The sequence below is a fragment of the Mycobacterium sp. genome, from assembly GCF_025965855.1.
Classification (GTDB): Bacteria; Actinomycetota; Actinomycetes; order Mycobacteriales; family Mycobacteriaceae; genus Mycobacterium.
Genome location: NZ_JAOPWB010000268.1, coordinates 1 through 46,132 on the forward strand (window position 1 = coordinate 1; position 46,132 = coordinate 46,132).

Genomic DNA, 46,132 nt, shown 5'->3' on the forward strand with positions numbered 1-46,132 from the left:
CAGGCGCGCCGCAGCGCGGCCAGCAGCTCGTCCCTTGAAGCTGGATTTGCGCCCGGGCCGCGCGGCCAGCTCGCGGCCAGCACCCCGGCGAACACGTCACCCGCGCCGGTGGTGTCCACCGCTGTGACCGCCGGTGCGGGTACGGCGAACTCGCCGTCTTCGCCGACGTAGCGCGCGCCGCGCGCGCCGAGGGTGATGACCAAGTGGGTTGGCCGCCACGGCCAGTCTTCGGCTTCGGCTTCGTTGGCGATCACCACGTCCGTGGCGGCCGCCAGTTCGGCCAGGCGGCTTTGGTCCTGGCCGGCGGGTGAGGCGTTGACCATGACCACCGCCCCCGTCGAGCGGGCTTCGCGCGCCGCCGCCACCGCCGCCGGCACCGGAATCTCCAACTGCGTCAACAGCACATCGCAGCCGGCGATCGCCCGGCAAGCGGTGGCGGCGGCCGGGGTCAGCCACCCATTGGCGCCTGGCGCCACCACGATGGTGTTCTCGGCGCCGGCATCGACCACGATGACCGCGGTACCGCTCGGTCCCGAAACCGCAACCGTCCCGTCGAGCCCTACGCCGTTGGCCCGCAGGTGAGCCCGCAACCGTGCGGCGGCCGTGTCGTCGCCGAACGCGCCGACGAACTGCACGCGCGCGCCCGCGCGCGCCGCTGCCACGGCCTGGTTGGCGCCCTTGCCGCCGGGGGCGGAGGTCAGCGACGAGGCCAAGACCGTCTCGCCCGGCCGCGGTAGGGCATCGACGTCGAACGTCAGGTCCATGTTCACGCTGCCGACCACGCAGACCCGTGTCATGACGCCGACGTTAGTCGTTCGGATTCGCGGCGGACGATGCCCGCCCGGAACGGCCAAAGATGACGATTCCGGCCGAACCGCAAACCCGGGTCGGGCATTTTGACGCTGATCCTTTTGCGGCAATCGCCAATATCGTGATGTCCGCGCGTTAGTCTGCTGCGTGATCGGTGCTTAATCCCGTCAGAGGGAGGGGGAAAGGCGAATGACGTTGACCGAGCTGAAAAAGGCCGAACCGGCGTCTGAAAACACGCCGGAAACCGCCCCGGAATCCGCCTCAACCGGAAAGACCGGCAAGCGCAAACGCCGGCCGCTGGTGTGGCACCGTTTCCGTTTCGGCATCCAGTCCAAGATCCTGGTGGCCATGCTCCTGTCGGGCATCCTGGGCGTGTCGGTGATCGGGCTCATCGGGGCGATATCCGGCCGCAACGCGTTGCGGCAAGTCGAATCCGAGCGGTTGATCGAGTTGCGCGAGTCGCAGACGAGGCAGATTCGGGCGCTGTTCAGGGAGGTGACGAATTCCCTCATCGTCTACAGCGGCGGCTTCAGCATCAACCAGGCCACTGCGGCGTTCACGACGGGCTTCAACCAATTGGGCAACGCGACGATCAACCCCGGTCAACAAGAGGCGCTCGTCGACTACTACGAGAACCAGATGATCGCACCGATCAAACGGGCGACCGGCGACGTCATCGATCTCAACGCGGTCCTGCCGAGTTCGCCGTCGCAGAAATACCTTCAGGCGTACTACACCGCGCCGCCGCGGCCGACCGCCGACTCGCTGCCCGTTGAGGACGCCGGCGACGGGAGCGCATGGTCGGCGGCCAACGCTCGTTTCGATTTCTACCTGCGCGGTATCGTCACCCGCTTCGATTACCGCGACGCGCTGCTGCTGGACATGCAGGGCAATGTCGTCTACTCGGTCAGGAAGGGGCCGGACCTCGGGACCAATATCCTCAACGGCCCGTATCGCGAATCAAATTTGAAAGACGCATACCAAAAGGCGCTGCGCTCCAACGACGTGGATTTCGTCTGGATCACCGACTTCCAGCCATATCAGCCGGCGCTCGATGCGCCCACGGCGTGGGTGGTCTCGCCGATCGGCATGAACGGCAAGATAGACGGTGTCATGGCCTTCCCGGTGCCGATCGCGAAGATCAACAACATCATGACCGCCAACAAGCACTGGGAAGCCGCGGGCATGGGATCCGCGACCGAGACGTATCTGGCGGGCCCCGACGACCTGATGCGTTCGGATTCACGGCTTTTCCTGGAAGATCCGCAGGAGTACCGGCGAGAGGCCATCGCCGCCGGCACCCCGCCCGACGTCGTGGAAAGGGCGATCCGGTTGGGTGGCACGACGCTGGTGCAGCCGGTTCCGACCGCGGGTCTCAAGGCCGCCCAGCGCGGGGAGACCGGGACCCGGAGCGCCACCGATTACACGGGCAACAAGGAATTGGAAGCCTATGCCCCACTGGACATTCCCAACTCCAACCTGCACTGGTCGATCCTGGCGACCCGGGACGACTCGGATGCTTTTGCGCGGCTGGGCAGGTTCAGCAAGACGCTCGTGATCGCGGTCACCGCGCTGGTCTTCGTCATCTGCGTGGCATCGATGCTCATCGCTCAGGCGGCGATGCGGCCGGTCCGGCGCCTTGAGGAGGGCACGCGCAAGATCAGCTCCGGCGACTACGACATCAACATCCCGGTGCTGGCACGCGACGAAATCGGCGATCTGACAGCGGCTTTCAATGAGATGAGCCGCAATCTCGGGATCAAGGAAGAGCTGCTCAACGAGCAGCGCAACGAAAACAATCGACTCCTGCTGGCGCTGATGCCGGAGTCGATCGTCCAACGGTATCGCGAGGGTGAGGCGACCATCGCGCAGAAGCACCAGGACGTCGCCATCCTCTTTGCCGACATCGCCGGGCTCGACGAGCTTTCCAACGACCTTCCGGGCGACGAACTGGTCGGGATCGTCGACGATCTGTTCCGGCAGTTCGATTCGGCGGCCGAAACCCTTGGCGTCGAACGGATTCGCACTTTCCACAATGGGTATCTCGCCACCTGCGGGGTGATCACGCCGCGGTTGGACAGCATTCACCGAACCGTTGACTTCGCCGTCGAGATGCGTCGCATCATCGAGCGGTTCAACAGCCAGACCGGCCACGAGTTGGGCGTTCGGGTCGGAATCAACACCGGCAACGTCATCAGCGGGCTGGTGGGCCGATCGAGCCTCGTCTACGACATGTGGGGTGCCGCGGTGAGCCTGGCCTACCAAATGCACAGGGGCACACCGCAGCCCGGCATCTATGTCAGCGCTGCGGTGTACGAGGCGATGCGCGACGTGCGGCAGTTCACGCCCGCCGGCACCATTTCGGTGGGCGGCGCCGATCAGGCCGTGTACCGGTTGTCGGAGCGATGATGAACGCGTGGCACTCCTCGTGGTTCTACTGGGCGATCGGCATCGCGGTCGGATTTCCGATCTGCTTGATTTTTCTTACCGAGCTGCACCACACGCTCGTCCGCCGGAATAGCCGCCTGGCCAGGCAGGTAGGCCTGCTGCGCAACTACCTGCTGCCCCTCGTTGCGCTCTTGCTGCTGCTCGTCAAGGCCTCGCAGATCCCCGCCGGGGACGTTCCGGTGCGGCTCCTCACCACGGTGTTCGGCTTCCTGGTGCTGGTGTTGTTGCTGTCTGGGCTCAACGCCACCGTGTTCGAAGGCGCGCCCGAGGAGAGCTGGCGCGCGCGCCTGCCCGCCATCTTTCTCGACGTTGCGCGTTTCGCGCTGATCGGCGTTGGCCTGGTTCTGATGCTGTCGTATATCTGGGGAGTCCGGGTCGGCGGCCTGTTCACCGCGCTGGGCGTCACATCGGTCGTCATCGGCCTGATGCTGCAGAACTCCGTCGGCCAGATCGTGTCGGGCTTGTTCATGCTGTTCGAGCAACCGTTCCGGATCAACGATTGGCTGGACACCGGGACGGCGCGGGGACGCGTTGTCGAGGTGAACTGGCGGGCCGTACATATCGACACCGGCAGCGGGATGCGGATCACGCCGAACTCGGTGCTGGCCACGACGGCGTTCACGAATCTCAGCCGCCCGGCGGGCACGCACAAACTGGCGATGACGACGACGTTTTCGGCCAGCGACCCGCCCGACCGGGTTTGCGCGATGCTGTCGCGCGTCGCTCTGGGGCTGCCGCAGCTCAAGGCCGACAGCGTGCCCCGTTCGGTACCCGTCGGCGCCGGTGAGTACCGCACCTCCCTCGGGCTGAGCTCACCCGCCGACGACGGCGCCGCGCGATCGACCTTCCTGCGCTGGATTTGGTACGCCGCGCGGCGGGAAGGGCTGCACCTCGACGACGCTGACGACGACTACTCGAACGCTGAACGGGTGGAGAAGGCGCTGCGCACGGTGGTGGCGCCGGCGTTGCGGCTGAACGCCGACGAGCAGCGGTCGTTGCATTCCTGCGCGAAACTCGTCCGATACGGTGCCGACGAGATCGTGGAGTACGCCGGTCAGATCCCTGGGGGCATGACCTTCTTGGTCGCCGGGCGCGTGCAGCTGACCGCGATGGCCGATGATGGGTCGGTGGTGCCGGTCTGCACCCTGGTCGAGGGCTCATTCTTGGGCCTGACCGCGCTGACGCGGCAGCCCAACACGGCCAGCGCGTACGCGCTCGAGGAGGTGACCGCGCTGGAGATCGATCGCGAACACGTCGAGCACCTGGTGATGCGTGAACCGTTGCTGCTACAGAACTTCGGCCACATCCTCGAAGAGCGGCAGAGTAAAGTGCGTCAGGCCCGGCGCGGTGAGCGCGTAGCCTGAGGCGCCGCCACCAGGCGTTCCCCCGGGGCAGCCTGACTTGACCGGGTAAGGACCGATACCCTGGGTAAATGAGTCTGCAAGCCCCAACGCGCCCGGACTTGCGCCGGGAGGTCCACAACGCCGCGCGTCGCGCCCGGGTCGCCGCCCGCGCGCTGGCGTTGTTGCCGACCGTCGCCAAGGACGCGGCGCTGCAGTCCGCGGCCGACGCTATAGGCGCCCATACCGAGCGCATCCTGGCGGCCAACGCCGAAGACCTCGACGCGGCCCGGGCCGCCGGCACACCGACCGCGATGCTCGACCGGTTGGCGCTGGACCCCATGGGCGTCGACGGAATCGCCGCCGGCCTGCGCCAGGTCGCCGGGTTGCCGGACCCGGTCGGCGAGGTGCTGCGCGGGTACACCCTGCCCAACGGGCTGCACCTGCGCCAGCAGCGGGTTCCGCTCGGGGTGGTCGGCATGATCTACGAGGGCCGGCCCAACGTCACCGTCGACGCATTCGGGTTGGCGCTCAAGTCCGGCAACGCGGTGCTACTGCGCGGCAGTTCGTCGGCGGCGAAGTCCAATCAGGCCCTCGTCGACGTGTTGCGCGGGTCGCTGATCAGCGAGGACCTGCCCGCCGACGCGGTTCAGCTCCTCTCGGCCGCCGATCGGTCCACGGTCACCCACCTGATCCAGGCGCGCGGACTGGTCGACGTGGTCATCCCGCGCGGGGGAGCGAGCCTGATCGACGCGGTGGTGCGCGACGCCCAGGTGCCCACCATCGAGACCGGGGTCGGCAACTGCCACGTGTACGTGCACGAGGCCGCCGACCTGGACGTGGCGGAACGGATCCTGCTGAACTCCAAGACCCGTCGGCCCAGTGTCTGTAACGCCGCCGAGACCCTGCTGGTCGATTCCGCGATCTCCGGGGAGGCCATGCCCAGGCTGCTCGGCGCCCTGCAGGATGCCGGGGTGACGGTTCACGGTGGTCTTCTTGAAGACCCCGACGAGTCCGACCTGCGCCGCGAATACCTGTCGATGGACATCGCGGTGGCGGTCGTCGACGGCGTCGACGCCGCGATCGCCCACATCAACGAGTACGGCACCGGACACACCGAGGCCATCGTGACGACGAATATGGCCGCGGCTCAACGGTTTAGCGACGGAGTCGACGCGGCCGCGGTGATGATCAACGCATCGACGGCGTTCACCGACGGCGAGCAGTTCGGTTTTGGCGCCGAGATCGGCATCTCCACGCAGAAGCTGCATGCGCGCGGCCCGATGGGGTTGCCGGAACTGACCTCGACCAAGTGGATCGCGTGGGGAGACGGGCAGATCCGCCCGGCCTGACGCCCCGAGGAGAAAGCTTTAGGAGAACTGAGATTGTGAGTGTGCCCGCCCGGCCGGCGCCGCTGTTCGCCGACATCGACGACGTCTCGCGGCGGTTGGCCGAGACCGGCTACCTGCCCGACACCGCAACCGCGACGGCGGTATTCCTGGCCGACCGGCTCGGCAAGCCGCTGCTGGTGGAGGGCCCGGCCGGCGTCGGCAAGACCGAGCTGGCCCGCGCCGTCGCCCAGGCCACCGGCTCGGGCCTGGTGCGCCTGCAGTGCTACGAGGGCGTCGACGAGGCCCGCGCGCTGTACGAGTGGAACCACGCCAAGCAGATCCTGCGCATCCAGGCCGGCTCGGGAGATTGGGACCAGACCAAGGACGACGTGTTCAGCGAGGAGTTCCTGCTGCAGCGTCCGCTGTTGACCGCCATCCGCCGCACCGAGCCGACGGTGCTGCTGATCGACGAGACCGACAAGGCCGACATCGAGATCGAGGGACTGCTGCTCGAGGTGCTGTCCGACTTCGCGGTGACCGTCCCCGAACTGGGCACAATCACCGCCGAGCGGACGCCGCTCGTGGTGCTGACCTCCAACGCCACCCGCGAGCTGTCCGAGGCGCTCAAGCGGCGCTGCCTGTTCCTGCACATCGACTTCCCCAGCCCCGACCTGGAGCGGCGCATCCTGTTGTCCCGGGTTCCCGAGCTGCCCGCGCACCTGGCCGAGGAACTGGTGCGCATCATCGGTGTGCTGCGCGGGATGCAACTGAAGAAGGTGCCGTCCATCGCCGAGACGATCGACTGGGGCCGCACCCTGCTCGCGCTGGGCCTGGACACCATCGACGACGCGGTGGTCGCCCAGACACTCGGCGTGGTCCTCAAACATCAATCCGACCAGCAACGCGCCAGCGGCGAGCTCCGGCTGAATTGATGGCCGCCCGCCGCATCCGTCCCAGCCGCCCGCTCGCCCCGCACGGGCTGCCGGGCCACCTGGTTGGTTTCGTGGAAGCACTTCGCGCGCAAGGGATTTCGGTGGGGCCCTCGGAGACGGTGGACGCCGGGCGGGTGATGGCGACCCTCGGCCTGGCCGATCGTGAGGTGCTGCGGGAGGGGATCGCCTGCGCGGTGCTGCGCCGCCCCGATCACCGCGAGACCTACGACGCCATGTTCGACCTGTGGTTTCCCGCCGCCCTCGGCGCAAGGGCGGTAGTCGCTGAAGGCGGGGAGCTCGGCGAGGCGCAGGACGACTCCCTGCCGCCCGACGACGTCGAGGCGATGCGCCAGATGCTGCTGGACCTGCTCGCCGAAAACCCCGAGCTGGCCGACATGGACGAGCGCCTCGTCGCGATGATCGCGCGGATCGTGGAGGCCTACGGCAAATACAGTTCCAGCCGCGGCCCGTCGTTCTCGTCGTATCAGGCGCTCAAGGCGATGGCGCTGGACGAATTGGAGGGCAAGCTGTTGGCGGGACTGCTCGCCCCGTATGGTGACGAGCCCACCCCCACGCAGGAGCAGATCGCCAAAGCGCTGGCGGCCCAGCGCATTACTCAGCTGCGCAAGATGGTCGACGCCGAGACCAAGCGGCGCACCGCCGAGCAGCTCGGCCGCGATCACGTCCAGATGTACGGCATCCCACAGCTTTCGGAGAACGTCGAGTTCCTGCGCGCCTCCGGCGAACAGTTGCGTCAGATGCAGCGGGTCGTGGCGCCGCTCGCCCGCACCCTGGCGACCCGGCTGGCGGCGCGCCGGCGGCGCTCCCGAGCGGGGACGATCGACCTGCGCAAGACGCTGCGCAAGTCCATGTCCACCGGCGGGGTGCCGATCGACGTCGTGCTGGCCAAACCCCGTCCCGCGCGGCCGGAACTGGTTGTGCTGTGCGACGTTTCGGGTTCGGTCGCCGGGTTCAGCCACTTCACGCTGCTGCTGGTGCACGCCCTGCGGCAGCAGTTTTCGCGGGTCCGTGTGTTCGCGTTCATCGACACGACCGGTGAGGTGACCCACATGTTCGGTCCGGAGGCCGACCTGGCCGTGGCGATCCAGCGGATCACCCGGGAGGCCGGTGTGTACAGCCGCGACGGGCACTCCGACTACTGCAACGCGTTCGTCTCGTTCCTGCAGGCTCACCCGAACGCGCTGTCGCCGCGCAGTTCGTTGCTGGTGCTCGGCGACGGGCGCACCAACTACCGCGACCCGGCCATCGACGTACTGGTCGACATGGTGACCGCCAGCCGCCACGCGCACTGGCTCAACCCCGAACCCAAGCACCTCTGGGGCAGCGGCGACTCGGCGGTGCCGCGCTACCAAGAGGTCATCAGGATGCACGAATGCCGGTCCGCCAAGCAGTTGGCGGCGGTGATCGACCAGTTGCTTCCGGTGTGATGTCCGGCCAGCGTGCGTGTCAGTACGGCGACACGCCGCTGTAGCCGTACAAATACGCACCGTCGCGCAGGCGTGGGCGTGGCGCGCGCACGATCGGAGCCGGATCAGGCCAGTAACTCGACGTCGACTTCGAGCTTGCGATAGACCTCCAGGGCGCGCCGGTCGCGCGTCACGAGCGTGAGCCGATGCTCATTCGCGGTCGCGCCGACAAGCGCGTCGTAGACCGAGCCGCCGGCAATCCCGGTCGCTCCGAGCAGCGCTACCAGCGATGCCGCGGCGCGAGCTCCGAGGAATCTGGTCTCGGGGAACGTGTTTGCGAGCAGCTGCGTGATCGTCGCGGGAGTCCTACGGGCCGGCGGCGGTAAGCGGGTCAGTACCGAGAAGGTCTCGAATGTGGCGTGGCCGGCCAGGCCGAGGGTCCGGCCGCGCAGCGCCTGGAAGGTGTCCTCGTGATGATCGTGATCCGCAACCACAAGTGCGACGGCGACGCTGGTGTCGACGAGAACCGCGGCTGTTCTAGCGCTGGCCGGCATCGCGCAATGCCTGCACGACCGCGTCGTTGACCGGGGCTCCGCCAGCAGGTATGACAAAGCGCCCGTCTCGCTCTTCGAGAGAGCCACCGGCGATTGGCTCGACTCGCAGGCCCGCGCCGTCGGCCGTCACCTCGACTTCACCGGGTTGAAGCCCAAGATGGTCACGCAGCACCTTTGGAATAACCAATCGACCTGCCCGATCAATGGTTGCCCGCATGCCTAGACATTACCATTATGCTGCTGACGTCACCCGAGCCGCACGTCGACGCTCAAGTAAGCTGGCACATCGTGCAAAAGCAGCTTCGCAGGTTGGGAGTGATGGGTGGGACGTTCGATCCCATCCATCACGGCCACCTGGTGGCCGCCAGCGAGGTCGCCGACCTGTTCGACCTCGACCAGGTCGTGTTCGTGCCCAGCGGTCAGCCCTGGCAGAAGAGCCGGCACGTCTCCGCCGCCGAGGACCGTTATCTGATGACGGTGATCGCCACCGCGTCCAATCCGCGGTTTTCGGTGAGCCGGGTCGACATCGACCGCGGCGGTCCCACCTACACCAGGGACACGCTCGAGGACCTGCACGCCCTGAACCCCGAATCGCAGCTGTACTTCATTACGGGCGCGGACGCGCTGGAGTCGATTCTGTCGTGGCAAGGCTGGGAGGAGCTGTTTGGGTTGGCGCGCTTCATCGGCGTCAGCCGGCCCGGATATGAGCTGCGCCGCGAACACATCACCGGCGTTCTGGGCGAGCTGACCGAGGATGCGCTGAGCCTCGTCGAGGTCCCGGCGCTGGCGATCTCGTCGACCGACTGCCGCCGGCGCGCCGAGGAGGGCCGTCCCCTGTGGTACCTGATGCCCGACGGTGTCGTGCAGTACGTTTCGAAGCGCCGGCTGTACCGCTCAAACGAAGGAACCGGGCGCCCGAGGACATTGGCGGCGGGAAACAACACATGAACGCCACCCGGGAAGCCATCGACATGGCGACCGTGGCGGCCAGCGCGGCCGCCTCGAAACTGGCCGAGGACGTGGTCGTCATCGACGTCTCGGGCCAGCTGGTCATCACGGACTGCTTCGTCATCGCCTCGGCGTCCAACGAGCGGCAGGTCAACGCGATCGTCGACGAGGTCGAGGAGAAGATGCGCAAGGCCGGCTACCGGCCGGCGCGGCGTGAGGGTGCCCGGGAAGGGCGCTGGACGCTGCTCGATTACCGCGACATCGTCGTGCACATCCAGCATCAGGACGACCGCAACTTCTACGCGCTGGACCGGCTGTGGGGTGACTGCCCGGTGGTGCCGGTGGACCTGGACGAGCCGGCCGGTCGGGACGAGCGGGCCGGGGACCCCGACGACACGGCGAGCGCGCAATGAGGATCCGCCGTCTGGTGATGTTGCGGCACGGGCAGACCGATTTCAATCTCGGCAGCCGGATGCAGGGCCAGCTGGACACCCAGCTCAGCGACCTGGGCCGCGCGCAGGCGGTCGCAGCCGCCGAGGTGCTGGGCAAGCTGCAGCCGCTGCTGATCGTCTCGTCCGATCTGCGGCGCGCGTACGACACGGCGGTCAAGCTGGGGGAGCGCACGGGGCTGAAGGTCTGGGTGGACGACCGGCTGCGCGAGACCCATCTGGGTGACTGGCAGGGGCTGACGCACGCCCAGATCGACGCCGAGGTGCCGGGCGCGCGGCTGGCGTGGCGCGAAGACGCGACGTGGGCGCCGCATGGCGGCGAAAGCCGGGTCGACGTGGCCGCCCGCAGCCTGCCACTGATCGCCGAACTGGTGTCCCGCGAGCCGGAATGGGGCGACCCGAACCAACCCGATCGGCCGGTCGTGCTGGTGGCCCACGGCGGGCTGATCGCGGCGTTGTCGGCTGCGCTGCTGAGGCTTCCGGTCGTCAACTGGCCGGTTCTGGGCGGGATGGGCAATGCCAGCTGGGTGCAGTTGTCGGGCCACTCCGACGGTGACGGCGCCGATTTCGATGCCATCCGCTGGCGCCTCGATGTGTGGAACGCTTCTGCGCAGGTTGCCAACGATGTCCTCTGACCCTTCCCACAAGCATGGGCCCACCCTGCTGGTGTTCGCGGATTCGCTTTCCTATTACGGGCCCACCGGGGGGCTGCCCGCCGACGATCCGCGCATCTGGCCCAATATCGTTGCGTCGCAACTAGGTTGGGATGTGGAGCTGATCGGTCGCATCGGCTGGACCTGCCGCGACGTGTGGTGGGCGGCGACGCAGGACCCGCGGGCCTGGGCGGCGCTGCCCCGGGCGGGCGCGGTGATCTTCGCGACCGCCGGGATGGATTCGCTGCCCTCGGTGCTGCCGACCGCGGTGCGCGAGCTGATCCGCTATGTGCGGCCGCCGTGGCTGCGGCGCTGGGTCCGCGACGGCTACGCGTGGCTGCAACCCAGGCTCTCGCCGGTGGCCCGGTCGGCGTTGCCGCCGCATTTGAGCGCCGAATACCTCGAACAGACGCGCGGCGCAATCGATTTCAACCGCCCCGGCATCCCGATCGTGGCGTCGTTGCCGTCGGTGCATATCGCCGAGACCTACGGCAAGGCTCACCATGGGCGCCCGGGGACGGTGGCCGCGATCACGGAATGGGCGGAGCAACACGATGTTCCCTTGGTGGATCTCAAAGCCGCTGTGGCCGAACAGGTCATGACCGGGCGCGGCAATCCCGACGGCATCCACTGGAATTTCGAAGCCCACCAGGCGGTCGCGGAGCTGATGCTCAAGGCCCTGGCCGAAGCCTTGCAGACAGCTAAAGTGCCCCAAGAGAAACCGCGCGGGTAGCGCCATGACCGTCGTGGTGGTGACCGATGGGTCGTCGCGCCTGCCCGCCGATCTGCTCGACAAGTGGTCGATACGCATCGTTCCGTTGCACATCTTGCTCGACGGCCGCGACCTGCGCGACGGCGTGGACGACATCCCCGACGACATCTACAAGCAGCACGCGACCACCGCGGCGGCCACCCCGGCCGAACTGGCCCACGCCTACCAGCAGGCGCTGGCCGACAGCGGCGGCGATGGTGTGGTGGCGGTGCACCTTTCCTCGGCGTTGTCCGGAACCTACGGCGCCGCCCAGCGGACCGCGGCCGACCTCGACCCGCACGTGCGCGTCGTCGACTCGCGGTCGGCCGCGATGGGAACCGGGTTCGTGGCGTTGGCCGCCGCGCGCGTGGCGGCCAACAGCGGCGACCTGGACGCCGTCGCTGGCGCCGCGAGTTCGGCCGTGTCGCGTGGCCACGCGTTCGTGGTGGTGCACCGGCTGGACAACCTGCGCCGCAGCGGGCGGATCGGCGGGGCCAAGGCGTGGCTGGGAACCGCCCTGGCGCTCAAGCCGCTGTTGCGCATCGATGACGGCAAACTCGTTCTGGCCCAACGGGTGCGCACCGTCACCCACGCGACCGCGGCGATGATCGACCGGGTCTGCGAGGTCGTGGGCGACGGCTCCGCGGCCCTGGCGGTGCACCATGTGGCCAACCCGGAGGGCGCGAACGAGGTGGCGGCGGCGCTGGCGCAGCGGCTACCGGCGTGCGAGCCGGCGATGGTCAGCCCGTTGGGGCCGGTGCTCGGGCTGCATGTCGGCGCGGGGGCCGTCGCGGTGTGTCTGGAACTACCAGAAACCTAGGCCCGCTTAGGCGCGCAGGGCCCGAACGGCATTGTCACCGCGCGGGTGGACGACCTGCGGCCACCAGAACCAGCGCCCGAGCAGGACGGCGATCGACGGCATCAGCAGCGTGCGCACGATCAGCGTGTCGAGCAGCAGGCCGATGCACACGGTTGACCCGAACTGACCGAGCACGCGCAGTTCGCTGCCCAGCATGGAAGCCATGGTGAAGGCGAACACCAGGCCCGCCGCCGTCACGACCCCGCCCGTGCCGGCCATCGACCGGATGATCCCCGTCTTGAGCCCGCCATGGATCTCTTCCCTGAACCGGGACACCAGCAGCAGGTTGTAGTCGGAGCCGACGGCCAACAGGATGATGACGGACAGCGCCATGACGATCCAGTGGATCTTGATGCCGAAGAGGTCCTGCCAGATGAGCACGGACAGCCCGAAGGACGCGGCGATCGAGCTGGCGGCGGTCCCGACGATCACCAGCGCGGCCACCACGCTTCGGGTGAGCAGCAACATGATCATGAAGATCAGCGTGAGCGCCGAGACCACCGCGATCATCAGGTCAAATTTGGCGCCGTCGTGCATGTCCTTGAAGGTCGCGGCGGTACCGCCGAGATAAATCTTGGCGTCCGAGAGGGAGGACATCTTCACCCCCTCCTGGGCGGCGGTGCGCTCGGAATCGACACGCGAGATGCCTTCCGGCGTCATGGGATCGCCCTGGTGGGTGATGAAGAAGCGCGCCGACTTGCCGTCCGGCGACAGGAACATGCGCAGCCCCGTCTGGAAGTCCGGGTTGTCGAAGGCCTCCGGCGGCAGGTAGAAGAAGTCGTCATTCTTGGAGGCGTCGAAGCTCTGCCCCATGACGACTGCGGTGTTGCTCATGGCCTCTATCTGGTTGATCATCGCCGAGAACGTCTGGTACAGCGTCAACGTGATGCCCTTGGTGGCCTTCAGCGTCGCAATCAGCGTGGGGAACAGCGTCATCAGCTCGTGCGTGGCCGAGGCGGTGTGCTGGATGTCCGCCGTGAGTTCGTGGAACTTCTCGGCAAGCTGGTCGAACCCGTCCAATGAGTCGAACAGCGCCCGAGTTGACCAACAGATGGGAACGTCGTAGCAGTGCCTCTCCCAATAGAAGAGACTGCGTATCGGCCGCCAGAAGTCGTCGAAATCCGCGATGTGGTTCCGCAACGTATCGGTGATTTCCGATGTTTCAGCCGTGGTCCGTGCGCTGTCGTCAGCAGCCTTGGAAAGGTCTTGCGTTATCGCGTACTGGCGTTCCGTGACGTCGATGTTGACCTGCAGCTGGTCGGCCAACTTGAGGATGTCGGCCATGCGCTCCTTGAGGAAATCCATGTTCTGCATGGTCGTCTGGCTTTGCATGCTGTTCTGGAACGGAATGGAGCTGTGTTGAATCGGAATGCCCAGCGGCCTGGTGATGTCCTGGATCATCGCGATGCCCAGCGTCCGGATGACGTTCTTCGCCACCTTGTCCAACACCAGCATGTCGGCCGGGTTTCGCATGTCGTGGTCCGCCTCGACCATCAGCATGTCCGGGTTCATCCGAGCCTGAGAGAAATGCCGGTCCGCGGCCGCGTATCCCACATTCGCCGGGGCGCTGGTAGGCAGGTAATAGCGGTCGTTGTAGCTCGTGACATAGCTCGGCAGGGCGACCATGCCGACGAGAACGACGGCGGCACTGACGGCCAGAATCGGTGCGGGCCAACGCACCACCGCGGTGCCGACACGTCGCCACAGCGTGCCCCTGACAGCCCGCTTGCGTTCGAAAAGCCCAATCTTGCTCCCCACGAAGATCACCGCGGGACCCAGGCTGAGGCCGGCCAAGACGACGACCACCATTCCGATCGCGACGGGCGCGCCCATCGTGTTGAACCAGGGCAGACGCGCGAAGCTCAGGCAGTACGTCGCTCCCGCAATGGTGAGACCCGATCCCAGCACAACTGGAGCCACGCTGCGAAAGGTGGTGTAGTACGCCGTTTCCCGGTCTTCGCCCGCCGCGCGTGCCTCTTGGTAGCGGCCCACCAGGAAGATGCCGTAATCCGTCCCGGCGGCGATCGCCAGCATCGTGAGGATATTCGCGGCGAAGGTCGTGAGGCCGAAGACGTTGTTGTACCCGAGAACCGCGATCACTCCGCGCGCGGACGAGAGCGCAATGCCGGTCATGAACAGCTGGACCAGTGTGGTCACGATGGAGCGATAGACCAGCAGCAGCATGATCGCGATCGCGCCCAAGGTGAACAGGGTTATCTTGGCCAGGCTGGCGTTGCCGATGATGTGCATGTCATCGGACAGGGCCGCCGGACCGGTGACGTAGGCCTTGACACCGGGCGGCGGCTGGTTCCGCTCGATCACCTTGCGGACGGCGTCGACGGAATCATTGGCCAGCGTCGTGCCCTGGTTGCCGGCCAGGTTCAACATGACGTACGAGGCCTTGCCGTCCCCGCTTTGGGCTCCCGCCGCGGTCAGCCGGTCCCCCCAAAAGTCCTGGATATGCTGAATGTGCTTGGGATCCTCGCGCAGCAGGCGAATCACGTTGTCGTAGTAATGGTGCGCGTCCTCGCCGAGGGGTTGCTGGCCCTCCAGGACGATCATGACGGTGCTGTTGGAATCGAATTCCTTGAAGTTATGACCCAGCCGCATCATCGCCTTCATCGACGGCGCGTCCAGCGGCGCCATCGGCGCCGAGTGCTGCTCGCCGACGACTTCCAGCGGCGGAACGACGACATTCACCAGAACCGTGACGAACACCCAGCCCAGGATGATCGGCACCGCGAACCAGCGGATCATGTGCGGGATCAGCGGCCAATGCCCGCGCGGGGGGCGCCCGGCCTTCTGGACCCTGATCGGGCCGGTGGCGTCGGTGCCAGCGGTGTCCGGGTGGCTCTTGCTGTTCAGCTCGCTCATGCGGACTTCACCAGGCAGAAGGTCTGGGCGTTGTGGCCATCAGAGTTCTGCTGTTCCCTGACGACTCCGTCCACGGTGATCTTGCAGCTGATTTGGTTGCCGTCGCTTTGCGCCACGATGTTGGCGCTCACCGCGGGCAGTGTGGTCGAGATCGCGAACGACCATGGCAGCGGGGCCCCATTGACCTGGTGGGTATTGGCGTTTTCGTCCCAGTAGTTGATGTTTGCCGTGGTCCCGGCGGCACCGGAAACCTCGTAGACTACGACCTTCGGGTTGAACTGGACGATCTCGATGCCGGCGCCGGCATTCGCGTTGAGATCCTGCGAGCCGAAGATTTTGTGCAGCCGCGACACGACCAGCGCGGATACCGCCAGAACGACCACCAACAGCAGAGGTATCCATGCCCGCTTGACGGCGCGGATTATGACACCGGTATTTGGTCTCGCCACCTGACCGCCTTCCGCTCACCGCCGTCGCCGACAACGCCAGTTGTCGATAGAACCTTTGCTCAGCTAAGAATCGTAAACCTTAGTGCACGGAAACGTTCCTCCGGGTGTGGGCCAATACAGGGCTAGCGCGCCACCCTGCCGGTGACCGGCGGCAGATCGGCGAGCGTGACAATCCCCGGCCTGGCGGCGACGACGGCCGGGACTGCGTTGGTAACCGGCATCGCGGTGTAGATCATTCCCAGTCCCATGAAGCCGGGCTCCGTCCAATCCTTCGGCGGCAGGCAATGCAGGACGGTGCGCATGTTGGGCAATCCGAAAACCTGAATGACGTGGCCGTGCTCGAGCGGTTTGGGGGGAACCACATGGCTGCCCATGGTCCAGTTGAATCCGACGCTGACGACGTTGCGATCGCCTTCCCAGCCGCGGTGGTAGCCGTAGACGCTGCCGACCGTTCCCGCGGGAATCTTCATGAAGCCCAGATCGGAGTCGGCGGTGGCCGCGGTAAACGTGACGTCAAACGTCATCTTGTCCAGCTTGGCCCCGATCGCGTCGGCCATCATCGCGGCCGATTCCGCGAAGACCTCGCTTTCCCTGCCCACGCTCTCGGCCAGTCCGGGAGTGTCGGGATCTTGCGAGAACCCCATCGCCGTTTGGGTTTCCGCCGACTCGTATGTCGAGCAGTCCACCGACTCGGTGATGCGGATCTCGTCGACGCGCTCGCAGGAGGCGCTGAGCACCATCCCGACCATGTTCGTCATTCCGGGATGCGCTCCGCTGCCGAAGATGGTCGAACCGCCCCGCTGGCAGGCGTCCTGGATGCGCTCGCGGTCCTCCGGTGTCTGTTTGCCGCCGGTGATCCAGGCGGCGCTGGTGCACACATTGACGCCCGCCTCCAGCAGTCGCACGAGCTCGTCGATGTTGGGCCACAACGGGTTATAGCAACACGCGTCGGGTTGAAGTGCCAGCAGCGCATCGATGTCATTGGTGGCCTTGACCCCGGTCGGCTCCGCCCACCCGGACAGCTCCGCGGCGTCCACGCCGACTTTGTCCTGTCCGTGGGCGTAGACGCCGACCAGTTCCATGTCCGGTCTGCCGATGATGGCGTGCAGCGATCGCCGCCCGATGTTTCCGGTCGTCCACTGGATCACACGAAACGGACGGTCTGCGCTGGTCGTGCTCATCGGGGCTCCTTTGTTTTGCGCGCGAACGTCGACTTGTTGGGCCGAAACCCGACGGGCCAGCCCAACAACTCGACGTTCACCCGGCTGGAGTCAGGCGTCCAGCCGGGTGAATTGGTCCTGACGGTACTGCTCGACACAGGCGGCGCGCCGGATCTTGCCGCTCGTCGTGGTGGGAATCGACCCGGGCGATACCAGAACGAGGTCCCCGACATTCAAGCCGTGCGCATTGGATATCGCGGAGGTGACGTCGCTCTTGACCCCGCTGAGCCAGTGCGTCGCCTCCTCGTTCGAATCGCCCCGCTTCTTCAGCTCGATGATGGTGACCAGCTTCTCAGTGCTGTTCAGCGGGACCGATATCGCCGCGACCCGGCCGCGTGTGATCTCTTGGACCGTCGCCTCGATGTCCTCGGGATAGTGATTGCGCCCGTGGATGATCAGCAGATCCTTGATGCGGCCGACGATGAACAGCTCACCCTCGGAGATGAAACCCTGGTCGCCGGTTCTCAGCCAGGGTCCGTCGGGCGTGCCCGGCGAAGGGTCGACGAGCGTTGCGCCGAAGCAGCGCTGCTCCTCCGGCGGTTTGCGCCAATAGCCGTCGGCGATATTGGCGCCATGCACCCAGATCTCGCCGACCAAGCCGTCAGGGCACTCGCGGTTCGTGTCGGAGTCGACGATGCGCAGCGTGGGTGTTTGCGGAATTTTGTACTTGATCAGCTCTGTGCCGGTCCCGGCCGAACACCGCCGAGCGCGGCCCGCGGCCAGCTCCCCGAGATCGAAGTGAACCGCCGCCGATGATTCACTCCAGCTGCCGGTCGCCACGAAGACGGTTGCCTCCGCCAAGCCATACGAAGGGCGCAGCATATGGTCCCGAAAATTGAAGTGAGCAAACCGATCAGCGAAGCGTTGCATTGTGGCCGGCTCGACACGTTCTGCACCGCTGATGATGCCCAGCACCCCGCCGAGGTCGAGCCCGGCCAGGTCGTTGTCGGTTGTTTTGCGCGCGGCCAGGTCAAAGGCGAAGTTAGGCGCCGCTGACCACGTTTGAGGACTCCCGGCCAGCGACTGCACCCATCTGGCCGGCCGTTCCAAGAACGAAATCGGACTCGTCAGCTCGCCGCGCCAGCCGTTCAGGATTGGTGCGCAGACTCCCAGCACCAGACCCATGTCATGGTAAAAGGGCAACCACGACACGACCGCGACATCCGATGGGGCTTTAACGCGGGAGTCCGCGAAATAGCCGCGCATCAGCTGCTCGAAATTCACCTGGAGGTTGCGGTGCGAGATCATGACCCCGGTGGGCAGCCGCGTCGAACCCGAGCTGTATTGCAAATACGCGATGCTCGGCAAATCGGCTGTCCGAACGCTTGTTCCGCCATCGGCGTCCAGATTCAGCGAATCTATTTCGACGATCTTCGGAACAGCGTCCAGGCGTGCCTGATCCACATATTCGGCGATATCTTCCGCGACCGCGGACGTCGTGAGAACAACCGCGGGCGACGTGTCGGCAAGGACCGCGCTGACACGCTCATGACTCGAGCCGCGGTGCGGCAACGGCAGCGGAACCGCGATCAGCCCGGCCTGAATCGATCCCAGGAATGCCACGACGTAATCGAGGCTCTGGCGAGCCAGGATCACCGCCCTGTCTCCGACCGACCCATGAAGGCTGAGCTCGCGCGCCGCATTGAGTGTTCGGCGGGATAACTGCGACCACGTGAGGCTCTCGGGAACACCCGCCCAGTCGTCCTCGTAATCGGTAAAAGTGAACGCGATGTCATGGGGCCGCAGGCTGGCGCGTCCGTGCAGCATCGAGAGAATGGATGAGTGGGGCGGTGTCGTCACATTACGTCCGTACTGATCTGTCCAATGCGTCGCATCGGAGTCAGTGGTCAGCCTGTCCTGCGCCGTGGGACAACACGGACATGGCACCGCTGAGGATCTGCGAGAACGGGTCAGCGCCGCCGCCGAATGTCGCCTGGTTGGCCGGCGCGGTGACTTCCGCTGGGTCGAAGCCGTGCACCGGGTCCACCTGAACGGGAGCGGTCGACGGGTCGTCGTTTCGCGAATAGCCCGCGTTCACCCGGGGGATCAGGATTGCGTCGAGCTTGTTCAGCGTGTCCTCCGGGATCCCGATGTAGGCCAACGGCGTGACCAGAGGCAGGTGTTTTTCCGGGACCATGATCGTCGTCTCTTTCGCGCCCCAGGAGTTGATCGTGGTTCTGATGTTCTGCGGCGGCACCATGCTCGGGTTCGTGAAGGCCACCGCGGTGTGACCCGTGGCTAGGCCCAGGAGCGTGTTGGCGAGCGCGAACATGTTGTCCGGCCGGTCCGGGAAGTCCGCGATCGAGTCGTACGCAGCCACGAACTTGTTGGTGTCGTATTGGCTCTCGTACGGCGGTGGCATGCGGTAGTCGAGCGCGGGAACAACGCTGCCGACGGGGAACATGGCCGAGAGGAAACTCTGGCCGAAGGCGTGACGCCCAATCGGGTCGCCGAATGTGGCGAAGTTCAGCGTGTCCGGCGGGGGAGCGGTCGGGTCATTGGCCAGTCGAGCCTGCTCGCCGTCGACCACGAACCCGCCTTCAGACAAGCCGATCGCCGTACCGGGGCGACCGGTGCGGATCGCGGCGTCGAGGTTGTTCACTCCCGCGTCGACCGACTCGCCGACGCTGGGGCCGTTCAGACCCAGGCCGGGGAACTGCTCATCGATCTTGCCGATGCCCGGGAAGAGTCGCTCCAGCACGTGACCCTGAACCTGCCCGGCCGGGTAGCGGACGATTTCTCGCTTCTGGCCGGGGAACCACTGGGCGCCCTCCTCGCGGATGTACTCGTCGTAGGGGATGCCCAGAACGTGAGCGCCTCCGAGGGCGAACGCGGTCTGGTCGCCCGGCGCCCCGGGGGTCGGCGGACCGCCGATGGGCGTGTCATCGGCCGACACCGTCTTGACGCCGAAACACCCTGCGGCGCTGACAGTTACCAGCGCCGTAACTCCTGCGAGTAGTTTCTTCATCCCTACTCCTGACCCCTCGGCTTCTCCAGTTTCACATACATCATGTGTGCGCACTAACCGGGTTGCGGCTCGGCACGCCGGGCCGGCGACCCCCGCGCGTCCACTCGTGACGGCCACCAGTTCGCCCGCCCGACCAGCGCGGCGATGGCGGGAACCGTGATGGTGCGTACCAGGAAGGTGTCCAGCAAAATTCCCACACCGATCACGAAACCGCCTTGGACCACGGTGCCGATGCTGGAGAACAAGAGACCGCACATCGAGGCAGCGAAGATCAGACCTGCCGCGGTGATCACCCCGCCCGTCGAACTCAGGGTGCGAATGATGCCGTAGCGCATGCTGTGCGGAGACTCGTCACGCATCCGCGAGACGAGCAGCATGTTGTAGTCGGCTCCCACCGCCACCAACACCACGAACGCCAGTGGTGGCACGCTCCAATGTAATTGCTGGCCGAGTAGGAATTGGAATAAGACAACGCCGATGCCCACCGCCGACAAATACGAAATGACCACGGACGCAACCAGATACAGCGGCGCGACAATCGCACGCAGCAGCGCGACCAAGGTCAGTAGCACGACGAGGAGGGTTACCGCGATGATGAACCGGATGTCGTGTTCGTAGTAGTCGCGCGTGTCCTTGAGGCCGACGGTGTATCCCGCCATCGATATCTTGGCGTCCGCCAATGTGGTGTTCGGTTGGGCTCCCCGACCGGTCGCGCTGATCGCGTTGACCTGATCCATGGCTTCCGTGCTGAACGGATTGAGTTTGGTCTGCACCAAATAGCGCACCGAATGGCCGTCCGGCGAGATGAATACCTTGGCGGCCTGCTGGAACTCGGGTAAGTGCAGCAGCTGGGCCGGGATGTTGAACCCGGCCATCGCCGGTTGTGCGGCGTCATGCTTCAGCGACAACAGAAACGCCGCGGACTCGCTGAGCCCGACACCCAGCTGTTTGACTTGGTTGACGAGCTGAGCCACCGCGTCGGCCACTTGCCTGCTCCCACCGGCGAACCGGTCCGCGCCGTTTTGCAGGCTGTTCAGGTTCGCCTGCAGGCCACCGGGTTGGTCCATCCCCATGGAATGCAGCACGTCGGTGAGCTTGGTCAATGCACTGCGCAGGCGGTCTGTCGACGCCTTCAGCGCGCGTTTGTCCGGGTACTCCTGCAGTTGGTGGGACAAGTCATCGATCGCGTCGAGGTCTGCCTGATCGCGCGCACCGACCAGCTGCTCAAATGTCCCGCGGGTGGCGCTGCACGACGGATCGGCGTCGCAGATCGGGTTGCCCTGCAACGCCGTCAGCACCGGGCCTATCCAGGCGAACAGGCTCTTGCCGGCCGAGAAGTTCCAGCCCATGGCATTGCTGAGCGAGTTGACGTGGTCGACGAGTTGGGCTGCCAGGTCGACCTCTTTGACCAGCGCGTCGCCGCTGTACTGGTTCTTCGCCGATGAGAAGGCATTCTCCAGTTCCTGCACGCCGGCAGCCAGCTGGTTGACCTGGCCGCGCACCTCACCGAGGCTGTTGGCCAGCGTGCCGGTCCCGTCGACCAGCCGGTTGAGGTCATTGGTGTGGTCGTTGATCATGGTGGACCCGCTGGCCAGCATGGTGCCGATGGCGCCCGCCTGATAGGTGGCTCTGAACTGTTCCGGCACGTTTCCGGTGGGACGGGTGATGCCGCTTACCACCGCGATATTCGGTAATTGGCTGACCCGGTCCGCCATCTGCTCCAGGTCGGCAAGGGCCTGCGGCGTGCGCAGGTCGTGCGGCGATTGGACAAGGATGTACTCCGGGATGGACTGATTCACGTTGAAATGGCGATCCAGCGCGGCATACCCGATGGAGCTGGGAGCCGAAGGCCGAAGGGCCTTCCGATCGTCATAGTTGTACCGCACCAGGCCGGCACAGCTGGCCAGGATGATCAACACGAGCACGCTGGCGACCAGATGGACCCTGGGCCGGCGCACGATGCGTACGCCGGAGCGCCGCCAGAATCGAGCGGTCAGTTCGCGCCGTGGCTTGACCCAGCCGCGTGGGCCGGCGAGCACCAGAATCGCCGGCAGCAACGTCACCGCGGCGAGGAATGCTACGCCGATCCCGATCGCCGACGACGCTCCGACCGTCTTGAAAATTCCCATTCGGGCGAAGCTGATGAGCAGAAAAGTGATTCCCACGGTGGTGGCGGATGCGGCGATCACTTTCCCGATCGAGATCATCGCCCGCTTGACCGCCTGATCGAAATCCGCGCCTGACCGCCGATAGTCGTGATAGCGGCTGATGAGAAAGACGGCGTAATCCGTTCCGGCGCCGGCCATGATCGCGCTCAGAAACACGATGGACTGGTTCGAGACGCCCGAGCCTGTGACCTGCGCGTAGCCCGCCGCCACCGCCTGCGCGATCACCAGGGACAACCCGATCGTTATCAGCGGCAGCAGCATGGTGACCGCGCTGCGGTACACCACCAGCAGGACGATGAGCACCAGAACGGCGATCGCCAGCTCGATCGGAAGCCGGTCCCGATCGCCTGCGACCGTGAGGTCGGCGACGGTTGCGGCGGGGCCGGTGACGTTCGCCGTTAGATGTGTTCCGTCTGGGGCCTGTTCCATGGCGTGTTTGACGGTGTCGCTAATCCGGTTGAAAGCGGCGTACGACTGTGGAGTGCCCAACTCGCCCGCGACGGCGACCGGCAGCACCCAAGCTTTGTGGTCCGCGCTGGTCACGACCGAACGCAGGGGCGGCGTGCTGAGGAAATCCTGCACCATCACGACATCTCGCGTGTCCCGGCGCAGCGCGTCCACCAACTTGCGGTACACGGCTTCGTCGGCGGGGCCAAGCCCCTTGTCGTCGGTCAGGACCACCAACAGGAGGTCTTCCGAACCCGATTCGTGAAATGCCTCGGCCATCTTTCGAGTGGTGACGCTCGACGGTGCATCGCTGGGCAAGATGGCGAGCGGATGCTTCTGGGCCATCTCGCCCAGCGATGGGAGCGTCAGTGGCAGGGCGACCGCAATCGCGACCCACACCGCTATCACCACCCAGGGCCACCGCACCACAAAATCGGCTAGCCGTCGCATTTCGCCCTCACCCTCAAACCGCGCAATTTCGCACTCGGACCCATCTAAGAGCCATCGAACTACTCCCCGTTAGGCAACGCGTCCCCAATGCCCGCTGGCGGCGACCCGCGCGCAGACGGACTTCATCGCTTCCATATAGCGGACAACCGATTTCTGGGCGACCGGATTGTCGGGGAACATGATCGCCATCGCCGTGCCCTCCCCGTACCGAAACACATAGATGGTCAGTTGATATGAATACCGGCCGTCAGAGTAGATTCCTATATTGTTCGCATAACCCAGCTCGGCCGCTGCAAGAACAGCATTGAGCGGAGCGGCGCCGCCATGCAGGAAGTTCGACACCGGAAAGTTCGGCTCCGGCCAGCTCAACCACGGCGCCAATTCCAGCACGCGGTAATACGGCACCTTCGCCAGGTCCAGACCCGAATCGAAAGAAGCCTGTGCCGCCCACGCGGCATCGGCGAAAGAGGCCGCGGCTATCGGCACGGTGATCGGGACCAGGCCGGTAAACCAACCCTGCGTCATGAAATTATCCGTAGTTCTGCGGGTATCCCGGGGAGTGAGGCCGTAATACGTGAGAGCCCCGGTAAACTCATGCTCTACCAGGGCGAGGCAGGCGAACAAGCCGCCGATGAAGCGCGCGCCGACCGCCGTGCAGGCTGCTTCGAACCGCTCCGTCTGCTCGGCGTCCATCAGGAGTTCGGAGACCATCTCACTGTCACTCGGCTCCGACGGGTCACCCAGTGGGAGCGGAAATTCAGGAAATCCACCGTTGTTGTTCTCGGCGAAGTCAATCCACGCGCGCACCTGAGGCGAATCTACGGTTAACGTTGACGCGTACTGGCGCTCGCGGGCGCAGAAATCGTCAAAGCTGCCGGCATCGGGAAGCGCAAGGGGTTCACCACCTCCGCTCAACGCCGCATACATTCCGTTTGCCTCGAGCATCGTTGTGCCAATCAACGTCGCGTCCCCATGGACATGATCCATGGCGGCAAAGAAAGTGAAATAACCCTCGCTTTGGACAATCCCGAAGGTGAAGCAGCCCCATTCGAACGGATTCGGTATGGCCACGACATGCGCGCGTATTTCGTCGACCGTCATTTTGCCGTGCTCGATCGGCGTGAATTCAATATCGGCGGGATCGCTGATGGTATGCCGTATGAACTCTCCATTGCCGGCGTGGTCGAACCAGCTGCGGAACGTGTCGTGCCGGCGCAGGTATGCGTTGACGGCGTGATCCATGGCAGGAATGTCACACTGGCCGGGTACTTCACAGGTAGCGATGATTTGCCGGGAGAAGTCCAGCCCCGCGGAAGTCCGTTCGTGATAATTACGAAGATGTTGGCCCTGCATGTAGCTGACCGGCACGGAACTGGCCGGCGCTTCCCGGACCTTTTCGGTAGCCGCGGCCGTCGGGTGCCAGGACATGACCGACCCCGGGCTCGGCGTCCAGCCACCGAGTGAGCCGATCGTTATTTTCCCGATGCGCAAATCTCTTCTCCTCGGTCTGGACGGCTGCGGTTCGGGCCGCCGGCAGCGACACCAAGATAACGCTCTCGGCGATCACCGGCGCCGACATGCGCGGATCGCCTGCAACTGCTCATCGGCGCGGCGGCCGGTGGCCATGGTGCAGCGGGCCGACACGTGACGATACTTGCCTGAGCCCGCGGCGAAGTACCCATGCTGTAAATACTTCGGCGTCGGCGGCGATTCGGCTGCGGGATTGGGCCGGACATGTGTAGATTACCTAACGACGGTCGCTGGAAGCAGTACGCCGGGGAGTTCCGCCAGGTCGGGTCCTGGGTGCGTGCAGTGAGTGGCCTAAGACGTGGTTCGCAGTTACCACGGTCCGGGCGCCGAAAGGGCCCGCGGGCACATCGAATCTTCGCCCACCGAAGCAGGGAGGACAATCGCATGGCATCCGCCGAAGGCCTGATGGAGCCGGCTTTGGGTTGCGCGGGGTTCGCGATCGTCGGCTACGCGGCGCGTTTTCCGGGTGCCGCGGACGCTGACGAATTCTGGCAGGTGCTGGCCGAAGGCCGGGATGCGGTATCGGAGGTGCCCTCCGATCGGTGGGATGCCGACGAATTCTTCGACCCAGATCCCGATTCGCCTGGGAAGGTTGTGACCCGTCGGGCAGGTTTCGTCGACGACGTAACGGGATTCGACGCGCCGTTTTTCGGCATGTCGGCGCGCGAGGTCAGGTTGATGGACCCGCAGCATCGGCTCTTGCTCGAGACGGCGTGGCGCGCGGTGGAGCATTCGGGCACCGCGCCAACGGCTTTGGCAAACACCAACACCGGTGTGTTCGTCGGTTTGGCCACCCATGATTACCTGGGGATGGCATCCGACGAGCTGACCTACCCCGAGATCGAAGCCTATATGGCAATCGGGACGTCGAATGCCGCGGCAGCGGGCCGGATCAGCTATCGATTGGGGCTGCAGGGCCCGTCGATCGCCGTCGACACGGCGTGCAGCTCGTCGCTCGTGGCGATCCATCAGGCATGCCAAGCGCTGCGCCTCGGGGAATGTGACCTCGCGCTGGCCGGCGGCGCGAACGTGCTGCTCACCCCGGCGACCATGATCACCTTTTCCCATGCGCACATGCTCGCGCCTGACGGCCGGTGCAAGACATTCGACGCGGCCGCGGACGGCTACGTGCGCGGCGAGGGTTGCGGTGTCATTGTCGTGAAGCGGCTCGAGGACGCGATCCGCGACGGTGACCGGATTCGGGCCGTCATCCGGGGCAGCGCGATCAACCAGGACGGCGCATCGGGTGGTTTGACGGTGCCGAACGGCATTGCTCAGCAACGGGTTATCGCCGAGGCGCTGAAGCGCGCGCGCATCGCACCCGGCGACGTCGGATACCTGGAGGCACACGGGACCGGGACATCGCTGGGCGATCCGATCGAGGCCCAGGCCGCGGGTGCGGTGTTCGGCGCGGGGCGCGAGGCGAGCCGCCCGCTGTTGATCGGCTCGGTGAAGACGAATATCGGCCATCTGGAAGCGGCCGCGGGAATCGCGGGCGTGATCAAGGTCATCCTGTCGCTCGAGCACGAGGTACTGCCGAAGCACCTGCACTTTCGCAATCCGTCGCCGCACATTCCCTGGGACCGGCTTGCGGTGCAGGTTGTGCAGGAGGCGACCGCCTGGGAACGCAACGGTCGGCCCCGTATCGCGGGAGTCAGCTCATTCGGGTTTGCCGGGACCAACGCGCACGTCATCCTCGAAGAGGCTCCGGTAGCGCCCGAACACGTAGTTCAGGTGCCCGGCGACCGACGATTCGGCGTGCTGCCGCTGTCGGCCCGCACGCCCGCCGCGCTGGTGCAGATCGCCGATCACTACCGCGGCTGGTTGAGCGCGCACCCGGAGGCCAGCCTGGCGGACCTGTGCTTGACCGCCGGGGTGGGGCGAGCACACTTCGAGCACCGGGCCGCGTTGGTGGTCGATTCGAAGGAATCCGCCGCTGAGTTGCTCGGTGCGCTGGCGGACGACCGCCCGGCGCCCGGTCTGGTGCGCGGAATATCCGACGACACGCCGAAGACGGCGTGGCTGTTCACCGGTCAGGGCAGCCAGTACGCGGGCATGGCCCGGGAGCTGTTCGACACCGAGCCGGTGTTTGCCGAGGCGCTGACCCGCTGCGCGGCCGTGGTGGCTGACGTTCTCGAAAAACCGCTGCTGGACGTGATTTTCGATGTGGATGGCCCGGCCAACGAAGAGGCGCTGCGGCAGACGTCCTACGCCCAGCCCGCCTTGTTCGCGGTGGAGATGGGCCTTGCCCGCCTCTGGCAGTCATGGGGCTTCGAACCCGACGTGGTGCTGGGCCACAGTGTCGGCCAGTATTCGGCGGCCTGCGTCGCGGGCGTGTTCAGCCTGGAAGACGGCGCGCTGCTGATGGCCGAGCGCGGCCGCCTTTTCGGCAGTTTGCCTGCGGGCGGCCGGATGGTCGCGGTGTTCACCCAAGCCGAGCGCGTCGAAAGCCTCACCGACGAGTTCCCAAGTCTGTCGGTTGCCGCCTACAACGGTGCCAACACCGTACTGTCGGGACCCGCGCAGGATCTGGACCAGGCGGTGGCCCGGTTGACGACCGACGGTGTCCGGTGTGACTGGCTGGACACCAGCCACGCGTTCCACTCGGCGCTGCTGGATCCGATCCTCGACGGGTTCGAGTCGTATGCGAACCGGTTCGATTTCAGCCCGCCACAACGGATTATGGTGTGCAACCGCACCGGCGCCGCGCTCGGCAGGAGCGTAAAACTCGACGGTGCTTATTGGCGTCGCCACGCCCGCCAACCGGTGGAATTCGCCAAAAGCGTGCGCACCCTTGCCGATCTGAGTTGCAAAGTGCTGCTAGAGATCGGCCCGCAACCGGTGCTCACCGCCGCGGCCCTGCGGGCATGGCCTGACCCGGCCACCGCGCCGCGGGCGATCGCGTCATTGCGTCGAAACACCGCCGACCACCGCCAGATCACCGAAGCCCTTGCCGACGCGTACGTGCTGGGCCACCTGCCCGACTTCGGCGCTGTCATAGGGCCGGCGCGAAAGCTCGACCTGCCGACCTATCCGTTCCAGCATCGCCAGTACTGGTTTCGAGACAATCGGGTCCGCCCCAACCAACAACACAACGCCGCGGGTACCGAAACCGTCCGGCTTCTCGAGGACGGCCGGATCGAGGAACTCGCCGCGCTACTCGACGGCGCGAGCGGCAATCAGCAGACCGTGGATGTGCTGACAAAGCTTGCCGCACAACACAACCAACAACGTGAAACCCGGTCCATCGCGGACGACCGCTACGAAGTTCGCTGGGAGAACGTTCCGGGGGCCACAGATCCGGAAGCCGGCGAGGGATCTGCCTGGATCCTCATCGGCGATGACGCCGATGCGGTTGGGCCTCTGGTCGACGCGCTCACCGCGCGCGGGCACCACCATCGGATTCTCGGATTACCGGTGTCCGACGCCGACGAGGAACGCCTCGCGGTCGCGTTGCGCGCTGCGGTGGCAGACGAGCCGGCGCTACGTATCGTGCATTTCGCGGCCCTCGACTCCGACACCGCACCGTCGATGCGTTCGCTGCTGCGGATGCAACACCGAGTCCTGCGCGGAACACGGCGCCTCTTTCGGGCCGCTGTCGCCGCTGAACTGCGCAGACCCATCTGGGTGGTAACCCGCGGCGCGCAACGAGTCACTGACGCGGACGCCGTGTCACCGGATCAGAGCTGCCTGTGGGGATTCGGTCGGGCTGCTGCGCTGGAGCATCCGCAAGTGTGGGGCGGACTGGCGGACTTGTCAAAAGGCAGGGAAAACGAAGCCGACGAATGGTCGCGGTTGATCGACCAGGTGGCGGCGGCACCGCGCGAGCCGGCCATCAGGGAAGACCAAGTCGCGCTGCGGGATCAAGCGCTCTACGTTCCCCGGCTGGTTCGACGCGTCGGTCGGCCGATCGCAACACCACTGGCACTGCGTGATGACGCAACGTATCTGGTGACCGGAGGGCTCGGTTCGGTCGGACTGGAAATCGCCGGATACCTCGCCGCGCACGGCGCCCGGCATCTGGTGCTGACCGGCCGGCGCGCGCCCAGCGATGCCGCGCAAGGGCGCATCGATGCGTTGCGTCAGCAGCACGGCTGCGAATTCCTGGTTGTCGCGGCCGACGTCGCCGACGCGCACGACGTCGCGCGCCTCTTGGCCACCGTGCGGGCCGAACTACCGCCGTTGGCCGGCATCGTGCATGCCGCGGGTGAGATCGGTACCACCCCGCTGCGCACCCTGGACGACGCCGAAGTGGATCGGGTCTTCGCCGGGAAGGTCTGGGGTGCTTGGCATTTGAGCGAAGCGGCCTTGGATTTGCGGCTGGACTTCTTCCTCAGCACCTCCTCGATCGCTTCGGTATGGGGCGGGTTCGGCCAGACCGCCTATGGCGCGGCCAACGCCTTCCTCGACGGGCTGGCCTGGCGGCTGCGCGAGCAGGGGGTCCCGGGGCTCAGCGCCAATTTCGGTCCCTGGTCGGCGGGCATGGCCGACGACGAAGCTCGCGCGCGACTGGCTCAGCGCGGGGTCCGGACATTGTCACCTGCCGATGCATTGGCGGGCATGGCCGATCTCATGGCGGCTTCTTCCGCGCAGGGAGCAGTACAGGGCGTCGTGGCCCGGATCGACTGGGCCCGCTTCCTGCCGCTCTACCAGCAGGCGGGGCGGCGGTCATTCCTGGCGGAGCTGGAGCGTGAGGTGCCGGAGTCGGTATCGGCACCGTCCTTGTCCGGGCCGGCCGGGAAGACTCGGCTGGTCGAGCGGCTCACCAACGCGCCGGCGCAGCAGCGCAAGAAACTTCTCACGGATTACCTGCGTGAGGCGGTCGCGGAGGTGACGCGAGTCGATACCGCGGAGATCCGCGAGGACGCCGGATTCTTCGACCTCGGCATGGATTCGCTGATGGCGGTCGAATTGCGGCGCCTCATCGAGCAAGGGGTGGGCAAGGAGATACCGGCGACCCTGGCGATGGACTACCCACGTCTGTCCGACGTGGCGGATTACCTGCTCGGCGACGTGCTCGGGCTCAGCGAGCAGGGATCCCCGAAGTCGGGGTCGCGGCCGGCCTCGGTAGTGACGGGGCGCACGGACGAGCCGATCGCAATCGTCGCGGTGGCGTGCCGTTTTCCCGGCGCACCCGATACCGAAGCGTTCTGGGAGGTGTTGTCCGGCGGTGTCGATGCGATCCGGGAAGTCCCGGATGACCGATTCGACATCGACGAGTTCTACGACCCGGACCCAGATACTCCGGGCAAGATCTACAGCCGCTTCGGTGGATTCCTCGACGGCATCGACGGATTCGATCCGGAATTCTTCGGTATTTCGCCGCGCGAGGCTGTTTGGATTGATCCGCAGCAGCGGTTGATGCTGGAAACGGCGTGGGAGGGCCTGGAACGTGCCGGGTATTCCCCGGGGGCGTTGCGCGGCAGCCGAAGCGGGATCTTCGTCGGGGTGGGCGCCAACGAGTATTCGCATTTGCTGTCCGCCGACTCGGTCGAGAACCTCCAGCCCCACTTCATCACCGGCAATGCGCTCAATGCCATCTCGGGCCGGGTTGCGTTCGCGCTCGGGCTGGAAGGACCGGCGGTCGCGGTCGATACCGCATGCAGCTCGTCGTTGGTCGCCGTCCATCAGGCCTGCCAGGCATTGCACTCCGGTGACTGCGATTTGGCGTTGGCCGGTGGTGTGAACGTCTTGCTGAGCCCGGTGTCCACCATCGCCGCCTCGCGCGCCAGGATGCTTTCCCCCGTCGGGCGTTGCAAGACCTTCGACGCCTCCGCCGACGGCTACGTGCGCAGTGAAGGCTGCGGGATCCTGGTGCTCAAGAGGCTGAGCGATGCCGTGCGCGACGGCGATCGGGTTTGCGCGGTCATCCCGGGCAGCGCGGTCAATCAAGATGGCGCTTCCAGTGGTTTGACGGTGCCCAATGGGGGCGCACAGCAACGTCTTATCACCGCGGCGCTGGCTCGCGCCGGTCTCGACGCCGGGGATGTTGACTACCTCGAGGCGCACGGGACGGGCACCGCGCTGGGTGATCCGATCGAGGTGCAGGCGGCCGGGGCCGTCTATGGTGCCGCTCGCGACGCGGACCGGCCGTTGCTGATCGGATCGGTGAAAACCAACATCGGCCACCTCGAATCGGCATCGGGGGTCGCCGGCATGATCAAGGTCGTGTTGTCGCTGCAGCACGAGATGCTGCCGCAGAGCCTGCACTTTGAGACACCGTCGCCGCATATCCCGTGGGACTCGCTGCCGGTGCGGGTCGTGGACAAGGCGACGCCGTGGCAGGCCAACGGCAGGACGCGACGCGCCGGCATAAGTTCCTTCGGGTTCACCGGCACCAACGCACACGTGCTGATCGAGGAGGCGCCACCACTAGGGGCGACCGCGGACGAATACTCGACGGGCGACATCGCGGAGTTGGACGAGCCAGATGAGCCGGTCGAGGTGCTGCCGCTGTCCGCGCGGTCGCCCCAGGCGCTGGCGGCGTTGGCGCAGCGATATGTGGAATGGCTGAACGCCCACCCAAAGGTCGACATCGCCGAGGTGTGCTGCACGGCCGGGGTCGGGCGTTCGCATTTCGACCACCGGGCCGCGCTGGTCGTCGATTCGGTTCAGAGCGCCCGCGAGGCGCTGGCCGATTTGGCCGAGAACCGGATGCGACCGGGAGTCCTACGGGGCGAGTGCACGGACCTGCCGACGACGGCGTGGTTGTTCACCGGGCAAGGCAGCCAGTACCCGGGGATGGCGCGCGAGTTGTTCGACGCCGAGCCGGTGTTCGCCGACACCGTGACGCGATGCGCGGAAGCGGTGCAGGGCATGCTGCCGCGTCCGTTGCTGGAGGTGCTGTTCGCGACCGACCGGGAAACCGGCGCTGACGCCGGAAAAACACTGCGGCACACCTCTTTTGCGCAGCCCGCGCTGTTCGCCGTGGAGATGGGCCTGGCCCGGCTTTGGCAGTCGTGGGGCGTCGAGCCCGACGTGGTGCTGGGGCACAGCGTGGGCCAGTACGCGGCGGCGTGTGTGGCCGGGGTTTTCGGCCTCGAGGACGGAGCGCGGCTGATGGCCGAGCGCGGCCGGCTGTTTGGCAGTCTGCCCGACGGCGGGCGAATGGTGGCGGTCTTCGCCGATGCCAAGTACGTCGAGGAGATCGCCAACGAGTTCCCCCGCGTCTCGGTCGCCGCCTACAACGGCCCCAACACGGTGCTGTCGGGTCCCGGCGCGGATCTCGAACAGGTCGTCGCCAGGGGTGGCAACGACGGGATCCGTTGCAGCTGGCTCGAAACCAGCCACGCCTTCCATTCGGAGTTGCTCGAGCCGGTGCTCGGTGAATTCGAGTCGTACGCGGCGCGGTTGCAGTTCGCTGTGCCGACGTTGCCGCTGGTCTGCAACCGCACCGGCGCCGTGCTCACGGCGGAAACCCCTCTGGACGCGCAATATTGGCGGCGGCATTCCCGCCAGCCGGTGCAGTTCGCCGAAAGCGTGCGCACCGTGGCGGCGCTGGGGTGCTCGGTGTTGATGGAGATCGGTCCGCAACCGGTTCTGACCGGGGCCGCGGTCCAGGTCTGGCCGGAACATCTGGCCGCGCCGCGTGCGATTGTCTCCCTGCGCAAGGGCGTCGGCGACCGGCGCCAGATCGCCGAAGCGCTGGCCGCCGCCTATGTCAGCGGCCATCGGCCCAGGTTCGCCGCGCTGCAGCGTCAACCTCGCCGCAGACTCGAACTGCCCACCTACCCGTTCCAGCGGCGTCGCTTCTGGCCCAAGACCTCCGGCGTCGCCGGCATCGACGGACAGGGCGCCGGCGTATCCGGAATCCTGGGTAGTGCAAAAGATCTCGCCTCCGGCGACTCCGTCTACACCAGCCGGCTGTCGGTCAAGTCGCAGCCCTGGCTTTCCGATCACGTCATCTACGGCACCGTCGTCGTTCCGGGGGCGACCTATGCGGCGATGGCCCTGGCCGCGGTTGGCCCGCCGGGGCGGGTGCAAGACGTCTTTTTCTATGAGCCGATCATCCTGACCGAGAAGACTTCTCGCGAGGTGCAGCTGACTTTGCATCCGCTGGAGGACGGCTTGCAAGACGGGGCGGGCTGGAGCTTCCGAGTGCACAGCCGACCGTACGGCGTCCGCGATGCCGAATGGTCGTTGAACGCCGACGGCACCGTCATCGCCGGTGTCACTGGTGTCGAGGCCGACCCGGCCCCCGATCCGGCGGATCCCATCGACGCGGCAATCGAGCGGATGAACCGCATGCGTCCGCAGCAGCTGTTCGAGACCTTCGCCGACATGGAGCTGGCATGGGGGCCTAACTGGTCCGGTTCTTTGAAGTCGCTGTGGCTCGGGGAGGGTGAGGCGATCGGCGATATCACCGTCGGCGAAGAACTCGCGGAACATCTCGGAACCGAGCCGATGCATCCGGTGCTGCTCGACCTGTGCACGGGCGTCGCCTTCCCGGCGTTCCCGGCACTTCTCGCGGCCGAACAGGGGGTGAACGACCTGTTCTTGCCGTTGCGGTACGGGCGGGTGGAGCTGCGGGAGAAGATGCCGCGGCGGTTTTACTGCCGCGCGAGGTGGCACACCAGCGGCCTCGACAGCGAAACCCAGGTCTTCGATCTCGATTTCGTCGATCGGGATGGCCGCCGCCTCGGCGGGATTCGCGAGTTCACGGTCAAACGCGCGCCCCGAGAGGCGTTGTTGCGCGGGCTCGGCGGCGATGCCACCCGGCTGCTCTACACCCTCGGCTGGCACGAAGTGCCGCTGCCGGCATCGAGCGGGGGTGCCGGAAACGCGATCGGCAACTGGCTGATCGCCGGATTCGAGGAACTCGCGGCCAACGTGCCGGGCTGCATCTCTTTTGACCGGGCCTCGATTTCAGTGGACCCGGAGCCCTTGGGGCGGCTGTTGGCGCAGGCTGACGAGCGCGGTATGCCGTTCTCGGGCATCGTCTGGCGCAGCACCGGACCGGGTGCGGGAGAGTCGAGCGCTGAATCGCTCGCGCGGCTGGAGATGGAGATCGCCCACCTGCTCAGCGCCGTGCACACTCTGCAGGGCCTTCAGACCGATGGGACGGGGAAACTTCCCGGCGGGCTGTGGATCATCACCGAACGGGCCGTGGCGACCGAATCCGGCGAGCCGGTCGACCCGGTGCAGGCGGCGCTGTGGGGACTCGGGCGCACCATCGTCAACGAGGAACCGGCCCTGCGCTGCAGGCTGGTCGACTGCGACGGATCCGAGCAGGCCGTGCAGTTGCTCGCCGGGCTTCTCGGCGAACCGGGGCCGCCCCTCGAGGAACCGGAGCTCGCTTTGCGCCAAGGCAAGTTCTTGGCCTCCCGGTTGCTGCAATGGTCGCGCAGCGGTCATCTCGCGGTACCGCGAGCAACCGATTACGTGTTGGCGCCCACTGAACGCGGCGCGATCGACAACCTGCGTCTGGCCGAGGCGGAAGTGCCGCCGCCGGACGACGGCTACGTGCAGGTCCGCGTGGATGCCGCTGGTTTGAACTTCCGGGACGTGCTGAACGTGTTGGGTCTCTATCCGGGCGATCCGGGCCCGATCGGTGGTGACTTCTCCGGCATCGTCACGCAGTTGGGCAGCGGCGTCACCGGACTCGAGGTCGGTCAACGCGTCTTCGGCTTCATGCAGGGCGCATTCGCCAGCCGATTCAATGTGCCGGTCCAATTGCTGGCTCCGGTGCCCGATGGGGTCAGTGCGGTGGCGGCGGCGACCATTCCCGCGGCGGCGCTCACGGCCCGGCTCGCGTTCGACTGGGCGCAGCTGAAGCCCGGTGACCGTGTGCTCATTCACGCCGCCAGCGGTGGTGTCGGATTGGCCGCCATCCAGATGGCGCAGCAGCACGGTGCGATCGTCTTCGCCACCGCGAGCACCTACAAACGCGCGACACTGCGCAAGCTGGGCGTGGAATATGTCTACGACTCGCGCAGTACGGATTTCGCGGATCAGATTCTGGCGGATACCGGCGGCTCGGGTGTTGATGTGGTGCTCAACAGCCTGACCAATGAGGGGTTTGTCGAAGCGACCGTGCGGGCCACCGCCCGGCACGGCCGTTTCGCCGAGATCGCCAAGCGAGACATCTGGACGCATGCGCAGATGGCGGCGGCCCGTCCCGATATCGCCTACGAAATCGTCGCGCTGGACGCGACCACTTTGCAGGAGCCCGATCGTATTCGTGGCCTGCTGGGCGAGGTGTCCGACGGGTTGGCCAGCGGCGAGTGGGCGCCCCTTCCCGCCGAGATCTACCCGCTGACGGAGGCGAAGACGGCATTTCGCCGGATGCAGCAGGCGCGTCATATCGGGAAGATCGTGCTGCAAATGCCGAACCCGTTGCAGCCGCGCGGCGATCGAAGCTATCTGATCACCGGTGGACTCGGCGCGATCGGCCTGCACACGGCGGCCTATCTGGCCCAACTCGGCGCCGGTGACATTGTGTTGACCAGCCGGCGCGCCCCCGATGCGGACGCGCAGCGGGCAATCGAGGACATCACCGAGCGCTACCGGTGCCGCGTCCATACCTTCGCGGCCGATGTCGGCGACGAGGCGCAAGTCGCAAAGCTGCTGGAGCGGATCCGCGCGGAGTTGCCGCCGCTCGCGGGAGTGGCGCATTTGGCGGGCGTGCTCGACGACGCGCTGCTGTCACAGCAGAGCCTGGAGCGTTTCCGGACGACGTTGGCGCCCAAGGCGTTTGGTGCCTGCTACCTGGACCGCTTGACGAAGAACGACAATCTCGACTTCTTCATCGTGTCCTCCTCGGTGTCCAGCCTGCTCGGTTCGCCCGGCCAGGCCAACTACTCGACGGCCAATGCGCTGCTCGACGGGCTGGTCGCGGAACGAAAGGCGCAAGGCTTGCCGGCGACCGGCGTCAACTTCGGTCCCTGGGCCAAGGGGGGCATGGCTTCTTCGGAGGCCGCGCGCGGCAATATCGGTGCGCAAGGCCTGGTTCCGCTGGAGCCCTCGGCCGCCCTCAGCGCGCTCGCCGAGGTGGTCGCCAACGGAACTGCGCAGGCAACGGTCATCAAGGCCAACTGGCAGCGTGCCGCGAAGGTGCTGGGCAGTTCCCGCCCGCCGATTCTCGACCTCGTGTTGCCGAGCGCCGTCACGGAGGCAACAGGCGACAGTGAGTTGCTCCGGCAACTGCAGGAGATACCGGTGGCGCAGCGCGCCAGTTTCATTACCGAATTCCTGCAGCGCGAAGTGCAGGGCTTCCTGCGGCTCGCGCAACCGCCCGCCGCGACCAGTCGATTCCTCGACCTGGGCACGGATTCACTGATGGCGGTCGAACTCCGCAACCGGTTGCACAGCCAGTTCGGTGGCGCGTTCACGATCAACGCGACCGCGGTATTCGACTATCCGACGCTCGGCGGGCTCGCCGAGTATCTCGCAGGTCAGCTACCGGAGTCGGACTCAGAGTCGGGCCCACAGTCGGACCCTCAGCCGGGCGCCCAGTCAGGTGAAGTCGAATCCGTCGGTGCGTCCGAGCCGACATAGAAACGACCCCACGCCGCCGTCCGGTAACGCCGCGCTGACCACCAGTGCGTCGGCGCAGGCAGCGACGAGCACCCGACGTCGACGTTGGCCGCAGCGAACCGGTTGCGCGCCAAGGACTCTCGGTTAGAACGTTGGCCCTACGCGGCGTTTGTCAGCGACGTTCCAGCCAGACCGCGTTCGAGTTCTAAGGCGACGTCTGGGTTGAACGTGCGATGACCGGAAACACGGTCTGCATTCCCTTTCGGCCCTTGATCGCAACCTGCTCCGCGGGGCCCCAGACGTATTTCGCCTCGGCGAAGGCATGCACGGCATCGGTGGTCATCACGGCCGCGCGCCCGCCCCGCCCGGCAATTCCGGCCAATCGGAACGCGACGTTAGTCGCGTCGCCGATCACGGCCTCGACCGTTCGAGTCATTGCGGCGATCGCGGCCTTGCCCTGCACCACAGCCCAGCCCATGCGGATCGGCGAGCCGTCCGGCGCACGGAGCGGGAGTTTGGGCGCGAGATACTCGACCTCCTGGTTCGCAGCGAGCGCGAAATCGATCGCGAGCTCATTGGCATTGGGAAGCGTCCGCAGTCCCCAGACCGCATACAGCGCATCGCCGGCGTAATGGTTGAGCGTGCCGCGATGGGTGCGCAGCACTCGGCGGAGTTCGTGCCAAAGGTCGTTCAGGCTCTCGGCGATCACCTTGCTGTCGGTGACTTCCGAGATCGTCGAGTAGTTGGTGATATCGCCCACCACCATCACCATGATCTCCTCGACGATCCGGGCCTCGGTGAAATCTGTGCCGGCCTCCCCGACGGCGTTGAACCGGTCCGATCGAAACCTCAGCGCGAGGTCGCCTATGCGGATCTGGTCGTTGGGCCTGAGGGGGACCAGTACGGCGCGTTCGAGCCGCTCGCCGTTGAGTAAGGTTCCGTTGGTGCTGGTGTCGATCAGGAAAGCCTGGTCGGTGGCGGGGTCCAAGCGGATCTCGAGGTGGTTCCGGGAGATGCCCGGCTGGTTGATCACCAGTCGGCGTTGTTCCGCGATACCCGAGCAATCTCGCCCGACAAAAAGTTGATCGAAAATGGGCACGATGCGCGCGCCGTCCTCCGCGCGCATGATCAGGTGGGCCTCCGGCTCGCCCCGCCAATCGGCGTCCACGGTTAACAACCTAGCCGCTTGTGTTCACCGCCACCATCTCCCTGAGGCAAGCGCGGCAGGGCCGCGGTCACCGAACGAGCGCCGGATGTGCCTCAAGGGCTATTTGGGTTGCGCGTCGCCCAGCCTGTAGGGCGGCGTCAATATTTTTGAAGTCCAACGGACCGATCGCGGTGACGTCCGGCTGGATGACGGCCGCAACGTGAGGGAGCTCGTGCAGGTTCGGAGTTGACCCCGCAAGGTCAAGGGCGCGAAGCAATGTCTCTTGCACCGGCGGTAAGGCGACATCCGAGCCGGTAACGAGCCGCCGGACGAACGGGAGCAGACGAAAGCCCTTCGACGGCACGTAAATTCGACGTAGATCGATGCAGATGACGTCGCCGTCCGGGTCTGCGCACATCACGTCGGCCGGGAGGTTGTTCAACAGTCCACCGTCGACGATCAGCCGCTCGCCTTGCTGCAGCGGCGGAAGAAGACCGGGGATCGAGACCGAAGCGCGCACGGCGAGCCACAGAGACCCACGTCTGTGAATGATCTGATTGCCCGTGATCATGTCCGCCGAGATACAGAAGAACCCCTTGGGCAGATGCTCGATCAACCTGCTGCCGAAGAAGCCCCCCACCAGCCGATCGACGCGTCGACCTCGAGTGAAGGCCACCGCAGGGATCGTGTAGTCGCCGAGTGGGTTGGCTTCTGCCATGTACTTACGTGCCGCGGCAATCGCCTCCTCGCCGTCCAACCCCATCGCGAAGGCCCCCGCAGCAATGGCACCGGCGCTCGTTCCGCCAAACCGATCGATGACGACGCCTGCCCGGGTGAGCTCGTCGTACACACCGAAATGTGCGAGTCCTCGAGCGCCGCCACCCCCCATCACGAGACCTAGGGATCGGCCGGCGATTCTGCGAGCCAGAGCACCGATGCCATCGTCGTCGGCGGAGTGATGCGAGACCGGCCGCAGCAGTTCCCACCAACTCGGATCCGGTTCGCTCATGCAGGTGATCAGGTGGGTTGGCCGCCCCTGGGCGACAAGCGGATCGAGGCCGGTCGGCGGATGTTGTTCCGCCACAAGGACCACGAGTCGGTCGCTTTGCGCGGCAACATATCGTCGCCAGAGATCACCTGACCCTCGGTCGGCCACCACCAGGACCCAGTCGTTGCTTCGCTCGGCCCGATCAAGGGCTTCGCTGAATCCTTCTACGAGCTCACCGTAATTTTGGACTTCAGCGGTGGTGTCGACGGGCGGAGCGATCACGGCGGTCTGACCGTGTGGGCGCAGTCGAGTAGCGATCGTGTCGACGATCGGGGCTGCGTCGGCCTCACCGGTCGACAGCACGCCAATGACGCGCGGACGTTGAGAGATGTTCGCGGATCGGGACTGTTGAAGCATCCTCGCCAGCGCTCGCAGCATCACCGATTGGACCCGCGGAGTCGTCGCGAGCATTTCGGCGAACGTGTCGGCGGCGATCCTCCACACGACGCCGTCCCGGACAGCCCTTACTCCAGCCGAGCGGGGAGCGCCGGCAATCACGCCCAATTCCCCGATTGAGTCGCCGGACGCCATCTCCCGGATCACCTGCCCATCGGCACCGACAATCGCGAACCGCCCCGAGGCAACCATATAGATGGCATCCGATGGGTCTCCGACACGAAAGAGCCACTCATTGGCGGGAATGTGAAGGCGATCAACGGCGCTCGAGAGTTGATCGAGTTGTTCATCGTCCATGTCGGCGAGTATCGGAACGCTCCGGAGCGCGGCCCGCTCGTCAGCCGCACGCGGTGCGGGCTGCTGTTCTTCAGCGCTCATGGGGTGCGGCTTCTTTCAAAGCGTTCTCAAAGCCGGGCCAGGTCGTAGTCGGCGATCTGTTCGATGAGAACCTGCAGGTGGTCCTGCGAGGAGCCCAGCGTGTGTTCGATCGCGGTGAGCCGGGCCGCATAGTGCCCGACCGGATACTCCGCGGTCATGCCGATGCCGCCATGCAGCTGGATAGACTCCTGCGCGATGTGCCGGCCCGACCGGCCGATCTGCAGCTTGGCCCGCGACGCGATCACCGGGTCCAGGTTGCCGTCGGCGACTGACATCGCAGCGTAGAAGGTCATGCTGCGGGCCAACTCCAGCGACACGTACATGTCGGCGGCCCGTTGCGTGAGCGCCTGGAACTTGTTCAGTGTGACGCCGAATTGCTTGCGGGTCTTGAGGTAATCCGTCGTCAGGCGCAGCGCCTCCTCCATGGCGCCGACCGCTTCGGCGCACAATGCCGACTGGATGCGGATGATCGCGTCGCGGATCGCGGTGGAGGCGTCCACCGCGTCGCCGAGGGGCTCGGCGGGCGCCGATTCCAGTTTGATCTGGGCGCCGCGCTGTCCGTCGAACGTCGGGTAGGGGTGCCGGTCCACCGCCTCCCCGCTCACCAGGAACAATCCGGTGCCGCCGTCCGGCAACGCGGCGCTGATCACCAGCGTGTCGGCGCAGTCACCTGCCGGCACGGGGTTCTTCGTTCCCGTCAACGTCCACGAATCACCTTGCCGCACAGCTTGTGTCGCGACGGTCGCGCTGGGCCGGCGGTGACCGGTTTCCAGGTGCGCGAACGCGAGCAGCTTCTGACCCGCCGCGACCTCGTCCAGCAGCAGCTTTTGCGCGTCGGTTCCTCGCTCGGCGATCAGCGCACCGGGCGCCAGGGCCGCGTGCACGATGGGCTCGGGCGCCAGCCGTCGCCCAACCTCGGTGAGCACCACCATGATCTCGATCTGGCCCGCCTCCTCCGGCTCGAATCCGAGGCCCAGAATCCCGGTGTCGGCCAGCTGGCTCCAGACATCGCGGCTCCAGCCGAGCTCGCTCTCGATGATCTTGTTGCGGCTCTCGGCGTCGTAGGTGCGCGACAGGAGGTCGCGGGTGGTGTCGCGCAGCAGAGCCTGCTCGTCGCTCAGCTGAAAGTCCATGGCTGCCTCACAATCCGAGAATGGTGGACGCGATGATGTTGCGCTGCACTTCGTTGCTGCCACCGTAGATCGACGTCTTGCGGTAGTTGAGGTAGCGCGGGGCGCTGGCCTGCGCCCACGGAGGCGACGCGATGTCGTCACCGTCGATCGGCAGCGCGTCGGGGCCGGCTACCTCGACGAGCAGCTCGGTGGCCAGCTGCTGCAGTTGGCTGCCGCGCATCTTGAGTACAGAGGAGGCCGGGTTGGGCTTACCCTTCGCGGAATCCGTGGTCACCCGGGACTGGGTGAGTTCCAAGGCCAGCACCTCGTTTTCGGCCTCGGCCAGGCGCGCCGCGAAGAGCGGATCGTTCAGCACTCCGGTCTGTGCGGCGTGCTTTTTCACCTCGGCGAGTCGGACCTTGGTCCGGCCCACCCCGGCAATGCCGGTGCGCTCGTTGCCCAGCAGGAACTTCGCGTACGTCCAGCCCTGGTTCTCTTCTCCGACAAGCTGATTGGCGGGCACCCGGACGTCTTCGAAGAAGACCTCATTGACCTCGTGGCCGCCGTCGATCAACTTGATCGGACGCAGCGTGATGCCCGGCGTCGCCATGTCGATGAGCAGAAACGAGATGCCTGCCTGGCGCTTGGGCGCCTGCGGGTCGGTGCGCACCAGGCAGAAGATCCAGTCCGCATACTGGCCCAGGGTCGTCCACGTCTTCTGCCCGTTGACGACGTAGCTGTCGCCGTCGCGGACCGCGGTGGTGCGCAGCGACGCGAGGTCGGAGCCGGCTTCCGGCTCGGAGAACCCCTGGCACCACCAGATGTCGATGCTGGCCGTCGGCGGCAGGAAGCGCTCCTTCAGTTCCCGGGACGCGAACTCGGCGATCACCGGGCCGACCATCTTGACGTTGAAGTTGAGCGGCTCGGGAACGCAGGCCAGCTGCATCTCGTCTGCCCAGAGCTGGAACTGCGTGGGAGTCCAATCCTTGCCGCCCCATTCGACCGGCCAGTTGGGCACCGCGAGTCCGTGGTCGTTCAGGATTTTGTGACTGGTGACGATCAGGTCCTTCGTCACCGGTGCCCCCTGGCGCACCGCCTCGCGGAGTTCCTCGGGGATCTGGGTGGTGTAGAAGGTGCGAAGTTCGTCGCGGAACGCCGCTTCCTGCGGTGTGAGCGCCAGCTGCACGGCAGCCTCCTTCGCTTGAGGTGAACGTCGCGAACCTTTCCATCTTGGCCCATCCCGTTCGGTGCTTGTGCACAGCCTCGGATTAGTCCACACGCGGGACTCGCGACGCCGCCGCGGGAGGTCGTCGCGGCGGTCGGCGCACCTACGGTCAGCGCATGCGAACAGAACTGCCCGCCGAGCGATTACAGCGACGACTCGGCGCTGGCCCGGAGAGTGATTCGGGCGCCGAGCCCGCCGACGAATCGGACTCAGACCAAGAGGCCCCGGGCGAGGACCAGAACTCGTTGTTGCCGCGGTGGCTTCCCGAGGCCGCCGAGAGCCGGGGCTGGGTGGCGAGGATGCGCGCCGATCCCGGCCGCGCCGGTGCCATCGCCTTGGCGGTCGTGGCCGCCCTCGCGGTGCTCGTGACGGTCTTCACGCTGGTGCGCGACCGGCCCGCGCCGGTGATGTCGGCCAAGCTGCCACCGGTGGAGAAGGCCGCCACCGCAAGCCCCAGGTCGTCGGCGAGCCCGGCTGCCGGCCAGCCGGCCGGTCCCGACCGGCCGGTGGTGGTCAGCGTGGTCGGCCTGGTGCACACGCCGGGGCTGGTCACCCTGGCGCCCGGCGCGCGTATCGCCGACGCGCTGCAGGCCGCCGGGGGACCGGTGAACGGCGCCGACACCATCGGATTGAACATGGCCCGCCCAGTCGCGGACGGCGAGCAGATCGTGGTCGGGCTCGCGCCGGTTCCGGGGCAGCGGACGGCACTTGGCAGCTCGGTGTCCGCGGGGACGTCGCCGGCATCCGGGGCGCCGGGGCCGGTTTCGGGGACGGTCAAGCCGAAGGCCGGCGAGGTGCTCGACCTCAACACGGCGACCCAACAGCAGCTGGACGCCCTGCCCGGGGTCGGGCCGGTCACCGCCGCCGCGATCGTGGCGTGGCGACAGGCGAACGGGAAATTCAGCAGCGTCGACCAGCTCGCCGATGTCGACGGCATCGGTCCGGCGCGGCTGGAAAAACTGCGCCCGCTGGTACGTGTTTGACAGCGGTGTGCGACCCGGCCCGCGGCGAACCGGCCGCCGCGCGCGTCGATGTGCGGCTGGTACCGGCCGCGCTCACCGGCTGGGCGGTCACCGCCGCCGGGATCTGGTGGCCGGTCGGACGGGCCGTGGCGTCGTGCTGCGTCGTGCTGCTCGGCGCGGCGGCGGTGCTGGCTTGCTACGCGGCTCGCAGGCCCGGCCAAGCCCGGCGGATGCGGACGGTCAGCGCCGGCCTGGTGGCGGTCGGCGTGGTGGGCGCGGGGTTTGGGTTGGCGATCGCGCTGCGCACCGATGCGGTCGCTCGCCACCCGATCACCGGGGCGTTCGGCGCGGCCGCCCCGGTGACGGTCACCCCGACCGAAAGCGCGCGGTCGCTGGGCCCGGGCCGGCTGATGTTTCGCGCCACCCTGCAGCGCCTGCGCGACGACAAGATGTCCGGCCGCGTGGTCGTCTTCGCCCGCGCATCCGACTTCGGCGACCTGACGGTGGGCCAGCCGGTGCGGTTCACCGCGCGCATCAACCGTCCGGGCCGCCGTGACCTGACGGTCGCGGTGCTCAACGCGTCGGGGCGTCCGACGATGGGCACCGCCGGCCCGGTGCAGCGGGCCGCTCACGCCGTGCGCGGCCGGTTCGCCGCCGCCGCCCGCGAGGCCCTGACCGGGGACGAGGCCGCGATGCTGCCCGCCCTGGTCCTCGGCGATACCTCGGCGGTCAGCGGCGAGACCAGCCGCGACTTCCGGGCGGGCGGCATGACGCACCTGACGGCCGTATCGGGGGCAAACGTCACAATCGTGTGCGGCGCGGTGCTGTTCTCGGCCCGGTTGATCGGCCCGCGCGCCGCCGTCGCCCTCGCCGCGGTGGCGCTGGTGGCGTTCGTCATCGTCGTGCAGCCAACGGCAAGCGTGCTGCGCGCCGCCGTGATGGGCGCCATCGCGCTGACGGCGATGCTGTCTTCGCGTCGGCGGCAAGCGATTCCGGCCCTGTCGGCCACGGTGCTGATATTGCTGGCAGTCGCTCCGCACCTGGCCGTCGACGTGGGCTTTGCGCTGTCCGTGTTGGCAACGGCCGCGCTGATCGTCATCGCGCCGGCGTGGTCACGGCGCCTGGTCGGCGGGGGCTGGCCCAAGCCGCTGGCTGATGCGCTCGCCGTCGCGTGCGCCGCACACGCGGTGACCGCCCCGCTGGTCGCCGGCATCTCGGGCCGGGTCAGCCTGGTCGCCGCGGCCGCCAACCTCGCGGTCGCGCCCGTGATCGCGCCGATCACCGTGCTCGGCAGCGCGGCGGCCTTGTTGTGCGTGCTGTGGCCCGCCGGCGCGGCGCTTTTGATCCGTTTCACGGGCCCCGAACTGTGGTGGGTCCTGAACGTGGCGAAGTGGTCGGCCGACGTGCCCGTGGCGACGCTGCCCGTGCCGGCCGGTGTGCCCGGTGTGGTGGTGGTCGCCGCGGGCACGGTGTCGGTGCTTCTGGTGGCCAGGCTGTTGTGGCGGTGGCGCTGGTTTCGCGGCGCGCTCGGACTGGCCGGGGGAGCGGTCGTCATGGGCGCGCTGGCCTGGTCGCTGTCCGGACTAGTGGTGATCGCAAGCGCGGCGTAGCGGGTCGCCACCATCGGAGTAGTCGGCCGTTAGTCAGAGCCACGTGACACCATCGTGGGGTGAGCGAGATTGCGCACTTGCACCTGGTCTTGGGGGACGAGGAGCTGCTGGTCGAGCGGGCCGTGGCCGATGTGCTGCGGTCGGCGCGCGAGCGGGCCGGCACTTCTGAGAACCCGGACGTTCCCGTGAGCCGGATGCGGGCCGGCGATGTCGGCACCTACGAGCTCGCCGAACTGCTGAGCCCGTCGCTGTTCGCCGACGAGCGCATCGTCGTGCTGGAAGCGGCCGCCGACGCGGGCAAGGAGGCGGCCGCGATCATCGCCTCGGCCGCCGCCGACGTTCCGGCGGGCACGGTGCTGGTGGTGGTGCACTCGGGCGGCGGACGGGCCAAGGCGCTGGCCACCGAGCTGCAGTCGCTCGGCGCGCAGATGCATCCGTGCGCGCGGATCACCAAGCCGAGCGAACGCGTCGACTTCATCCGCAAGGAGTTCCGGGCGCTGCGGGTCAAGGTCGATGAGGAGACCGTCACCGCCCTGCTGGACGCGGTCGGCTCCGACGTGCGCGAGCTGGCCGCCGCGTGTTCGCAGCTGGTCGCCGACACCGCGGGTGCCGTCGATGCCGCCGCGGTGCGCCGCTATCACAGCGGTAAGGCGGAGGTGAAGGGCTTCGACATCGCCGACAAGGCGGTGGCCGGCGACGTCGCGGGAGCCACCGAGGCGCTGCGCTGGGCGATGATGCGCGGCGAGCCGCTGGTGGTGCTGGCCGATGCGCTGGCCGAGGCCGTGCACACCATCGGCCGGGTAGGGCCGCTATCCGGGGACCCGTATCGCCTGGCGTCGCAGCTGGGCATGCCGCCGTGGCGCGTGCAGAAAGCGCAGAAGCAGGCCCGACGCTGGACGCGCGAGACGGTGGCGGTCGCGATGAAGGTGGTGGCGGAACTCAACGCCAACGTGAAGGGGGCCGTCGCCGACGCGGACTACGCGCTGGAATCGGCGGTAAGGCAGGTTGCCGAATTGGTGGCCGACCGGGGCCACTGAGCAGCCTAAGAGGCCGTCCGGGCCTCAGATCTTGCCGAGGGCCCGCGCCAGCGCCGACTTCTTGTTGGCGGCCTGGTTCTTGTGGATGACACCCTTGCTGGCCGCCTTGTCCAGCTTGCGGTTGGTCGAGACCAGCAACTCCGCGGCCTTCTCTTTGTCGCCGCCGTCGGCGGCCTCCCGGAAGGCGCGGACGGCGGTACGCAGCGAGGACCTCACCGACTTGTTGCGCAGGCGGGCGCGCTCGTTCGTCTTGATGCGCTTCTGCTGCGACTTGATGTTGGCCACGCGTGTGTTCCTTCGCAAATCTCGACTGGGTTGGGCAAGTCTGTAAGGCGCCCGGCGACGGGCAGCGACTGTTCAGGGTACCAGCGCACCGCTGAATCTCCCAAAGCGAGGCCCACTGGCCTGCCGAAACGGCCCCGGTGGTGCAGCATGTGATGGGTGAGCCTTCGAACGCTGCCAACCGGGACCTCGCGAACGTCCCGCACAAACGCCCGGACGTCCAAACGGTACGACGGCATCTTCGACGGTTACAACAGACTCGGTAGCTACTCGAAGGCCTTCGACGAGATGTTCGATGCCCAGGGCAACGTCCGCGGACCGTACAAGGGCATCTTCGCCGAGCTTGCCCCGTCGGATGCCTCTGAGCTGGAAGCCCGCGCCGACGCGCTGGGCCGCGCCTTCACCGACCAGGGCATCACGTTCTCGCTGTCCGGCCAGGAGCGGCCGTTTCCCCTCGACCTCGTGCCGCGAGTCATTTCCGCGGCGGAGTGGACGCGACTCGAGCGCGGCATCACCCAGCGGGTCAAGGCGCTCGAGCATTACCTCGACGACATCTACGGCGAGCAGGAGATCCTGCGCGACGGCGTCATCCCTCGCCGTCTCGTCACGTCCTGCGAGCACTTTCACCGCGAGGCGGTGGGCATCGCCCCGCCCAACGGCGTGCGCATCCACGTCGCAGGCATCGACCTCGTCCGCGACGCAAAGGGCGATTTTCGGGTGCTCGAGGACAACCTGCGCTCTCCGTCCGGTGTCTCCTACGTGATGGAGAACCGGCGCACGATGGCCCGGGTCTTCCCGAACCTGTTCGCCACCCACCGGGTGCGGTCGGTCGGCGACTACTCGTCGCATCTG

30 protein-coding genes and 1 pseudogene are annotated in these 46,132 nt (G+C 66.7%); 16 read left to right on the top strand and 15 right to left on the bottom strand.

All coding sequences use genetic code 11. The features are described 5' to 3' along the window. Positions 1-797, bottom strand: a 797-nt coding sequence (locus tag JWP83_RS22620) for a PfkB family carbohydrate kinase (RefSeq protein WP_297735094.1), incomplete at its 3' end; no start/stop codon positions are given. A gap of 202 nt (positions 798-999) precedes the next feature. Here JWP83_RS22620 and JWP83_RS22625 point away from each other — a divergent pair. From JWP83_RS22625 to JWP83_RS22645, 5 genes are all read left to right on the top strand, one after another. Beyond that, positions 1,000-3,219 (top strand): adenylate/guanylate cyclase domain-containing protein, encoded by a 2,220-nt coding sequence (locus tag JWP83_RS22625; protein ID WP_297735097.1) that lies wholly within the window; start codon positions 1,000-1,002, stop codon positions 3,217-3,219. After that, a complete protein-coding gene (locus tag JWP83_RS22630; protein ID WP_297735099.1) occupies positions 3,219-4,622 on the top strand; it encodes a mechanosensitive ion channel domain-containing protein in 1,404 nt (467 codons plus the stop codon). The genes JWP83_RS22625 and JWP83_RS22630 overlap by 1 nt, the downstream gene beginning before the upstream one ends. Positions 4,623-4,690: 68 nt before the next feature. Then, positions 4,691-5,950, top strand: coding sequence for a glutamate-5-semialdehyde dehydrogenase (locus JWP83_RS22635; protein WP_297735102.1), 1,260 nt, complete (start codon positions 4,691-4,693; stop codon positions 5,948-5,950). A gap of 35 nt (positions 5,951-5,985) precedes the next feature. Beyond that, positions 5,986-6,861, top strand: coding sequence for a MoxR family ATPase (locus JWP83_RS22640; RefSeq protein ID WP_297735105.1), 876 nt, complete (start codon positions 5,986-5,988; stop codon positions 6,859-6,861). Then, positions 6,861-8,309 carry a VWA domain-containing protein gene (locus tag JWP83_RS22645; protein ID WP_297735108.1) on the top strand — a complete coding sequence of 483 codons (1,449 nt, stop codon included), beginning with the start codon at positions 6,861-6,863 and terminating at the stop codon, positions 8,307-8,309. Before JWP83_RS22640 ends, JWP83_RS22645 begins: the two co-directional genes overlap by 1 nt. Before the next feature lie 104 nt (positions 8,310-8,413). Here JWP83_RS22645 and JWP83_RS22650 read toward each other — a convergent pair whose 3' ends face one another. Beyond that, positions 8,414-8,842: a type II toxin-antitoxin system VapC family toxin gene (locus JWP83_RS22650; RefSeq protein ID WP_297735112.1), complete on the bottom strand. Its 429-nt coding sequence runs from the start codon at positions 8,840-8,842 to the stop codon at positions 8,414-8,416. Further along, a complete protein-coding gene (locus JWP83_RS22655; RefSeq protein ID WP_297735114.1) occupies positions 8,826-9,059 on the bottom strand; it encodes an AbrB/MazE/SpoVT family DNA-binding domain-containing protein in 234 nt (77 codons plus the stop codon). The genes JWP83_RS22650 and JWP83_RS22655 overlap by 17 nt, the downstream gene beginning before the upstream one ends. A 71-nt stretch (positions 9,060-9,130) precedes the next feature. Between JWP83_RS22655 and nadD the strand changes: the two genes are divergently transcribed. From nadD to JWP83_RS22680, 5 genes are read left to right on the top strand one after another with little or no spacing between them, the layout of a single operon-like run. Continuing rightward, a complete protein-coding gene (nadD, locus tag JWP83_RS22660) occupies positions 9,131-9,790 on the top strand; it encodes a nicotinate-nucleotide adenylyltransferase (protein WP_297735165.1) in 660 nt (219 codons plus the stop codon). Beyond that, complete coding sequence (gene rsfS / locus JWP83_RS22665) at positions 9,787-10,203, top strand: ribosome silencing factor (protein ID WP_297735117.1); 417 nt, start codon at positions 9,787-9,789, stop codon at positions 10,201-10,203. Before nadD ends, rsfS begins: the two co-directional genes overlap by 4 nt. After that, complete coding sequence (gpgP, locus tag JWP83_RS22670; protein WP_297735120.1) at positions 10,200-10,874, top strand: glucosyl-3-phosphoglycerate phosphatase; 675 nt, start codon at positions 10,200-10,202, stop codon at positions 10,872-10,874. Before rsfS ends, gpgP begins: the two co-directional genes overlap by 4 nt. Continuing rightward, the gene (octT, locus tag JWP83_RS22675; protein ID WP_297735123.1) at positions 10,864-11,625 is read left to right on the top strand and encodes a diglucosylglycerate octanoyltransferase; all 762 of its coding nucleotides are present in this window, start codon (positions 10,864-10,866) and stop codon (positions 11,623-11,625) included. Before gpgP ends, octT begins: the two co-directional genes overlap by 11 nt. A gap of 4 nt (positions 11,626-11,629) precedes the next feature. Further along, positions 11,630-12,463 carry a DegV family protein gene (locus JWP83_RS22680; RefSeq protein ID WP_297735126.1) on the top strand — a complete coding sequence of 278 codons (834 nt, stop codon included), beginning with the start codon at positions 11,630-11,632 and terminating at the stop codon, positions 12,461-12,463. A gap of 6 nt (positions 12,464-12,469) precedes the next feature. Here the strand turns inward: JWP83_RS22680 and JWP83_RS22685 are convergent, their stop codons facing one another. The 7 genes from JWP83_RS22685 to JWP83_RS22715 all read right to left on the bottom strand — a co-directional run bounded on the left by JWP83_RS22685 (position 12,470) and on the right by JWP83_RS22715 (position 24,569). Beyond that, positions 12,470-15,376, bottom strand: coding sequence for an RND family transporter (locus JWP83_RS22685; protein WP_297735129.1), 2,907 nt, complete (start codon positions 15,374-15,376; stop codon positions 12,470-12,472). After that, positions 15,373-15,801: an MmpS family transport accessory protein gene (locus JWP83_RS22690; protein ID WP_297735168.1), complete on the bottom strand. Its 429-nt coding sequence runs from the start codon at positions 15,799-15,801 to the stop codon at positions 15,373-15,375. The genes JWP83_RS22685 and JWP83_RS22690 overlap by 4 nt, the downstream gene beginning before the upstream one ends. A gap of 146 nt (positions 15,802-15,947) precedes the next feature. Next, positions 15,948-17,006, bottom strand: a complete 1,059-nt coding sequence (locus JWP83_RS22695; RefSeq protein ID WP_297735132.1) for a dihydrodipicolinate reductase — start codon at positions 17,004-17,006, stop codon at positions 15,948-15,950. Between the two features lie 90 nt (positions 17,007-17,096). After that, on the bottom strand, positions 17,097-18,845 hold the full coding sequence (locus JWP83_RS22700) for an AMP-binding protein (protein WP_297735136.1): 1,749 nt from the start codon (positions 18,843-18,845) through the stop codon (positions 17,097-17,099). Between the two features lie 40 nt (positions 18,846-18,885). Further along, on the bottom strand, positions 18,886-20,013 hold the full coding sequence (gene pe, locus JWP83_RS22705; RefSeq protein WP_297735140.1) for an acyltransferase PE: 1,128 nt from the start codon (positions 20,011-20,013) through the stop codon (positions 18,886-18,888). A 53-nt stretch (positions 20,014-20,066) separates the two neighbouring features. Then, positions 20,067-23,078: an RND family transporter gene (locus JWP83_RS22710; protein ID WP_297735142.1), complete on the bottom strand. Its 3,012-nt coding sequence runs from the start codon at positions 23,076-23,078 to the stop codon at positions 20,067-20,069. A gap of 69 nt (positions 23,079-23,147) precedes the next feature. Further along, entirely contained in the window at positions 23,148-24,569 is a 1,422-nt protein-coding gene (locus tag JWP83_RS22715; RefSeq protein ID WP_297735145.1) for a condensation domain-containing protein, read from the bottom strand. Between the two features lie 423 nt (positions 24,570-24,992). On the opposite strand from JWP83_RS22715, the gene JWP83_RS22720 reads away from it, so the two are divergent. Together JWP83_RS22720 and JWP83_RS22725 are read left to right on the top strand one after the other, a co-directional pair. Beyond that, on the top strand, positions 24,993-36,104 hold the full coding sequence (locus JWP83_RS22720) for a type I polyketide synthase (protein ID WP_297735147.1): 11,112 nt from the start codon (positions 24,993-24,995) through the stop codon (positions 36,102-36,104). Between the two features lie 78 nt (positions 36,105-36,182). Next, positions 36,183-36,292, top strand: a pseudogene (locus JWP83_RS22725) (hypothetical protein); the annotation flags it as partial. Here JWP83_RS22725 and JWP83_RS22730 read toward each other — a convergent pair. The 4 genes from JWP83_RS22730 to JWP83_RS22750 all read right to left on the bottom strand — a co-directional run bounded on the left by JWP83_RS22730 (position 36,289) and on the right by JWP83_RS22750 (position 41,350). Then, positions 36,289-37,251: an adenylate/guanylate cyclase domain-containing protein gene (locus JWP83_RS22730; protein ID WP_297735150.1), complete on the bottom strand. Its 963-nt coding sequence runs from the start codon at positions 37,249-37,251 to the stop codon at positions 36,289-36,291. The pseudogene JWP83_RS22725 and the gene JWP83_RS22730 overlap by 4 nt on opposite strands. Positions 37,252-37,318: 67 nt before the next feature. Beyond that, entirely contained in the window at positions 37,319-39,052 is a 1,734-nt protein-coding gene (locus JWP83_RS22735) for a patatin-like phospholipase family protein (RefSeq protein ID WP_367185667.1), read from the bottom strand. A 26-nt stretch (positions 39,053-39,078) separates the two neighbouring features. Then, positions 39,079-40,185 (bottom strand): acyl-CoA dehydrogenase family protein, encoded by a 1,107-nt coding sequence (locus JWP83_RS22745; protein ID WP_297735154.1) that lies wholly within the window; start codon positions 40,183-40,185, stop codon positions 39,079-39,081. Positions 40,186-40,192: 7 nt separating this feature from the next. Further along, complete coding sequence (locus tag JWP83_RS22750) at positions 40,193-41,350, bottom strand: acyl-CoA dehydrogenase family protein (protein ID WP_297735156.1); 1,158 nt, start codon at positions 41,348-41,350, stop codon at positions 40,193-40,195. A 155-nt stretch (positions 41,351-41,505) separates the two neighbouring features. Here JWP83_RS22750 and JWP83_RS22755 point away from each other — a divergent pair, with 155 nt between their 5' ends. The 3 genes from JWP83_RS22755 (at position 41,506) to holA (ending at position 44,998) form a co-directional block, all read left to right on the top strand. Then, positions 41,506-42,372 (top strand): ComEA family DNA-binding protein, encoded by an 867-nt coding sequence (locus JWP83_RS22755; RefSeq protein ID WP_297735159.1) that lies wholly within the window; start codon positions 41,506-41,508, stop codon positions 42,370-42,372. Between the two features lie 50 nt (positions 42,373-42,422). Continuing rightward, positions 42,423-43,961, top strand: a complete 1,539-nt coding sequence (locus tag JWP83_RS22760; RefSeq protein ID WP_297735174.1) for a ComEC/Rec2 family competence protein — start codon at positions 42,423-42,425, stop codon at positions 43,959-43,961. Positions 43,962-44,038: 77 nt separating this feature from the next. Beyond that, the gene (gene holA / locus JWP83_RS22765; protein WP_297735177.1) at positions 44,039-44,998 is read left to right on the top strand and encodes a DNA polymerase III subunit delta; all 960 of its coding nucleotides are present in this window, start codon (positions 44,039-44,041) and stop codon (positions 44,996-44,998) included. 24 nt (positions 44,999-45,022) lie between these two features. Here the strand turns inward: holA and rpsT are convergent, their stop codons facing one another. Beyond that, on the bottom strand, positions 45,023-45,283 hold the full coding sequence (gene rpsT, locus JWP83_RS22770) for a 30S ribosomal protein S20 (RefSeq protein WP_297735162.1): 261 nt from the start codon (positions 45,281-45,283) through the stop codon (positions 45,023-45,025). Between the two features lie 171 nt (positions 45,284-45,454). Here rpsT and JWP83_RS22775 point away from each other — a divergent pair. Next, positions 45,455-46,132, top strand: a 678-nt coding sequence (locus JWP83_RS22775; RefSeq protein WP_297735181.1) for a circularly permuted type 2 ATP-grasp protein, incomplete at its 3' end; no start/stop codon positions are given.

Bases quoted from the DNA above. Each gene is read 5' to 3' on its own strand.
- JWP83_RS22695 (WP_297735132.1), bottom strand. From the start codon at position 17,006: ATGAGCACGACCAGCGCAGACCGTCCGTTTCGTGTGATCCAGTGGACG.
- JWP83_RS22625 (WP_297735097.1), top strand. From the start codon at position 1,000: ATGACGTTGACCGAGCTGAAAAAGGCCGAACCGGCGTCTGAAAACACG.
- octT (WP_297735123.1), top strand. From the start codon at position 10,864: ATGTCCTCTGACCCTTCCCACAAGCATGGGCCCACCCTGCTGGTGTTC.
- JWP83_RS22710 (WP_297735142.1), bottom strand. From the start codon at position 23,078: ATGCGACGGCTAGCCGATTTTGTGGTGCGGTGGCCCTGGGTGGTGATA.
- JWP83_RS22655 (WP_297735114.1), bottom strand. From the start codon at position 9,059: ATGCGGGCAACCATTGATCGGGCAGGTCGATTGGTTATTCCAAAGGTG.
- pe (WP_297735140.1), bottom strand. From the start codon at position 20,013: ATGAAGAAACTACTCGCAGGAGTTACGGCGCTGGTAACTGTCAGCGCC.
- JWP83_RS22635 (WP_297735102.1), top strand. From the start codon at position 4,691: ATGAGTCTGCAAGCCCCAACGCGCCCGGACTTGCGCCGGGAGGTCCAC.
- JWP83_RS22685 (WP_297735129.1), bottom strand. From the start codon at position 15,376: ATGAGCGAGCTGAACAGCAAGAGCCACCCGGACACCGCTGGCACCGAC.
- gpgP (WP_297735120.1), top strand. From the start codon at position 10,200: ATGAGGATCCGCCGTCTGGTGATGTTGCGGCACGGGCAGACCGATTTC.
- rsfS (WP_297735117.1), top strand. From the start codon at position 9,787: ATGAACGCCACCCGGGAAGCCATCGACATGGCGACCGTGGCGGCCAGC.
- JWP83_RS22680 (WP_297735126.1), top strand. From the start codon at position 11,630: ATGACCGTCGTGGTGGTGACCGATGGGTCGTCGCGCCTGCCCGCCGAT.
- JWP83_RS22745 (WP_297735154.1), bottom strand. From the start codon at position 40,185: ATGGACTTTCAGCTGAGCGACGAGCAGGCTCTGCTGCGCGACACCACC.
- JWP83_RS22755 (WP_297735159.1), top strand. From the start codon at position 41,506: ATGCGAACAGAACTGCCCGCCGAGCGATTACAGCGACGACTCGGCGCT.
- JWP83_RS22650 (WP_297735112.1), bottom strand. From the start codon at position 8,842: ATGCCGGCCAGCGCTAGAACAGCCGCGGTTCTCGTCGACACCAGCGTC.
- JWP83_RS22720 (WP_297735147.1), top strand. From the start codon at position 24,993: ATGGCATCCGCCGAAGGCCTGATGGAGCCGGCTTTGGGTTGCGCGGGG.
- JWP83_RS22735 (WP_367185667.1), bottom strand. From the start codon at position 39,052: ATGAGCGCTGAAGAACAGCAGCCCGCACCGCGTGCGGCTGACGAGCGG.
- JWP83_RS22645 (WP_297735108.1), top strand. From the start codon at position 6,861: ATGGCCGCCCGCCGCATCCGTCCCAGCCGCCCGCTCGCCCCGCACGGG.
- JWP83_RS22630 (WP_297735099.1), top strand. From the start codon at position 3,219: ATGAACGCGTGGCACTCCTCGTGGTTCTACTGGGCGATCGGCATCGCG.